Annotated in this window: 45 protein-coding genes; 32 read left to right on the top strand and 13 right to left on the bottom strand. The window is 56.4% G+C overall.

Going from position 1 to position 57,671, the window contains the following annotated elements; all coding sequences use genetic code 11:
* The first annotated feature begins 104 nt into the window (after positions 1-104).
* From DC3_RS00005 to DC3_RS00015, 3 genes are all read left to right on the top strand, one after another.
* Positions 105-1,193, top strand: coding sequence for a DNA methyltransferase (locus DC3_RS00005; protein ID WP_186815729.1), 1,089 nt, complete (start codon positions 105-107; stop codon positions 1,191-1,193).
* Complete coding sequence (locus tag DC3_RS00010) at positions 1,190-4,327, top strand: DEAD/DEAH box helicase family protein (RefSeq protein WP_146881534.1); 3,138 nt, start codon at positions 1,190-1,192, stop codon at positions 4,325-4,327. Before DC3_RS00005 ends, DC3_RS00010 begins: the two co-directional genes overlap by 4 nt.
* Positions 4,328-4,491: 164 nt before the next feature.
* The gene (locus DC3_RS00015) at positions 4,492-7,077 is read left to right on the top strand and encodes a diguanylate cyclase domain-containing protein (RefSeq protein ID WP_146881535.1); all 2,586 of its coding nucleotides are present in this window, start codon (positions 4,492-4,494) and stop codon (positions 7,075-7,077) included.
* Between the two features lie 2 nt (positions 7,078-7,079).
* On the opposite strand, the gene DC3_RS00020 is transcribed toward DC3_RS00015, so the two are convergent.
* Together DC3_RS00020 and DC3_RS00025 are read right to left on the bottom strand one after the other, a co-directional pair.
* On the bottom strand, positions 7,080-8,345 hold the full coding sequence (locus DC3_RS00020; RefSeq protein WP_146881536.1) for a tetratricopeptide repeat protein: 1,266 nt from the start codon (positions 8,343-8,345) through the stop codon (positions 7,080-7,082).
* Between the two features lie 119 nt (positions 8,346-8,464).
* The gene (locus DC3_RS00025) at positions 8,465-12,670 is read right to left on the bottom strand and encodes an EAL domain-containing protein (protein WP_146881537.1); all 4,206 of its coding nucleotides are present in this window, start codon (positions 12,668-12,670) and stop codon (positions 8,465-8,467) included.
* Between the two features lie 295 nt (positions 12,671-12,965).
* Here DC3_RS00025 and DC3_RS00030 point away from each other — a divergent pair, with 295 nt between their 5' ends.
* Positions 12,966-13,889, top strand: a complete 924-nt coding sequence (locus DC3_RS00030; protein ID WP_146881538.1) for an XdhC family protein — start codon at positions 12,966-12,968, stop codon at positions 13,887-13,889.
* A gap of 109 nt (positions 13,890-13,998) precedes the next feature.
* Positions 13,999-14,682: an HAD family hydrolase gene (locus tag DC3_RS00035; protein WP_186815730.1), complete on the top strand. Its 684-nt coding sequence runs from the start codon at positions 13,999-14,001 to the stop codon at positions 14,680-14,682.
* On the opposite strand, the gene DC3_RS00040 is transcribed toward DC3_RS00035, so the two are convergent.
* The 4 genes from DC3_RS00040 to DC3_RS00055 all read right to left on the bottom strand — a co-directional run bounded on the left by DC3_RS00040 (position 14,670) and on the right by DC3_RS00055 (position 17,049).
* Complete coding sequence (locus tag DC3_RS00040) at positions 14,670-15,086, bottom strand: GNAT family N-acetyltransferase (protein WP_146881540.1); 417 nt, start codon at positions 15,084-15,086, stop codon at positions 14,670-14,672. The two genes, DC3_RS00035 and DC3_RS00040, sit on opposite strands and share 13 nt — an antisense overlap.
* Positions 15,086-15,499 (bottom strand): VOC family protein, encoded by a 414-nt coding sequence (locus tag DC3_RS00045; protein ID WP_222594657.1) that lies wholly within the window; start codon positions 15,497-15,499, stop codon positions 15,086-15,088. The genes DC3_RS00040 and DC3_RS00045 overlap by 1 nt, the downstream gene beginning before the upstream one ends.
* A gap of 139 nt (positions 15,500-15,638) precedes the next feature.
* A complete protein-coding gene (locus DC3_RS00050; protein WP_146881541.1) occupies positions 15,639-16,811 on the bottom strand; it encodes an MFS transporter in 1,173 nt (390 codons plus the stop codon).
* Positions 16,812-16,857: 46 nt separating this feature from the next.
* A complete protein-coding gene (locus tag DC3_RS00055) occupies positions 16,858-17,049 on the bottom strand; it encodes a hypothetical protein (RefSeq protein WP_146881542.1) in 192 nt (63 codons plus the stop codon).
* 303 nt (positions 17,050-17,352) lie between these two features.
* Between DC3_RS00055 and DC3_RS00060 the strand changes: the two genes are divergently transcribed.
* Positions 17,353-19,185 (top strand): hypothetical protein, encoded by a 1,833-nt coding sequence (locus tag DC3_RS00060; RefSeq protein WP_146881543.1) that lies wholly within the window; start codon positions 17,353-17,355, stop codon positions 19,183-19,185.
* Between the two features lie 61 nt (positions 19,186-19,246).
* Here the strand turns inward: DC3_RS00060 and DC3_RS00065 are convergent, their stop codons facing one another.
* Positions 19,247-19,543, bottom strand: coding sequence for a hypothetical protein (locus DC3_RS00065; protein WP_146881544.1), 297 nt, complete (start codon positions 19,541-19,543; stop codon positions 19,247-19,249).
* Between the two features lie 409 nt (positions 19,544-19,952).
* On the opposite strand from DC3_RS00065, the gene DC3_RS00070 reads away from it, so the two are divergent.
* Genes DC3_RS00070 through cheB form a run of 8 tightly spaced genes read left to right on the top strand, consistent with a single transcriptional unit; the run spans position 19,953 to position 30,036 of the window.
* Positions 19,953-20,789, top strand: coding sequence for an Hpt domain-containing protein (locus DC3_RS00070; protein WP_186815731.1), 837 nt, complete (start codon positions 19,953-19,955; stop codon positions 20,787-20,789).
* A complete protein-coding gene (locus DC3_RS00075) occupies positions 20,786-22,891 on the top strand; it encodes a response regulator (protein WP_146881546.1) in 2,106 nt (701 codons plus the stop codon). The genes DC3_RS00070 and DC3_RS00075 overlap by 4 nt, the downstream gene beginning before the upstream one ends.
* A complete protein-coding gene (locus DC3_RS00080) occupies positions 22,888-23,316 on the top strand; it encodes a chemotaxis protein CheW (RefSeq protein WP_146881547.1) in 429 nt (142 codons plus the stop codon). The genes DC3_RS00075 and DC3_RS00080 overlap by 4 nt, the downstream gene beginning before the upstream one ends.
* A complete protein-coding gene (locus DC3_RS00085; protein WP_146881548.1) occupies positions 23,316-24,527 on the top strand; it encodes a CheR family methyltransferase in 1,212 nt (403 codons plus the stop codon). Before DC3_RS00080 ends, DC3_RS00085 begins: the two co-directional genes overlap by 1 nt.
* Positions 24,524-25,018 (top strand): chemotaxis protein CheW, encoded by a 495-nt coding sequence (locus DC3_RS00090; RefSeq protein ID WP_146881549.1) that lies wholly within the window; start codon positions 24,524-24,526, stop codon positions 25,016-25,018. Before DC3_RS00085 ends, DC3_RS00090 begins: the two co-directional genes overlap by 4 nt.
* Entirely contained in the window at positions 25,005-27,128 is a 2,124-nt protein-coding gene (locus DC3_RS00095) for a methyl-accepting chemotaxis protein (RefSeq protein WP_146881550.1), read from the top strand. The genes DC3_RS00090 and DC3_RS00095 overlap by 14 nt, the downstream gene beginning before the upstream one ends.
* A complete protein-coding gene (locus tag DC3_RS00100; RefSeq protein WP_146881551.1) occupies positions 27,125-29,023 on the top strand; it encodes a hybrid sensor histidine kinase/response regulator in 1,899 nt (632 codons plus the stop codon). Before DC3_RS00095 ends, DC3_RS00100 begins: the two co-directional genes overlap by 4 nt.
* Positions 29,024-29,028: 5 nt before the next feature.
* Positions 29,029-30,036 (top strand): chemotaxis-specific protein-glutamate methyltransferase CheB, encoded by a 1,008-nt coding sequence (gene cheB / locus DC3_RS00105; protein WP_246130508.1) that lies wholly within the window; start codon positions 29,029-29,031, stop codon positions 30,034-30,036.
* 179 nt (positions 30,037-30,215) lie between these two features.
* Here cheB and DC3_RS00110 read toward each other — a convergent pair whose 3' ends face one another.
* Positions 30,216-31,289 carry a diguanylate cyclase gene (locus DC3_RS00110; protein WP_146881553.1) on the bottom strand — a complete coding sequence of 358 codons (1,074 nt, stop codon included), beginning with the start codon at positions 31,287-31,289 and terminating at the stop codon, positions 30,216-30,218.
* 582 nt (positions 31,290-31,871) lie between these two features.
* Here DC3_RS00110 and DC3_RS00115 point away from each other — a divergent pair.
* The 18 genes from DC3_RS00115 to DC3_RS00200 all read left to right on the top strand — a co-directional run bounded on the left by DC3_RS00115 (position 31,872) and on the right by DC3_RS00200 (position 47,265).
* Positions 31,872-32,309 carry a hypothetical protein gene (locus tag DC3_RS00115; protein ID WP_146881554.1) on the top strand — a complete coding sequence of 146 codons (438 nt, stop codon included), beginning with the start codon at positions 31,872-31,874 and terminating at the stop codon, positions 32,307-32,309.
* 111 nt (positions 32,310-32,420) lie between these two features.
* The gene (locus DC3_RS00120) at positions 32,421-33,419 is read left to right on the top strand and encodes a cobalamin B12-binding domain-containing protein (RefSeq protein WP_146881555.1); all 999 of its coding nucleotides are present in this window, start codon (positions 32,421-32,423) and stop codon (positions 33,417-33,419) included.
* Positions 33,416-34,327, top strand: coding sequence for a GGDEF domain-containing protein (locus DC3_RS00125; protein WP_146881556.1), 912 nt, complete (start codon positions 33,416-33,418; stop codon positions 34,325-34,327). Before DC3_RS00120 ends, DC3_RS00125 begins: the two co-directional genes overlap by 4 nt.
* Before the next feature lie 100 nt (positions 34,328-34,427).
* Positions 34,428-34,973: a DinB family protein gene (locus tag DC3_RS00130; RefSeq protein ID WP_146881557.1), complete on the top strand. Its 546-nt coding sequence runs from the start codon at positions 34,428-34,430 to the stop codon at positions 34,971-34,973.
* A 2-nt stretch (positions 34,974-34,975) separates the two neighbouring features.
* Positions 34,976-35,986, top strand: coding sequence for a heme-dependent oxidative N-demethylase subunit alpha family protein (locus tag DC3_RS00135; protein ID WP_146881558.1), 1,011 nt, complete (start codon positions 34,976-34,978; stop codon positions 35,984-35,986).
* Positions 35,987-36,102: 116 nt separating this feature from the next.
* On the top strand, positions 36,103-36,381 hold the full coding sequence (locus DC3_RS00140; protein ID WP_034340086.1) for an HU family DNA-binding protein: 279 nt from the start codon (positions 36,103-36,105) through the stop codon (positions 36,379-36,381).
* Between the two features lie 500 nt (positions 36,382-36,881).
* Positions 36,882-37,460 carry a TerD family protein gene (locus tag DC3_RS00145; protein WP_146881559.1) on the top strand — a complete coding sequence of 193 codons (579 nt, stop codon included), beginning with the start codon at positions 36,882-36,884 and terminating at the stop codon, positions 37,458-37,460.
* Positions 37,461-37,533: 73 nt separating this feature from the next.
* Positions 37,534-38,748 (top strand): TerD family protein, encoded by a 1,215-nt coding sequence (locus DC3_RS00150; RefSeq protein WP_146881560.1) that lies wholly within the window; start codon positions 37,534-37,536, stop codon positions 38,746-38,748.
* Between the two features lie 17 nt (positions 38,749-38,765).
* The gene (locus DC3_RS00155; protein ID WP_146881561.1) at positions 38,766-39,341 is read left to right on the top strand and encodes a TerD family protein; all 576 of its coding nucleotides are present in this window, start codon (positions 38,766-38,768) and stop codon (positions 39,339-39,341) included.
* Between the two features lie 102 nt (positions 39,342-39,443).
* Complete coding sequence (locus DC3_RS00160; RefSeq protein ID WP_146881562.1) at positions 39,444-40,022, top strand: TerD family protein; 579 nt, start codon at positions 39,444-39,446, stop codon at positions 40,020-40,022.
* 136 nt (positions 40,023-40,158) lie between these two features.
* Entirely contained in the window at positions 40,159-41,202 is a 1,044-nt protein-coding gene (locus DC3_RS00165) for a DUF475 domain-containing protein (protein ID WP_146881563.1), read from the top strand.
* Positions 41,203-41,308: 106 nt separating this feature from the next.
* Positions 41,309-42,343 carry an ATP-grasp domain-containing protein gene (locus DC3_RS00170; protein ID WP_146881564.1) on the top strand — a complete coding sequence of 345 codons (1,035 nt, stop codon included), beginning with the start codon at positions 41,309-41,311 and terminating at the stop codon, positions 42,341-42,343.
* The gene (locus tag DC3_RS00175; RefSeq protein WP_146881565.1) at positions 42,340-43,485 is read left to right on the top strand and encodes a phosphoribosyltransferase domain-containing protein; all 1,146 of its coding nucleotides are present in this window, start codon (positions 42,340-42,342) and stop codon (positions 43,483-43,485) included. Before DC3_RS00170 ends, DC3_RS00175 begins: the two co-directional genes overlap by 4 nt.
* Before the next feature lie 7 nt (positions 43,486-43,492).
* Positions 43,493-44,230, top strand: a complete 738-nt coding sequence (locus tag DC3_RS00180; RefSeq protein ID WP_146881566.1) for an HAD family hydrolase — start codon at positions 43,493-43,495, stop codon at positions 44,228-44,230.
* A complete protein-coding gene (locus tag DC3_RS00185) occupies positions 44,223-45,341 on the top strand; it encodes a cysteine protease StiP family protein (protein WP_146881567.1) in 1,119 nt (372 codons plus the stop codon). The genes DC3_RS00180 and DC3_RS00185 overlap by 8 nt, the downstream gene beginning before the upstream one ends.
* 29 nt (positions 45,342-45,370) lie before the next feature.
* Entirely contained in the window at positions 45,371-45,826 is a 456-nt protein-coding gene (locus DC3_RS00190; protein ID WP_146881568.1) for a tellurite resistance TerB family protein, read from the top strand.
* A 20-nt stretch (positions 45,827-45,846) separates the two neighbouring features.
* Positions 45,847-46,752: an HpcH/HpaI aldolase/citrate lyase family protein gene (locus DC3_RS00195; RefSeq protein WP_146881569.1), complete on the top strand. Its 906-nt coding sequence runs from the start codon at positions 45,847-45,849 to the stop codon at positions 46,750-46,752.
* Between the two features lie 108 nt (positions 46,753-46,860).
* Entirely contained in the window at positions 46,861-47,265 is a 405-nt protein-coding gene (locus DC3_RS00200) for a DoxX family protein (protein WP_246130491.1), read from the top strand.
* Between the two features lie 579 nt (positions 47,266-47,844).
* Here DC3_RS00200 and DC3_RS00205 read toward each other — a convergent pair.
* The 5 genes from DC3_RS00205 to DC3_RS00225 all read right to left on the bottom strand — a co-directional run bounded on the left by DC3_RS00205 (position 47,845) and on the right by DC3_RS00225 (position 57,147).
* Positions 47,845-49,383 carry a glycosyl hydrolase 53 family protein gene (locus DC3_RS00205; protein WP_222594658.1) on the bottom strand — a complete coding sequence of 513 codons (1,539 nt, stop codon included), beginning with the start codon at positions 49,381-49,383 and terminating at the stop codon, positions 47,845-47,847.
* A gap of 155 nt (positions 49,384-49,538) precedes the next feature.
* Positions 49,539-50,654: a glycoside hydrolase family 53 protein gene (locus DC3_RS00210; protein WP_146881570.1), complete on the bottom strand. Its 1,116-nt coding sequence runs from the start codon at positions 50,652-50,654 to the stop codon at positions 49,539-49,541.
* A 159-nt stretch (positions 50,655-50,813) separates the two neighbouring features.
* Positions 50,814-53,036 (bottom strand): glycoside hydrolase family 2 TIM barrel-domain containing protein, encoded by a 2,223-nt coding sequence (locus tag DC3_RS00215; protein WP_146881571.1) that lies wholly within the window; start codon positions 53,034-53,036, stop codon positions 50,814-50,816.
* A gap of 9 nt (positions 53,037-53,045) precedes the next feature.
* A complete protein-coding gene (locus DC3_RS00220) occupies positions 53,046-55,745 on the bottom strand; it encodes an ABC transporter permease subunit (RefSeq protein WP_146881572.1) in 2,700 nt (899 codons plus the stop codon).
* 190 nt (positions 55,746-55,935) lie between these two features.
* Entirely contained in the window at positions 55,936-57,147 is a 1,212-nt protein-coding gene (locus DC3_RS00225; protein ID WP_146881573.1) for a sugar ABC transporter substrate-binding protein, read from the bottom strand.
* Between the last annotated feature and the right edge of the window lie 524 nt (positions 57,148-57,671).

Below are 57,671 nucleotides of genomic sequence, written 5' to 3' on the forward strand. Positions count from 1 at the left end.
CTGGAGACTACACATCCAATAAAAGCAAAGAAGAAAGACCTACACTCTGGTATGCCATTGAGAACCCCACCACGAAAGAAAAGATTTGGCCTTCTCCTCATGCAGTGTGGCGTTACACGCCAGAGCAACACCAGAAAAATGCTGAAGAAGGTCGGGTCTGGTGGGGAAAAGATGGAAAAAACTCTACTCCACGCTATAAACGTTACCTTTCTGAAGTAGGCGGAATCGTGCCTCGAACCATTTGGCCCCATCAGGAAGCAGGCCACAACCAGGACGCCGTTCGAGAATTGGCTGCCCTGTTTGGTGCTTCTCCCTTTGCCTCTCCCAAGCCCACAAAGCTCCTGGAAAGAATCATGCATGTTGCAGGATCACAAATGCACATGGACTTTTTTGCAGGATCAGGCACCACAGCACATGCAGCCATCAACCTGAGCAGATCGGGAGAAGCAAGGCACCGATTCCTGCTGGTCGAAATGGGTGAATATTTTGATGCAGTCACCCTCCAGCGCATCAGCAAAGTCATGTTCGCTCCCGAGTGGAAAGAAGGCAAACCCAACCCCATGCCCCAGTTTTCCAATGGTCTTTTGACCAACCATCCTGAGTGGGTGGAGCGCTCACCCCGTCTGGTTCAGGTCTTAAAGCTGGAATCTTTTGAAGACAGTCTGGATGCGCTGGAGTTGCCTCAAGAGAAGCAAGCCCGTGAGCAGAAGTTGCAGCAACTGTGGGGGGACAGGTACCTGCTGAATTACATGCTGAGTGACGTTACAGCAGGCAGCAGTGTACTGGTCGCCACCGACAGGTTTGCCCATCCCTGGTCTTACGAGCTGAGGGCAGGCCAGAAAGTGGACCTGCCAGAGACCTTCAACCTCCTGATTGGCCTGAAAGTGGCACAATGGCGCGAACTTCACCATGTTGACAGGCGTTACTTGCTGGTGCATGGGGTGCAGCATGGCTCTGAGCAGAGTACCCTGGTGGTCTGGCGGGACATCGAGAACCTTGATCCCGAAGCAGAACGGGAGTGGTTGCTGACTGAAATTGAAAACCTGGGTTGGAAGTGGGAGCAGTTTGACCAGATCTATGTGAATGCGGACTCTGTCCTTCCCCGTGCGGAAAGCCTGGACCAGAAGTTCAAGGACGAGATGATGTCGCGGGACAGGGCTTTCGTGGCCCTCACTTCCGGGGGTGTCCTTTGACCACCAGAGCAGGGAAACGCAAGAAAGCAGATCAGGTCGTTTTGCCCAAGTTGATACAACGTCTGGTGCTCCGTGATTTTCTGGCAAACAGGTTTGGTGGAGACCTTGACGGCCTGATGCACGCCCTGAAACAAACCCAGTCGGGCAGGCGTCAGGATGGGCAGAGCCACTTTCTGAGTGTGCTGGAAAGCCGCCAGAACATCAGTGTGGCTCAGGAGGACCTGTACCGGATGGACCTGAACCTGATGGCCCATCAGGAGCGACTGTCTCGGCACCGCAAGGATTTCCAGTTGCTGTACTTCCAGTACCTTTCTGCCCTGTTCGCCGAGTTGTACCTGACCTTGCTGACCCGCAATGAAGCCCAGTTGTTGCTGGATCTCAATGCATTTCGGGCAGCAGGTGATTGTCAAGATTTACCTGAATTTCAAGGCTCCGACCTGCGGACACTGGCTTTCTGGCTTGCGACTGGAGCAGGAAAAACCCTGCTGATGCACCTGGCACTGCTGCAGTTTGAAACATATGCAACAGAAGGGGTGGATGGCAAAAAACTCTTCACGCCAGATGCCCGGATTCTGGTGACCCCCAATGCTGGTCTGACCACGCAGCACCTGAAAGAGTTTGCCGAAAGTGGCATTGAGGCCCGCTATTATGACAGTGTTCCAGCAGGGTTCACAGGTGTGCAGGTGGTCGAAATCACCAAACTGCGCCCAGACAGCGAGAAACCCAAAAAGAGCAGCGTCACTGTGCCTGTCAGCCAGTTCTCTGGGGCCAACCTGGTTCTGGTGGATGAGGGGCACAAAGGCGCTGCCACAGCCAGTGACCTGAAAGAAGAAAACCGCTGGCGTTCCCTCCGGGAAGCCCTGGCAGGCCCGGAAGGGTTCACTCTGGAATACAGTGCCACTTTTGCCCAGGTCACCGAAACAGACAAGTCTGGTGACCTGCTGTACACCTATGCCAGAGCTGTGGCTTTTGAGTATGCTTATGGTCGCTTTTACCGGGATGGGTATGGCAAAGATTTCCGTTTCCTGAACATCAAAGACGATGGAGACCAGGTGCTCAGTGACAGGGTCATGCTGGCAGGTTTGCTGGCCCTCTTGAACAAGCGTCTGGCTTTCGACGCTTCACCAGAGCATGTCAGGACGTACAACCTGAAAGCACCCCTGATGATTTTTGTGGGGGCCACGGTCAGCGGCAAAGATGCAGACAGCGATGTTCCTGTGGTCCTGAAGCTGCTGGATCGGGTTTTAAGGGACAGCACATGGGCCACAGCTGAAATTCAACTTCTGCTTTCAGGGCACAGTGGTCTGCAGGATGGTGCAGGTCGAGATGCCTTGAAAGGAACCTTGCCCCTTTTGCAGGGTCAATCTGCCACTGCAGTTTACCAGCATTTGACCAGGCGCATTTTTGGAGGTGCAGGTGGTCTGGTGTTGCACAACCTCAAAGGGGTGGAGGGTGAAGTCGCCCTGTGGGCCGCCAGTGGTAAAAATCCCTTTGGAGTCATCAATGTGGGTGATCCAGCCAAGCTTCTCAGGGACCTGCGTGCCGATGGTCTTCACGTGGACGAGGACAATCCTTTCACAGGCAGCCTTTTCAACACCATCAATCACCCTGACAGCAGCATCAACCTTCTGGTGGGCAGCAAAAAGTTCATTGAAGGCTGGTCCAGCTGGCGGGTGTCTGTGATGGGTTTGCTGCGGGTGGGACAGAACGCTGGCGCACAGGTCATGCAGTTGTTTGGTCGCGGTGTTCGTCTGCTGGGCTTCAGGCAGGAGTTGAAGAGGTCCTCTCATCTGCCAGAAGATCACCCTCAGCAGGTGGAAGTGCAAGAAACCCTGAACCTCTTTGGTGTCAAAGCCAATTACCTGCAGGTCCTGCTGGATTCACTGGGTCAGGAGGGGGTTCCTGTCATGCATACCCGGGAGTTTCCCATTGAGGTGCTGTCTGGCTGGGAATCGGCTGGACTGAAAGTGCCCATGCTTGACCCTGGTCATGACTTTTCAGGGGAAATTGTGGTCCTCAAGGCCGATGAGGTGAAGGACATCAAAATCAACCTCAGTGTGAAAGTCGAAGTTGGGAAAGGCGATTCCATTGCCACGGGGGGAACCGACACCAGTGACTTTGTTCTGGGTGACGCGCTCAGGGAAGGGCTGGTGTCTGGAGAAACCCTCATTGCGGCTGCAAGAAAACTGAAACAACAGAAGCAATGGCACAACCTTTATTTGCCTGTTGATGAGGTGATCAAGATGGCTGAACGTGCAACCATCATTGCACGGCCAGGGTTTTTTGATCCTCACTCCCCAGAGGATTTGCGTGCATTGGAAGCTGTTGCCATTTCAGCAGTAAAAAAAGGTGTGGAGGCATTCTACAGCCAGAAACAGCGCCAGTCAGAAAGCAGCAGCATGAAAGTGGAAGTTCTGGACCGCAACCATCCCAACTTTCCACAAACAGTTCAGGGAACTTACGGCTACACCTTACAGGTGCCACAGGAGCTGGTCGCTGAAATTGATCTTTTGATTTCAAATGCCACGCTTCGACTGAAAGAGGTCGACACTGAGCCTCTTCCTCGGCTCAATTTTGACCGTCACCTGTATGTCCCGATTCTGACGGACCATCCAAAAGGCATTGGTCTTGCAGTGAAGTCCACACCCACCGCTCTGGAACACAGTGAAATCCAGTTCTTGCAGGATCTGCGGCGGTGGTGGCTGGCCAACCACAGGCTGCCAGAATGGCAAAATGTGGAGATCTGGGTTCTTCGCAACCTGCCGAAAACCGGGGTCGGCTTCTTCAAGAATGCAGGTTTTTATCCTGATTTCCTGCTCTGGATGAAACAGGAAAACCAGCAAGCTCTGGCTTTCATTGATCCCAAAGGTGTGCGGCAAATGGGGCTGGGGAATGAAAAATTCCAGCTGAAAAAAGCCCTTGAAGCTCGGGTGGAACATTTTGGTTTTTATGTGACTTCATTCATCGCTGCAGGAAAGCTCGCTGACGCCCCATTCGTCAAAGAGGCCCTGACTTCTCTGACCATCCCTGAACAGTTGCAAAAGCTTGCTGAGGAGCACCACATTCTGGATCAGGATTCCAAAGGACATTACATCAGCTTTGTCCTGAACACTTTAAAACAACACTCATTTTGACCCTTCACACTCTGTTGAACCAAAAGGGGGAATGATCCCCTTTTTGGACTTTTGCGCAAAGCCCTCAGGTTGAACTCAGGTTCTTGTAAGATGTTTCATATAAAATGTAATGGTTCCATTGCCCCTTTCGTTGCTGTACCCCTTTCCCATCCATAAAGGCTTCCATGACCCCTGAACACCTTCCATCTTCGGTTCTGCTGTTGCATCAAAGCCTGCGGGAAAGCCTGAAAGATCTGGTTGTGCCAGACTTCAGCAGTGCCATGACCACACCTGCGGCCTTGTTTGCTCAGGTTTTTGATGCACTTCCAGCAGCTGTGGCCGTGTTGTGTGCCGCTGGAAAGGTGGCCTACCTCAATCCTGTCCTTTTGGCCCAGCAAGCGGGAACAGTTCAGCACTTCCATGACCTCAACCTTTCAGGTTTTAACTGGCACACGGTTTCCCTGCCGCCACAGAGTGGCTTTCACAGCATGCATCTGGGAGAAACTGTGGCCCGTCAACCTGCAGACCATCACCTCAGGCTGGAACAACTTTTCTCGGCCATGACCGACATCATCATGGTGTTTGATCAGGACGGCAGGCACCTGGACATTGCCCCCACCAACCCCGACCTGCTGTACCGCCCTGCACGGGACCAGATTGGCCGGACCATGTTCGAGGTGTTCGATGCTGAATTTGCAGGGTTCTTCACCGAAAAAATTCAAAACTGTCTGGAAACCGGCCAGAAAATCGAATTTGAGTACGACCTGACCCTGCATCAAAGAAAAACCTTCTTTGCGGCCTCCCTCACCCCTCTGGACGACAGCACGGTCATGCTGATCGCCAGGGATGTCACCCAGCAGAAAACCGCAGAACGTGCCCTGAGAGACAGTGAAAGACGTCTGGGCAAACTGCTAAAGCGTTCACCTGTCGCGATTGCGCTGCTCGACCCACAAGGGACCGTGTTGCAGGTCAATGACCGGTTCACCCGCACCTATGGGTACACCGCAGAAGACATTGGGCACATTGACCACTGGTGGGAGGTTGCCTATCCCGATCCCGCATACCGCCAGAAGGTGCAACAGCAGTGGCTTGAAACCAACCAGAGGGCCTTCAGGGCTTTCCACAAGGAAACCGCCCCGGAAGAATACTGGATCACCACCCGCAGTGGAGAGGTGCGCATCACCGAAATCACCGCCGCCTACCTGGGCGACACCATGATGGTGGTGTTCAATGACATCACCGAACGCAGACACGCTGAAATGGAATTGCAGGACAACCAGTCCAGGCTGTCCGGGATCATCGAATCTGCCATGGACGCCATCATCACCATTGATGAGAAACACCACATCCGGCTGTTCAATCGGGCTGCAGAGCAGATTTTTCACTGTGCCGCCACTGAAGTGATCGGCAAATCACTGGATCGCTTTATTCCTGAAGGTGCCCGACTTGCCCACCTTGAGCATGTGCAGCGCTTCCAGCAGTCCGGGACCTCCAGCCGCAGCATGCACTCGCAGGTTCCTCTGGAAGGGGTGCGGGCAGATGGGGAGGTTTTCCCCCTTGAAGCGTCCATCTCCCAGACCACAGTGCATGGAGAAACCCTCTTCACCGTGATCCTGCGGGACATCACCGAGCGCAAGAGAGCCGAGCAGGAACGCCAGGAACGGCTGGTGCACATGGAGGTGCTGAATGCCGTTTCACGTGACCTGAGCGAACTGAACTGGGACAGCCTGAAGAGCCTGGGGCGGGTTGCCACCCACATTTCCAGGCACATCGGAGAGGTGTGCGCCATCCATCTGGTGCAAGAAGACAGGCTGGAACTTCAGGCCCTTCACCCAGAGCGCAAGGACATCTATCAGCAGATGCAGCAAATTCATGAGAGCCTCGGCCAGTCCGGGTCAGAGGATTCGCTGCTGGCCTTCCGTTTTGCCACCCGCAGGGAACTGTCCACCCCTGATGCCGACCAGGCCCTCCTGATGGTGCCCTTGCAGATTCAGGGCAAGTTGCTGGGTACCCTCACCCTGCTCCGGGGCACAGAGGAATACACAGCTCAGGAGCAGGCCCTGGTTCAGAACATCGCAGACCGGGTGGCCCTCACTTACCGCAATGCCCAGCTTTACCAGGACAACCTGAAACAGGCCCAGCGGCTCAGGGAGGTCAATGCCTTGCTGGAAGACCGCATTCAGGAAAGAACCCTGGCCCTGCAGGAAGCCAACCAGCTTCTGCAGAAACAGGCGCTGGAAGATGGCCTGACCGGACTGGCCAACCGTCGACATTTCAATCAGGTGCTGAGCGCAGAGGTGCGCCGGGCCTGCCGCAAACGGGAGCACCTCAGTTTGTTGCTCTGTGATGTGGATTTCTTCAAACGCTACAATGACCATTACGGCCACCTCATGGGAGATCAGGCCCTGCAGGAACTGGCCCGCGTGCTCAAGTCCACCTTCCAGCGAGCAGGGGACTGCTGCGCACGTTTTGGTGGGGAAGAATTCGCAGTGATCCTGCCCCACACCACTGCAGAGCAGGCACAGGTCATGGCTGAACGCCTGCTGCAGAACGTGCGCGATTTGCAGCTTGAGCACCTGGAGTCACTGATCGGACCCATGCTGACAATCAGCATGGGTGTGGTGTCTGCCCAGATCACCCTGGACATCACCCCTGAGATGCTGGTGCACCTGGCGGATGAAGCCCTTTATGAAAGCAAAGATTCGGGACGCAACCGTGCAACGCACAAGACACTGGAGCTGCATCCTGATGAAGAAAAAACACCTTCCTGAAATCAGGGGGCAAGGCGCTCCAGGGCCTCTGCAGCATCGGCGTCCCCCTGCGCAGCAGCCTTGCGGTACCAGAGCCGTGCCTGGTCCAGGTTGACTGCGGTGCCCTCCCCCAGTTCGTACATCAGGGCGAGGTTGCGTTGTGCCGTTGCCAGACCCTGCCCTGCTGCCTGCGTGAAGTACATGAAGGCCAGTCCGGAGTCCTTCTGAACACCTGTCCCGGTGACATACAGGTAACCCAGGTTTCCCTGGGCCTGTGCGTTGCCGTGGTTTGCAGCCTTCTGGTACCACTGCACGGCCAGAGCCCAATTTTGCCGCTGCTGGTAGATGTTTCCCAGGGCATTTTCAGACGCGACCTCTCCGTGCTGGGCAGCCAGGGTGTGCCAGGTGATGGCCTGTTCCAGATCCACGGGGATGTCCAGATACCCGACTTCATACAGGCCACCCAGAAGGTTGGCGGCATGGTAATAACCTCCTTCTACAGATTTCTGCAGCATCTGCAGACCTTGCTGGGTGTCCTGCTCAACCCCATCCCCCATCACGGTCATGGCTCCGAGCATGCCGAGGGCATTGAGCATGCCCATGTCTGCGGCCTTCTGGAACATCTGGGCGGCCTGCACGTGGTTTCTGGGTCTGCCTTTGCCTTCCATCAGCATCCTGCCCATTTCATAGAGGGCGTCCACAGAACCTGAAAGCAGAGCTTTTGGTCCTTTTCCATTGGCTGCCTGGGAGTACCAGTAGTAGGCAAGCGCATCATTCTGAACGGCTGGAGGACCGTAACGGTACAGGTTGGCGAGAGAAAACTGTGCTTTGATCACGCCCGCTTTTGCCCCCTGCTCATACCATTTTTCGGCCTGTTGCAGGTCCTGTTTGACCCCGATGCCATCGCGGTACATGCTGCCGAGGTTCAGTGCTGCTTCACCATCTCCCTGCTCTGCAGCCTTCTCAAACCAGGGTTTTGCCTGATCAGGCTGATTGAGGCGAAACTGGTAGAGGATTCCAGCGTTGAACTGGGCATTCAGGTGGCCCTGCCGTCCAGCCGCTTCATACCATTTCACTGCAGCCTGAAAGTCTTGAGGAGCTCCCAGGCCCTGTTCATACAGGGTGCCGAGGGTGTACTGGGCCAGGGCATCTCCTGCACTGGCCTCCTGCTGGCAGGCCACGTAGGCTTCAGGATACTTTTTCTGTTCTGCAGCCTGCATGCATTCCGAAGCGGCCCTGGCCTGGGCAAACATAACAATACTCAACAAAATCCAGATTCTGCGATGCATGACATCCTCCCTTTCTCAGGATGGTGACGGGGCATTCAGGGTGCAACGGGGCAAAAGTCCCGTCTCACCTTCATTCCCCTTTCTGCTGATGGGATCAAGGCCTCTGCATCATTCGCGTTTCATTGGTCTCCCAGCATCGCCATGATCTTTTCCGGTTCCACCGGAGGACTGAACAGATAGCCCTGGGCGTACTCGCATCCGTGCTCCAGCAGGAAGTCTCTCTGGTGTTCGGTTTCCACGCCCTCTGCAATCACTTCGAGGTTCAGGGTCCGGCCCAGGCCCAGAATGGCTTCCACCAGTTTTCTGGGGTCGCGCAGGGGGTTGCTTTGGCGTTCCATCCCCATCAGGAAGGACCTGTCAATTTTCAGGGTGGTGATGGGAAGCTGGTGCAGGTAACTCAGCGAGGAATAACCGGTGCCAAAGTCATCAATCTCCACGCAGATGCCCATGGCCCTCAGGGCTTCGAGCACCTCAATGGTGTGCTGGAAATCAGCAATCATGGCGCTCTCGGTGATTTCAAGGCGCAGCAATTGGGGTGAGAGATCATGCTGCTGAAGCAGACCGGCAACCAGTTCAGGCAGTGCCTGTTTGTGAAACTGCCGTGCAGAGATGTTGACCGAGATGGGCAGAGAGACACCCTGGTCCAGCCACTTTTTCGCCTGCTGGCAGGCCATGCGCAGCACCGCTTCGCCCAGAGGCAGGATCGCTCCGGTTTCCTCGGCAAGGGGAATGAAGCGGATGGGTGAAACCCGCCCGAGCCCAGGGTGGTTCCAGCGCACCAGGGCTTCCACCTCCCGGATGTGGCCTGTCTTCAGGTCCACCCTGGGCTGGTACAGCAGGTAGAATTCCTCACGCTCAATTCCCCTTCGGATGCCATTTTCGATGATCATTCTTTCGTGAAGCAGGGTGTTCATCTGGGGCTCGAAGAACTGGTAGCCGTTGCGTCCCTCCTGTTTGGTGCGGTTGAGGGCCGTGTCGGCATGCTGGATGAGCTCTTCGGGGGTGTCTCCGTCCGTGGGATGCACACTGATGCCCATGCTTGCCGTGATGAAAAATTCCTGCTCCCACAGCACAAAGGGCTGTTTGAAACTTTGCAGGATGCGTGAAGCCACCGCAGCCGCGTCCTGGCTGTGCTGCATTTCGGAGAGCAGCATCACAAATTCATCCCCGCCCTGTCTGCTGATGGTGTCCCCTGGACGGAGGCACAGTTTCAGCCGCTCGGCCACCTGCATCAGCATCTGGTCTCCAAAGGCGTGACCATAGGTGTCATTGATGTTCTTGAACTGGTCGAGGTCCAGCAGGATCACCGCCAGACTGTGCCCATTGCGCCTGGTGTGTTGAATGGCCTGCTCCAGGCGGTCCATCAGCAACTGGCGGTTGGGAAGTCCGGTGAGGGGGTCATGGTAGGCAAGGTAATCCAGCTGTGCCTGCAGCGTCTTGGTGGCCGTGATGTCTTCAGAGAGCCGGACAAAGTGTTCCACCTGTCCACTGGCATCCCGAATGGGAAAAGCCGTGACCCGTTCCCAGCAGGGTTCACCGTTTTCCCTGAGGCAGTGTTGTTCACCCTGCCAGACCTGTCCCTCCTGCAAGGCCATCCACATGTCCTGCCAGGCCTGGGGGTTCTGGGAGGTGGCTTCCAGATGACCAGGCGCAGCGGCATTGTGGAGGCTCAGGTAACGGTGGTTGGCGTACTCCACTTCACCTTCTGGACCTGTGATGGCCACCATGGAAGGAGAGTCCTCCACCACCTGAGAAAGCAGGCGCATGCGGGCATCTTTGCGCCTTTCTTCAGTGAGGTCTGAGACCACCACCAGAATCTCGTTGAAGGTGTGCTGGTCACCGTACACCGGAACACAGGTGACCTGTGCCGTGAAACCTTCACGTCTGGAATGCAGCTCTCTGGTTTGCATGGTGACTGTGGCTTTGCAGTCCTGCAACATGGCCAGAAGTTCCGGTACGGTGTCCCACCGGTTTCCTGCAATGTGTTGCACCTCACGGCCGATCAGGTCGCCAGGGTCCTGTTCTCCCATCGCCAGGACTCCAGCCCGGTTGACATACAGAACCCTGAATTGCAGGTCCACAATGGCAAAAATCCCTGGAAAGTGATCCATTGAGGTGACCATTCTGCGCTCGGCGTCCAGCCTGGCCTGCAGGGCTTTGCGCTCTTCGGTGCGGTCCACGCCCATCACCTGGACTTCACTGACCGTTCCCTGACCGAGAACCGCCACGAACTCACATTCAATTTCACGCAACTCTCCAGACGGTGACAGCAGGCGCACCGTCACGGACTGGGGCTGTCCAGGGTGAGCAAGGCACACCTGGGTGACGCGCACCACCCTTTGCTGGTCCTCTGGAAGCAGAAGGTCTTCCATGTTGAACTTCAGAAACGTCGCTTCATCGAATCCGAAAGCCTGCAGGAACGCTGCATTGGCAAAGGTGAACTGGCCTTTCAGGTTGGTGCGCAACAGAAAGGTGCTCTGGGATTGCACCAGTGAGCGCAACCGGGCTTCACGCTGGGCGAGGTCCTCCTCAAGTTGCCTGCGGATGCTTGCACTGTGCAGGTGGTCGAGGGCAAAGGACAGGTCGTGGGCCAGTTCCTGGAGCAGGTTGTGGGTGTCAGCTTCGAAGAAATTCCGTTCTTCTGCAAAAAAATTCAGGCAACCGATCACCTCCCCATTCTGACGAAGGGGGTACGCGGCTCCAGAAAGCAGCCGCCTTTCCTGCAAAATGCTGGCCCAGGGCCGGGTGATTTCGCTGGTGGTGGTGTCCTGCACAACAATGGGACGCTTCTCCAGCAGGGCTCTGGAAGAAAAGCCCGGATGTGGATTGCTGGACGAAACATCCACGGGATGGCTTTTCAGAGGGAAAATCCGGTCATCGCTGCTGGCTGTGGTCACCAGCAACTGGCGCACTGCGTCATGTTCAGCGATCCAGGCCAGACGCAACCCGCCGTCCTTCACTGCCACTTTGCACACCTGCTGGAACAGTTCTTCAGGGGTGCTGGCCCGCACCATCACCTTGTTGATTTCGCTGAGCAGGGTGTAGAGGCGGTTGAGTTTCAGCAGCTTCTGTTCAGCATGCTTGATCAGCCCGATGTCCCGGCTGGAGCAGAGAATCCGGTCCACCTGCCCTGAGTTGCCCAGGACCGGCACCATCTGGGTCAGCCAGTGAAGGGTGCGGGACCCCAGGTTCAGGCGTTCCTCAAATTGCACGGCTTCGCGGGTGGCAGCACAGATGCGGTCATTCCCCTGACGGAAACGCACCGCCTCTGGCGGGAAAAAGCTGCTGGCGGTCTTGCCCAGCACGTCCTGCTCTTTCAGGCCTGTCTGCATCAGCCAGATGCTGTTGACCTGCTGATAGGTGAACCCTCCATCTGCCTCCACCTGCACAATGGCGATGGAATCTCTGGCATGGTCAAAAAGACCCTGGAAAATCTGCGCGTGTTCCAGCACCTGCTGCTGGGCCTGCTGGCGCTGCACGGCCACAGCGGCCACAGCGGCCAGACGGTTCACAGCGCCTTGCAGCCACTCTGGATAAACCTGTGGGGTTTCACTTTCAATGGAGAGCACCCCCAGAACCTGGTCCTGCTGCCCGATGATGGGGGCACAATACACAGATCGGCTGACCGGAGTGCGGTGCTGCTGAACACAGGCCAGTTCCTGGTCTTGCAAGAGGTCCTCCACCTGAATCACCTGCTGCACAAAGGCGGCCTGCAGGGCAGGGCAGGCAGAAGAACGGATGGGTGACCCTGCCAGGCCTGCCCTTTCCCTGGACGAGAAACTTGGACTGGAGTCCAGTTCCAGCAGCGATGTGCCCGGATGCACCAGCATCACAGAGGCACGAATTCCATCTCTGAGGTCTTCAAGTTCAAGGCACAGGTGGTCCAGGGCATCCGTGATGGAGGGCTGTCGCACCAGGTGGGCAAGCATGCGGTTTTCTGCCTGCTGGACCTGTTGCAGGTGTTCCCGGGATCTCCCGGATGCCCGAAAGACTGCTCTGGCTTGCTGCACCCGTTCTTGCAGACGGTGCAGGTCTGAAGCTTGCAACACAGACACTCCAGTCTCAAGGGCTGGAAGGTCGGGAGCTTCTGCAACAATGAAAATGGCAGGGGCAGGATGCCGCTCTTGCAATTGCCGCACCAGAGAAGCCTGTAAGCTTCCAGATCCCAGAAACAGCAGGTCTGCTTTCTGGGCCTGCTCAAAGTCCAGCGCACCTGGGTCACAGCTTTGAATTTCGTAAGCCCGCATGGACGAGAGGATCTCATGCACGAGTTGCTGCAGGTCCAGGCGCTCAATGGCGATCAGGGCAATCGGTAGGCTCAGCATCTCAGGGTCAACTCCACTTCGAAGGCGGAAGTCCTGTGACCAGGGGTCTCATGCAGACGGCGGGACAGGGGACGACCACTTGATTGTATCAGACCACACCAAAATTCCGTGGGTCACCAGGCCTGTCGTTCTCAGCCTGACGGACCCATCTGTTCACTGCCCCCTGGGTTTTTACCCTGATGGACAGCGACCATCAGAATCAGCCTGAATGCAATCGGTGAATCCATTGAATGCCTGTAAGGAGTTTCACCTGTGATGCCACCCAGGTGGCCATGGTGGACGCTATGCTGGACCCATGGCAGATGTTTTCTGGACCCTTGCTGAACGTGTGCACACCCTGACAGCCCAGGGGCAACCTTTGGCTGTGCTGACGGTGGTTTCAACCCAGGAAATCCACTCCCGATGGCCTGGAACCAGATTTTGCATGGATCTCAAAGGTCAGGTGTGGGGAGGGATGTTGCACCCTTTGACCCACCAGGCCCTGATGCCACAGGTTCAACAGGTCCTCAGGACAGGGAAAGCCAGGGTGTTCCACTGGGCACCTGATCCTGCACACGGGAGCACTTCTGTGGATGAGCCCTGCACATTTTTCATCGAATCCATGGAACAGCTTCCCGAAAGCTGGCGCATGGCTGTGGAGCACCTGAAACACAGGGAGGGTTGCATTGTGGCCACAGAACTCGATGACCATCCCAGACATTATTTGCTTTCCGAAGAGGATGCGCCTGTGCGTCCAGACCGCAGAGGAACCCTGCTCTCTGGGGTTTTTCTCCAGCGTCTTGAACCTGCACTGCGGATGGTGGTGTCTGGCTCACAGGACACTGCCTCTTCCCTGCTGTCTCTGGCAAGGGCAATCCATCTTGAGGTGACCTCTGTTGGTTCCACACTGCCTGAACTGGACGCCTGGACGGCTCTGGTGGTCTTTCCAGAACCAGAGCATGAGGTGCTGCAAGTGTTGCTGAAGGCCCTGCAGGGTGAAGTGGGTTACATCGGGGTGGTGTGCAGTCTCTGGCACGCAAGGCACCTGAAAGAAAGGCTGTTGCAAGCAGGTGCTCCTCGAATGGAGAGGGTTTTTGCTCCAGCAGGCCTCCATCTGGGGACCGTCTCCTCCCAGGGCATGGCCCTTGAAATTCTGGCAGAGATCCTGGCGGTTTTTCACCAGCAGGAGCCCCATTCACTGGACCTGAAAAGTGCAGACTGGATGGGGCCGTTCCGCTAGCACAGGTTGACGTGTCAGGGCAGAACCAACCCTTTGTCGGGTTCAAAGCCGCGCTCAATCCCGCAAAAAACTGCAATTGTCTCTCCGATTTTTGCTTATAATGGAACACATGACAGATTTCTTGCAGGTATATGCAGGTTTGAAAGCGGTTCTTTTCGACATGGATGGGGTGCTGACCAGCAACTCCCCATTCCACGAGGCCGCATGGAAAGATGTGGTTCAACATTACTTTCAGGTGCAGATTGAGGATGGAGACACCCGGATTCATGGTGGACGTGCCCATGAAATTCTCACTGTGCTGCTTGGCCGTCAGGTTACCCAGGAAGAGGCCCTGGACTTTCATGAGCACAAAGAAGCCCGTTACCGTGAACTGGCACAAGGGAACATCCAGCCTCTGGAGGGCCTCCATGCCTATCTGAATTTTCTGACTTCAAAGGGCATAGAGCCTGTGCTCGTCACCAGTGGGGGCATCCCAAATGTTGCACTGGTCCTGGATGCTTTTGGCCTGCAGGAGACCTTCAAACTCAGAATCACAGGAGAAACCGTAAAAAACGGCAAACCCCACCCTGAGCCTTACCTGACCGCCTTGCAGAAACTGGGCATCACCGCCCAGCAAGCCCTTGTGCATGAAGACGCCCCTGCCGGGGTGCGTTCCGGCAGAGACGCAGGGTGCAGGGTCATCGCCCTGGAAACCACCACCGGGGCAGCAGAACTGTACGCTCTGGGTGCAGAACTGGTGGTGCAGAATTTTGATCAGCTTCTGGAACGGCTGCAAACCCCTCAGGAGGTCTGAGCTGCCTGCACGGTGAACATCCCGGTGAGGCCCTCGTGGTTCTCGAAGCCAAAACGGCGATAGAAATCTTCTTTCCCTTGCGCAGAGAAGAGCCCAATGAAGGCCTTTTCCGGGGCGTGGCCCTGAATCCAGTCCATCACCCGTTGCAGCAACGCCTGACCCAGCCCCTGGCCCTGAAATTCAGGGTGGATCACCACGTCCTGAATGTAAAAGTAAATGAATCCATCGCCCACCACCCGGGCCATCCCAGCAATCTTGCCCTGCTCATCATGCACCACCACCGCATACAACGAGGCAGGGAGGGCGCTGTGGGCCGCTTCAAAATTCATGACGTTCTGCCACCCCACAGCTGTGCACAGGAAACTGTACTCCTCGACGGTGGGAACACGTTCCGTGAAGAGCATCAGGCGTCTCCCAGACCGGGATGGTTCATCAGGACCACCCGCCACCCGTCCGGGTCTTCAATGGTGATGCTCTGGCCTTTCCAGTAAGGGTTCTCAGGCTCCACCTCAGGGTATCCCATGCCCTCAAGCCGCTGCTGGACCCTGGCAATGGCGTCCCAGTCCGGGATGTAAAGCACCAGCAGGTTGTCACGGGTGGGGGCAGGGCAGGGAGACCCCTGATGGTGGTGGGTGAACTCCAGATGATAAGGATACCCGGGCAACCCAAGCATCACCCCATCAAAGCCATCATGGTCTGCAAAGCGGGCAATTTCCCTGAGGCCCAGACCGTCCCGGTAAAACGCCACCACCTTCTCCAGTTGGTCGGTGGGCCGGGCAATTCTCACCTGCACCACAGGCATGTCTTCGTTCCACATCGTGCACCTCTTCAGGCAACAGGCCATGATTCACCCTCCTCAATCCTGTCTGGATGAGCTGTTGGTGCTGTCTGTTGTCTCTGGTTCAACAGCATAACGTCTGGTTTTGCAGTGAAGAGGACATGCTGCACAATTCAGATCAGAGGCCTGACTCGATGGGGGACGGATCAGGCTCGGTGCGCAAAAGGGCAAAAAGGGCTGTTCCCAGAAGCAGGCATGTCAACATGATTCCTGTCCAGAGCAGACCCACTTGGTCCAGCAGGAATCCTCCCAGCACGATGCTGAAGGGTCGCAGTGCTGCGCTGACACTTTGCACCACACCATACCCTCCAGCCATCTGGTGGGATGGAATGGATTTTTGCAACGTGGTGTCTGCCAGCAAAGAGGTGAACATGAGTGCAGCACCAAAGCAGAGGGCTCCAGCCAGGGCGAGGGACAGTTTTGCAGAAACAGAGAACAGAAGGACACTGGCAGCCATCAGGGCCAGTCCCCATCCCAGTGCCCGCTGAACTTGCACCTGACGCACACCAAGCCACACTCCTGCAGTCAGCATCCCGGCCTGATAACTGCTCTGCAAGGCACCCAGCACCGTTCCACCCTGTTGAAAAGTCAGGGCTGCTGCCGGAAGCATGAGCAGAAAAACACTGATGCCAGCGTTGACCACACTGGCAAGAATCAGGTACCTTCTGAGGGCCGCATTGCGAAGCAGGGACCAGACAGGTTTTCGGGGAGCACGGCTGGGGCTTGAAGTTCTGGGCACCTTCAGAACGATCAGGCACAGCGCAGAGAGCACAAAGCTTGCGGCATCCAGCCACAAAGCAGCCTGAATGCCAAGGCTGCTGACCATCAAACCACCGATCAGCGGCCCGGTCAGGGTGGCAACGCGGGTGGCAGTGGTGTTCCAGCTGTTGAATTTCAGCAGGTGGTCACGGGGCACAACAAGGGGCATCAGGGCACGGAACCCGGGGTTGAAAAAACCACTGAGGGCTGAAAGACCAGCCATGATGCCCAGCACCGCAGGCCACTGCAAAGGGTTCGTCCAGAAGACCACCAGCAAAACCAGCAGGAGTGCCCTGAGCAGGTCTGCGCCGATCAGGTGGAGTTTTGACCCCCTGTGGTCCATGAAAGAGCCTCCAACAGGTCCCAGCAAGGTCAGTGAAAGGGTGGACAGCAGAGCAAAGCTGGCGGTGAAAAGCAGGGAGCCTGTGTCCCTGGCTGCAAGATACATCAGGCTGGTCAGGAGAATCTGGTCTCCCAGCAGAGATAAAGCATTTCCAGTGATCAGAATCCAGGCATGTTTGTTGAATGACATGCTCAATTATTTAACCACAGGAAAACAATTTCAAGCCTGCACCTGCTCAGTATCGAACAGGGGTGCGCTCCGGGAAGGCCTGACTGATCAGGTAGAGCGGGAGGGTCTTGCCACGGGTTGACACCGTTCCAATGGGTTCGAGGCCCTGCTCACACAGCCCCAGCAGCCGCAGCTGTGCAGGAGTGGCATAGTGAATCGGAACCACTTCCGGAGAGGGATAGTGTTCTTTGTTCAGCATAGAAATCAGTATAACCGAAAGCGCTTACGGTGTACAGCCTCTCCTGTGTGGACATTCAAAACCCTGCACGATTTAAAGCATTTCCGACAACACTAAACCTCTCAACAGCAAGAACAAAAACAAACCGCTATCATGGGAACATCTGAAACCTTTCTGTCCGTTTTCACACTTTTCAGACAAGGAGCAAAACATGAAGCGCGCCAATCATGATGCATTGATGCTCAAACGTGTTGTCTGGACCCACCAGCAAAGCAACGTGGATCACACCCTTTCTGCTGTCTGCCTGTCTATCTGGAGCACCAGATGAAGGCCTTTCCTTTGCTGTTTCTTGCAGGACTGGTGGTGTCCTGCGCACAGTTCGCACCCCCTGTTCAGAAACCCCCTGTTCAGAAACCCACCAACATCATGGAACTGCAATTTGAAGATGTCAGCAGCAACCAGCCCAGAGCCCGCGTGGTGATGCCAGAACGGAGCTCAGCAGCAGGTGCATCAAAACAGGGACTCAATGATGTGGGCTCAAAGGTCAGTTTCCAGGTCAAGAATGTGGAGACCCTGACCAACAAGGCCACCATGACCCGTTATGTGCAGGCCACCTTTGAAATCACCAACACTTCTGCAACCACCATCGAGCGCCTGTTCATCACACCGGTGGACCTTGATGATGATGCAGATCCCAACAACCACGCCATCTCCCCCACCATTGGAGACACGCCTTTTGCCAAGGTGCGGCTTTTCGATGGAACAGATGTGCCTGCCAAAGCTGAAGACCTCATTCCTGGTCCTGCAGTGATTTATGACTTCCAGGCTCTGGATTACATTGAAGATGTTCAGGCTTCCCCTTTTTATGCGCCTTTTGATTCATCCACACTGGCTCCTGCTGTACCTTCAGGCCTTGCTGCAGTGAACGTCAAAGATTACACCTGGTACCTCGAGCGACCTCTGGCCGCAGGAAGTTCTGCCACCGTGACCCTTGCAGTGAGCTTCCCGGTCGACAGCATTCCAGCCAACAACCCTTTCAGCTTCAGCATGATGGTGGCATTTGGGCAAAATGCAGAAGAATTTACCCTTCTCGGAGACAGCCTGAATTTCGACACAGATTTTGATGGGGCCGCACCTGACATCACCCTGGACACCCTCAACCAGCCGGTGATTGCGTGGGAAGAAGAAACCTATTACGGCCCCATCCACGTGATGGTCAAACAGTGGAATGGCAGCACCTGGGCCATGCTTGGGGGTCCTCTCAACATGAACCCAACCACAGACGCAGGCCAGGCCAGCATCGCTCAGAATGGATCGGACCAGTTCATTGTTGCCTGGGAAGAGGATGAAGACATCTTTGTCAAACAGTGGGATGGCTCGGTCTGGAACAGCCTGGGTGCAGCCCTGGACCTCGATCAGGCAGAGCGGGCCACGGCACCAGATGTGACTGTGGATGGCAGCAGCAATCCGGTGGTCACCTGGGTGGAAGATGACGCCACCAGTGGCATCGGCCAGGTCCTGGTCAAAGCCTGGGACGGTGCCCAGTGGACACTGCTGGACGGTTCCCTGAACATCGATCCCACCCGGCATGCCTGGGAAAGCGTGATCACCCACAACAACACCGGCCAGCCCATTGTGGCCTGGACAGAAAGTGACAGCAATGAGAACATTCAGGTGTACGTCAAACAATGGAATGGCACCACCTGGAACCTCCTGGGAAGTGGAGCACTGAATCCCACAGCCAACCAGTCTGGAGACCTGACCATCATCTCGGATGCCAGTGACCGCCTGACCGTTGGCTGGAGCGATGACGGAACCATTCGGGTTTCCCGCTGGGATGGAGCCTCCTGGACCGAAATGGGAAATGGGCTGAACATGGATGGGGCAAATCCAGCGTTCCTTCCCGCACTGGGCCTGAAACCCGATGGGCGTCCAGTGGCCGTGTGGACCGAAATCATGCCCATTCCCCAGGTGGTGAGCAAGATCTGGGACGGCACAGCGTGGGTGCGCTATGGAGACGTCCTGAACAACAATTTCGACAACTTTGCAGCCATGCCCTCTGTGGTCACCGATCCTGCAGGCACCTCCTACGTGGCCTTCATGGAAATGACCCGGTGTGCCTGCATCGCAGAAGTCTTCGTAAAATCCATTCCCTGAAGCTCCCATCAACGTCAAAACCGCTCCTCTGGGAGCGGTTTTTGTTTTCAGAGGAAAAACTTCAGTTCATAGGGGTGCTGGAAACCGCATTCAGGCCACTGAGAAGGTCCATGACCATCTCGATGTGACATTGCGCGTAAGCACAGGCCTCTTCGGCCATCTCGCGGGTGATCTGGCCCGATTGCAGGTAGGCATGAAGGCGCTCTGTGGTGGTGTGCACCTCTGCTTCAGACTGCCTGAGTTGCTCTTTGAGTTCCAGCGGAATCAGGCGGAAACCCCGGTGGGTGCGGACCACCTCGTAGTAACGGCTGCACTCTCTGAACGCCTGCTGCATGTTGTGGATCACCATGTCGTCCATGTCTCACAGTACTGTGGGAATTGTCACAAAACCATGACGGTGAAGTGTGATAGGGCTGTGCTGCTGAAAGATGTTTAGACAGTGCTGCTGGTCAAGAGCGGTCAGCGGTCAGCCGTCAGCAAAAGATGAACGCATGCTTTTGCAACATGCAATCAAAAATCTTTAGACGTGTTGGCCTGAAGTCTTCTGTTCTGTCTGTTCTGGTCAAAGCACACCTGTGTTGTTGTGCTGACCGCTGACCGCTTGCCATAAGACAACGACCCATCAGCGACTTTGCACTGGCCGTGCACAGGCAGGTGCCCGAATTCCAGGAGAAATGCTAGAGTCTAGATACCTGCAAGATCCGCAGCCACATCCCATTTCACCCTGCAGATCCCATTTCATCTGCAAAGCGAGGCCCCCTTTGGACATGAGTGCATTCCTGCAGGAATTCCAGCTTGAAGCAGAAGACAACCTCACAATTCTGGAACAGGGTCTGCTGCAACTCGAACAACTGGACAATCCCGAGGTGGTCCGGCGCATGTTCACTGCAGCGCACACCATCAAAGGGAGTGCAGGCATGCTGGGTCTTCAGGACATCCAGCGGCTCACCCATGTGCTGGAGGACGTTCTGGATGATCTTCGCAAGCGTCCACGCAAACTGGGTGAAGCCCAGGCCAGTGTGTTGCTGGAAGTGGTGGATGAGGTGCGCAAACTGTGTGCGGAAGTGATGCAACCTGTCCCCCATGAACACCCGATGACCCACTGGCTGGAAAAACTCAGGAACTGGGAACAGCCTGTTGAAGCACCTGCCCAGACAGAAGTTGTGGATGAGGCATCCCACACCATTGAAGCAGGACTTCAGGAAAGGGTGGACACACCTGCTGCCTACACTGCAGATCAGGTGGGGCGCACACAGTTGGAACGCAGGGTGATGGTCTATGATCCTTCTGCCACAGCCCGGATGCATCAGGCGTGGTTGTTGCTGGAAGCAGGGTTTGCTGTGCAGTTGGTTTTTGAACTCGAACAGTTCAGGCTGGGAACGCCAGACGCGCTGTGGCTGGTGGGCTTCGACGGTGAAGCCTCCACCCGGCAGTTTCTGGACAGCCTCAAGCATGAAGAAAAAACAGGAGTGATGGTTTCCGTGAGTGACGAGCAGATTTCCGTGCCTTCCCCCTTCCCCCGACTGCTGCTGAATTACATGGACACCCCCCAGAAAAGTCCTCTGGTAGAGACCGCCCTGAAGTTGCTGGAGGTTCAGGCATGAGCGTGTGGGTGGTGGACGACAGCCGTCTGATTCGCAGCATGCTCACGGCCCTGCTGACCCAGGCAGGCATCTCAGGTGTGCAGACCGCAGATTCTGGAGAAGGGCTGCTGGAGGCCCTACAAAATCCGGTGACCCGCGACCAGGTGCGCCTGATTCTGCTGGACCTGATGATGCCCGGCATGGACGGCATCCAGACCCTGAAGCACCTGCGGGACTACCCTGAACTGCACGACATTCCTGTCATCATCATCACCGGACGGGATGAGAAGGAGGATCTGGAGGCTGCATTTCAGGCTGGAGCCAGTGACTTCCTCTCCAAACCTGCCGACCCTGTGGAGTTCGTGGCCCGGGTGAAAGGTGCTTTGCGCCTCAGTGAATTGCTGGTGCAGCGCAGGTCCAGGGAACGGGACCTGAAAGACAGCCATGCCCGGCTGGAACTGCTCACCTACACCGATGCCCTGACCGGCATTGCCAATCGCCGCAGCTTCGATCAGGCCCTGCAAAAACTGTGGACAGGCCCAGAGCGCACGGTGTCCCTGATTCTGCTGGACGTGGATCATTTCAAACGGTACAACGACACCCTCGGGCATCTGGAGGGAGATGCTTGCCTGAAACGGGTGGCTGCTGCCCTCGAAGACACCCTCAAAGAGGAAGGCATTTTCATTCCAGAAGCTCTGCTGGCCCGTTACGGTGGAGAAGAGTTTGCTGTCCTGCTGCCAGACGCTTCACTGGACGAGGCCATGCAGCTTGCCGAACACCTCCGTCTGGGGGTGCTGGCTGCAGCCATTGACCATCCCCATTCGGACCACCACCATCTGGTGACCATCTCACTGGGGGTGCAGACCCTGCGCACCGGACCTGAGACCACCCCTGCCCTGCTCATTGAACAGGCAGACCAGGCCCTGTATCAGGCCAAAAAGTCGGGGCGCAATCAGGTGTTTCGGGCAGACCAGCTTCATCCCATGACCCCCGAACCCGATGGAGACGCCCTTTCTTTGCACCGCTGGCACAAGGTGATGGTGGTGGATGACTCTGCGGTGGCCCGGGCCTTTCTGCGTCAGGCCTTTCAGAGGGAAGGGGCAGAAGTGGTTGAGGCCTCCAGTGTGCCCCAGGCCCTGGAGCACCTCCCACAGATTGGTGAATTTGACCTGATCATGCTGGACATGCACCTGCATGACTCCAGCGGTCTGGAGGTCTTGCAAAAAGTCCGTCAGGTGAACCAGAGCGTGGTGGTGGTGATCTTCTCTGGGAAACACTCCAGGTCCATGCAAGAAGCCCTGAAACTCGGGGCGGACGCCTACCTGTCCAAGTCCGACTTTGACCTGCAGGGCAAGGACCTCTCTGCTTTCATGCAGGCCCTGCACCATGCCCGGGAATGCCGACTGGGGGTGCTGGCCCGTGAAGTCTTGAAGCAGGTCCAGACCGATTTCTTTTCGGTTTTCGCCCACGACCTGAAAAACCCCATCGCTGCCCTGGGTCTGGCCATCGATCTGGCCGCAGAAACCCAGCATCCAGATGATCTGGCTCCCCTGCTTTCTGGTGCGCTTGAAGCCAAATCCATGCTTCTGGAAGTGCTCGCACAATACCAGGAGTACATGCGTCTGGAAGCTGGACAGCTCGAACTGGATCTGGCTCCGGTTTCCCTGCAGTCGGTGGTGAAGGCCTGCCTGCAGGACCTGCAAAAGCAAGCACAATTCCGGGGACAGAAGCTGATCTTTGAAAAGGAAATGGAGGATGCAACACCACAGGACAGTGAAGTCCTGATTGATGCACGGGTCTTCGGAGACGCCCTGCACAGTGCCCTGATCAGCCTGATGAAGCATGCACCTGACGAGGGAACCATACGGGTGCGACTGGAGCGGACTGCAGAACAGGTGCGTCTGGTGCTGGAAGAAGAGGAAAGCCGGATTCCTGCCGATGAAATACAGCTCCTGCTGCACAACCCCCGCATGGCGCACAAGTGGTTCGGGTCCGGGGTCAGCCTGCCCTTGATGCGTGCTGTGCTTGCTGCCCACCATGGACGGTTGTGGGCGGAATCCAGCAATGGCAGCAGCCGTTTTCTGGCAGAACTTCCATTGCTCGGGCAGGTGGATCTGGCATGAGCCTCGGGGTGCTGCACCTGAGCATTCATGACACCAGTTACATGGTTCCCTTGCAGCAGGTGCTCCGGGTGCTGCGCATGGCGTGGTTCACCGGAATTCCTCCTGCACCTGGGGCCCCGCATGTGGTCGGGGTGCTCAACATCTCCGGGGTGCTCCATCCGGTGGTCAGTGCTCGAAAACAGCTGGGATTTCCTGATGTCACGCCTTTACCTGAGCAACGTTTGCTGCTTTTGCGAGGAAAGCCAGATTTCCTGCTGTGGGTGGATGACATTTATGGTTTTCTGGAAGTGCCCATGACGGATTTCAAACCGATCAGGTACACCCCTCAGAGCCCTGTGGAGGCGGTGATCCGCACCCAGCAGGGCAGCACCTCTGTCCTGAGGCCCGAATTCTTTCAGCCTCCTGCACTCTGGGAGGGCATCTGATGTCTGCTGTGGACGGACTGCACCCTGCCTTGCTGCAACAGCTCATTGAGCGGGTGGAGCAGGTGGGAGGCATCCGCATTCAGCCCATGCAACATCCCCTGCTGCTCAGGGCACTGAGAGAACTGGGGGAGGAGGGCACCGAGGACCTGAACCCCCGGGTGGTCCACCTGCTGTCCCTTCCCGATCTCCTGTTCACCCACAGCCTCATTGAACGGCTGACCATCCACGAAACCTATTTCTTTCGTGGGGAACAGCAAGTGAGACAACTCAGGGAAATCATCCTGCCAGAACTGCAAAAAAGGCCCCATCCAGTGCGCGTCTGGTCGGCAGGTTGCTCCACTGGTGAGGAGGCCTACACCCTGTCCATCCTGCTGAAAACCGAGTTTGGCATGCAAGATGCCCTGGTTTTTGGCACCGACCTGCACCCGGAGGCCATTGCGAAAGCAAGGCAGGGCAGGTACCGCGCATGGTCCTTTCGGAGCACACCGGAAAGCATCCAGCAGCAGTGCTTCACCCATGTGGGCCAGTGCTGGGTGATCAAATCGTTTCTGAAACAGCATGTGCATTTTGGTGTGCTGAACCTGAAGGGCCTGCCCTGGCAACCCCTCTTTCAGAACGCAGCCTTGCAGCTCAAACACCTGGACCTGATCCTGTGCAGGAATGTCACCCTTTACTTCGGGGCCGAGAGTGCCCAGCAGGTGTACCGGGCGTTTGCAGAGGTGCTGGCCCCTGGCGGGACGTTGATGCTGGGGGCCACCGATCCTCACCCTGAGCCAGAAAGTGGTCTGCATCCTGAGCGTCATCCACTGGGCTGGGTCTGGAAAAAAGAGCATAAGACAGCCACCATCCGGCACCGGAAAGTCACCCCCCGAAGCACCCGCACCTTCGGGCCTTCTCCCAGGCAACCCAGAATGCACCTGCAGGACCCACCTCAACAGGTCTTTTCCGCCTCTGGCACCGACCTTCCAGAAACCCTTGAAGGGCTCAGGCAGCATGTGTTTTTGCATCCCGATGACCCCCTGGCTCTTTTTCAGCTGGCGCAGGCCTGGATCAGGGCTGGCACGCCAGATCGCGCATTTCCGCTGCTGCGCAGCCTCCGCACCCTCCTTGAAGGACGTCCCAGGGATGAAGCCCTGACCCCTGAATTGCACGTGCAGGAACTCCTGACCGCCACCCTCTACACCCTGAATCAGATGAAAGGCACCCCATGAAGGACCAGCAGATCCTGCGAACCAGAGCGGAACAACTCGCTGCCCCTCCCGAAACCCCTTCCAGTGAGCCCACCCAGGTGGTGGTGGTGGTTCAGGCAGGACAGGAACGGTATGCCTTGCCTGCCCACCAGATCAGCATGGTGCGGGCAACGCCTCCGCTGACCCGGCTTCCTGGTCTGCATCCGGTGATCGTTGGGATGATCAGCCTGCAGGGACATGTGCTGACCGTGCTGGATCTTGCTGCACTGCTTGGGGATGTGCCGGATGGGCAGGCAGGGTATATTGTCGTATACCGGGATTCAGGGAAACAGGTGGCCCTGCGGGTCCGGAACGCAGAGGAAGCGGTGGACATTCCCCTTCACCTGCCCCGACCTGCACAGACCCGTCCGGGGTTGTCGGGGGTCTGGAAGGCCAGAGTCACCCTGCTGGACCTGGAACCCCTTTTTGCAGAATTCATGCGGATCACAGGAGGAGACCGTGCAGTCCTTTAAAACCTGGAGCGTATTCAACAAGATCACCGTGCTGGGTCTGCTCTGTGTGGTGGTGGTGATGGTGCTGGTGGGCTGGCTTCTGACCCAGCAGACCCGCAGCGCTTTCATCGAGCAGGGCAAGAAGAACATTCAGCAGGTGGCTTTCAATGGCATGGACAAACTGGACCGCAGCCTCTTTGAGCGGTACACCGATGTGCAGTCTTTTGCCGCCACCCCGGCGGCCAAATCCATGAATCCATCCACCATCACCGAACTGGCCAATGCCAGTGTGAGCCTGTACGCTCCCATCTACAGCCTGATTGTGGTTGCAGATGCCAGCGGCCGCATCATTGCCGTGAACACGGTAGACCCGCAGGGGAACACCAGCACCCGCACAGCACGCCTGCTGGGCCAGAATGTGTCCGGTCAGGCATGGTTCAAGAATGCACTCAGCAGCAGTGTCCAGACGACACCTGTGGACCTGCAGGACCTGCACCCTGATCCACTGGTCCGGGCGGTTTATGGGCCAGAAGATGATCTGGCCCTGTCCTTCAGTGCGCCCATCCGCAACGACGCCGGGCGGGTGGTGGGGGTGTGGAGCAACCGCATCGACTGGGACACTGTGGTGCAGTTGCTGAAAGACCTGGAAACCGCCGGGCACCAGGCAGGTCTGAAAAGCCTGCGCGTGGGTCTGGTGGACACAAAAGGACTGACCCTGCACAGCCCGCAGGACACCGATTTTCAGACCAACAAACTGATCACCCGCATGGGGGTGAATGCCAGCGAAAGCACCGAAGGGGCCAAAGACGCCCCAAGCCCTCTGGGAGAAGGAGCAGGTCTGGTTGGTTGGCACACCTCCAGGGGATATTCCAACTTCCCGGGTTTTGGCTGGGTGATGCTGGCCGGGCAGGACCTCACGGACCTGGACGCTTCATCTCAGTCGTTGATTCAGACGGTGGTGCTTGCCTGTGTGGTGGTGATTGTGGTCTTCATGGTGCTGCTGTACCTGATTCGCCTTGCGATCGAGCGCAGGGTGAGGACACTGGCGGCAGCTGCCAATGCACTGGCCGTGGGGAACCTCAGTGTCACGTTGCCTGAGTACAGCCGCGATGAGATTGGTGCCCTCAGAAATGCCTTTGAGCGCATGACCAACCACCAGAGTGCCATGGCGAAGGTTGCCAACAGCATTGCATCTGGAAACATCGGCCTGAACCTCACCCCTCAGGGCGACCAGGACATGCTTGGAAATGCGTTCCAGCGCATGCTGGACCACCTGCGTTCCCTGGTCAAAGAGGTGCAGGAAGCCTCGCACAATCTGGCTTCTGCCTCCATGCAACTGCAGGCCGCCTCTGCCCAGCAAGGGGCCAGCATCAACGAGCAGTCTGCTGCGGTCACCGAGACCAGTGCCACCGTGGAAGAGGTGCGGGTCTCCAGCGATCAGGCGGTGGACATGGCGAACACCGTCAGTGAGAACGCCCAGACCGCTCAGCAGGTGGCGGTTGCAGGTTCAGAAGCCACCCAGACCATGATCCGTGACATGCAGGACATCCGCAAACAGGTGCAGGACATCAGCTCCCACATCCTCACCCTTTCTGAGAGCAGCCAGAAAATCAGTGACATCATCGAGGTGGTCAGTGACCTTGCAGACCAGAGCAACCTGCTGGCCCTGAATGCCGCCATTGAAGCCCACCGGGCAGGGGAGCATGGTCGCGGGTTCGTGATTGTGGCCCAGGAGATTCGCAACCTTGCTGAGCAGTCGAAGACGGCAACCAGCCAGGTCAGAACCATCCTGTCGGGCATCCAGCGGGACACCAATGCAGCAGTGATGGCCACAGAACGCGGAACCCGGGTGGTCGACAATGGAGCCCACTCCATCCAGACCCTGGAGCACACCATCAACGAACTCTCAGAAGCCATCGAACATGCCGCCAGGTCCGCCCAGGTGATTGCCGGGTCTGTGAAGCAGCATTCTTACGGCATGGAACAGATTGCTCTGGCCATGCAGAACATCCAGACCGCCAGTGAACAGAACCTGCAGGCCAGTGAAAGCAACCAGCAGGCCGCAAAACACCTCAGCTCCTGGGCCACCCGCCTGAAAAATGTCATTGACAGGTACCGACTGGAACCATGACCCCACAGGACCGCTTGCTTCACATCTGTGCATTTGAACTCCGCCAGCTGATCCACCTGCAGGACGTGGCAGGCATGGTGCTGCCCCTGCGCAGGGCAGCCCAGGTGGTGGGCTGGAAAGCCCTGATTGATGGGTGGGGAGAAGTGGTGCAGTGGTCCAGAGAAGAGCTGCAGTTGCGCATCCGCAGCTGGATTCCGGTGCTTGAACGGGGTGAGTTGCCCAACCTCCAGGGATCGACCCCATCCCCCCATCCCAGAGAAGTCCTGCCTGAGCCGCCTCCTGAAACTTCCACCATGCGTGCGGACCGTCGCCAGGAGATCCGCATCAGCCTGCAGCAACTCGAAAGCCTTTTTGCCCACGCAGGAGAGCTCACCGTCCTGCGCAACAGATTGGAAGAGCATGTTCGCAGACTGCAGGGGCTGGAAGGGGCCATGGTGGGGCTGGACCGGGAAACCCGCATCACCTTCTCGGAGAACCTGAGGCAGCTCAGGCAGGACCAGTCTGAACTGAACCGCATCAGTGCAGAACTGACCCGACAGGTGATCGACCTCCGGCTGCGCCCTGCTTCCCTGATGGTCACCCCACTTGAGCGTCTGGTGCGCGACCTTGCCAGAGGGCAGAACAAGAAACTGCATTTCGAGACTTCTGGAACAGACACCGAGCTGGACCGCAATCTGCTGGACCCCCTCAGGGACGCCCTGATGCACCTGATTCGCAATGCCATTGACCATGGACTGGAAACCCCGGAAGAGCGCCGCAGGTCAGGCAAACCCGAGGTGGGGCGTCTGGGACTGCACATTCAGAGCCGGGGGGAATCCATCCAATTGACCCTCTCCGATGACGGCAGGGGCATTCAGCTGGAACGGGTGCGGCAGAAGGCCATTGAGCGGGGCATGGTGCAGGATCAGGACCTCCTCTCACAGGAAGAGGTCCATGATCTGCTCTTCCAGCCCGGATTCAGCACCGCCCAGCAGGTGTCTTCCATTTCGGGTCGTGGGGTGGGCCTCGATGCCGTGCGGGCCAATGTGGACCTGCTTGGAGGGGAGGTCTGGCTGAGCAGTGTCGAGGGAGAGGGCACCACCTTTCACCTGCGGCTTCCCCAGACCCTCGCCACCACCCGTGCTTTTGTGGTTCGGGTTTCCGATCAGGCATTTGCCCTTCCTTCAAGGCATGTGGACCGCATCCTCAAACCCGATCACTTCACGGTGGTGGACCAGAAACGCACGGTGGAATGGCAGGGAAATGCCATTCCCGTTTTTGAACTCAGTGAGGTGCTGGGGCTTCCTCCTTCGGGTGCGCCTGTCACCGTGATCCTGAACCTCGCAGAACGCTGTGTGGGCATCAACGTGCAGCAGGTGACCAGCGAGGAGGAGTTCGTGATGAAACACCTCCCGTGGGGCATTCCAGCCAGCACAGCCTTCCAGGGGGTGGTGATGGACCGCTCCGGTGCACTGCTTCCAGTGCTGAACGTTGCCCAGCTTTCCGTGCAGGCCCGTCCACGCCCCGCCGCCCAGGTCCAGACCGCCCGCAAGAAACAGCGCATCCTGGTGGCAGATGATTCGGTGGCGGTCCGCACCATCCAGCGCAGTGTGCTGGAACTGGCCGGGTTCGAGGTGCAGGTGGCAGAAAATGGCCGCATTGCCCTGCAAATGCTCAGGCAGCATTCTTTTGACCTGCTGGTTTCGGATGTGGAGATGCCTGAAATGACCGGTCTGGACCTCACCCGGGAGATCCGCAAAGATGAGCGTTTGAAGCACCTCCCGGTGATCCTGGTGACCTCCATGGCCACCCCACAACACCGGGAAGAGGGCATGCTGGCTGGAGCAGATGCCTACCTGATCAAGGGAAATTACGCACCAGAAGACCTGCTGGACACCCTGGGGAGGTTGATTTGAAGACCGTGAAGGTGCTGCTGGTCGACGATTCTCCGGTGCAGCTTGCCCTCCTGAGGAGCTGGATCGAACAGGACCCTGCCATGAAAGTGGTCGGGGTGGCCGCAAGTGGTCTGGAGGCAGTGCAACTGACCGCTGAACTGAAGCCTGATGTGATCGCACTGGATCTGTTCATGCCTGAGATGGACGGCTTCAAAGTCACCGAACGCATCATGCAGGAGCACCCGACCCCCATTCTGCTGCTCACCGTGTCCGAGCAGCACGCAACCCTCAGCAAGGATGCCCACCACAGCGGAGCCATCACCGTGATGCTCAAGCCCACTCCAGATGATGCCCAGAACATCCAGAAGTTCCGGGAAACCCTCAAGGTTGTGGCAAAAATCAAAATGGTCCGCCGTCACACTGTGAAACCCATTGCACCGCAGAGCAAGGTCAGTTTTCCCTATCAGGCGGTGCTCATTGCCGCCTCCACTGGAGGACCTCCCATCCTGCAAACCATTCTGTCCCAGCTTCCAGAGCATTTTCCTCTGCCTGTGGTGATTGTGCAGCACATTGCCCAGGGTTTTGAGATGTCGCTGATCAACTGGCTTCAGACCAGTTGCCTGTTGCCCATCCACCTTGCCAGGGAAGGCATGGAACTCAAGAAAGGGGTGTATCTGGCCCCGAGTGGCACCCATCTGGAACTGCTGCACAAACACGGCAAGGTGGTGCTGCATCTCAGCCACCATGCACCCGTGCGGGGCCACCGTCCGAGCGCCAACATGCTCTTTGACTCGGCCACCCGCCTGCTTGGAGGCAACCTGATCGCCATTCAGCTCACAGGCATGGGAGAAGACGGGGCCAGTGGGCTCAAGGCCATCCGGGATGCAGGAGGGTTCACCATCGCGCAGGATGAAAAAAGCTCCACAGTCTTTGGCATGCCCCAGGCCGCCATCAAACTGGGGGCTGCGCAGCATGTGCTCTCTCCTGAAGAGATTCCCCGCAAGCTGAAAGAGATTCTTGGACTGCAGCCCTGAAATTCAGCGGCCTTTCGGTCAGGTTTCATGGGCATCATGCTGTCCAGCGAGCAGGTTCACCTGTTCTTCACTCTGTGGGATTTGATTCTGAGGGGCCCAGATGCTGCTGGTACACTTCAGACACTCTTCCTCCCCAAAGGGCACCTGGAAAACACAACCGGGTGCTCTTTTTCTGGCCGTCACATCTGGGGATCAAGCCGTTCCCGGAGTTCCCGTTTGATGCGGTTGCGGCCCTCCCGTTTGGCACGGTAGAGCAGGTGGTCTCCCTGCTCCAGCAACTGGTTCAGGTTGCCAGGGGTGGAAAACTGCACCAGACCTCCACTGACCGTGATGCGCTCAGGGACCGGAAAGACATGGTGCTCTACTGTTTCACGGATGCGTTCGGCAATCGTGATGGCCTGCTGGGTTTCGATGCCCCTCAGGACCACCAGGAACTCCTCTCCTCCCATGCGGTACAGGCGGTCATTGTCCCGGGTGCTGCTTTTCAGAAGTGCAGCAAGTTGCCGCAGCACTTCATCTCCCATGGCGTGCCCATGCCGGTCATTGACCTGCTTGAAGTGGTCGAGGTCCAGCAGCAGAAAAGCGTCCCCTGTGCTGAAACGGGCACGGTCTTTTTCAAATTGCCTGCGGTTGAGAAGGCCCGTTAGAGGATCAGACAGGGCTTCCTGCCTGAGGTGTTCGGTGGCCTTCAGGTACTCGATGCGGGTCATCAGGATCTGTGCAGAAAGGTAAAATCCGATCACGTTGGCCAGAAAGTACCAGATGAACACATGGCTGAAGTACCAGCCAGCAACCGGAGACAGCAACACTGGAAGGGTGTGCACAGAAAACACCAGCAGGGGGGTGACCATGTAAGATCTGCGGTCTGGCCTTCCATCTGGCATGCGGCTGCGGATCAGGCCCAGCAGAATGAAGGTCAGCAGCAGGGACATGGCATAAACGTTGATGTTTTGAACCGGAAAGTAAATCACTCTGGTGATCAGAACTGGAGCAATCGCAATCAGACCATACCCAATCCCATAACGCAGCATCAGCAGCACGATGGGTACCGCCCGCACATCCACCTGGATGTCGTCTCCGATGGTGATTCCGTGGAACATGAGCAGAATGGCTCCCCCTGAACAGAGCAGGGTTCGGAGGAGGACCATGGATCGCCGCTCAGCTGTTCGCCAGTCTTGATAGGTCAGGCTGACCACATAGGCCAGTGAGATGACCATGCAGGTGTTGATGAACAGGGAATCCAGGGTGGACATGTCTGCCTCAATTCAATGGGCTCAGAGGATTTTCTTGTGGCCTGAACCGGGTACAAATCAAAGCGTACACCAAAAAAGAAACCGTTCACATCCCACACAAAGAACACAGACAAATGGTGAAAAGCAAAACTCCACAACTGAACATGCTTTTTTTGAAAGTGAAATCCTGACTAAGGGATATCCCTTATCTGATTTTTGCCATTGACGGCATCTTTGTGGGGTGGAGTTGATGCTGCCCTGACCTGCGCATCACAGGCTGATTCTGGTGGGACAGTCTCTCAAAAGCGGAAGACGCCATGTCCTTCAACGTCTCTGAACACGGACTGTTCACCCGTGTTCAGAGGTTTGATTGAAGTGAGGACACGCTGCTCTACCCTTGCAACTGACAGCAGGATGGCTTCAGTTGCAGTTCCACCATCTTCACAATTTCACCACACATCTTGCTCAAATCTTTTGCAAGCCTTGACCTGCACCAATCTTTCCTGTCTTTGATGCCACACAAAAGGCTTAACAACTTCTTCAAAAGTTCTTCCCTTCATGTTCACATCTTCAGGCCAGAATGACGCTCAGGAGGCACCAAAAATGAAAAAGCACCTGATTCCCCTGATGATTTCTGCCCTGACGCTCACCAGCCTTGCCAGCGCGGCCAGCGTGAGCAGCACCAGCAACCTCGGAGAAGGATTCCATCTGATCACTTCTGCTGTGGGACAATGTACCGGCGCAGAAAACTGCACCATTCCCTATGGCAATAAAGTCTGCGATGCAGACAACCTGGGTGTGGTTTACCGCATGGCCACCCCAAACCCGGATGGAAGCTATGCTTATGAAGACCAGAAGTGCATCTGGGGAGATGACTCCCAGTGGATTGTGGACACCTACACCGTCACCAAAGGAGGGGAAGATTTCAGCTGTCCTGTGGTGGCTGCAGGACCTCTCACCAGCACCACCAACAACTGGCCTCCCACCCGCTTCTGGGGCCTCACCCCTGAACAGTTTGTGTACTGCACCAAGAGCCGCTGAGTTCAACATTTCAGGGAGCTCCGGGATCGAATCCTGGGGCTTTTCGTGTGAATGAACCCTGTGAGACTGCACCTGATATGCTAGAGACAGCTGTTGTCCCGGAGGTCTGCCATGAACCACGGAGATGCCCTGTTTGCTGCAACACAGTCACACGGCCAGTTTTACCTTGCCACCCTCAATGCCCTGCTGGAGAAGTTTGCTGCTCTGGTCAGGAGCCCAGAACCACCGCATGCTCTGCACACCCTGCTCATGCGAGAACTGCCCGTGGTGTTCGAGCAGCTGGAAGATTCGGCATCTCGCGCAGGCAGCCTGGAGTTCACCACCCTGATGGTCTGGCTGTCCCAGACTTTTCAGGCACGCAGCATCCCTGTCGCAGTGCTGCACCTCACCCTCCAGGCGATGCAACAACACCTGCTTGACACCCCTGACCTTCCCTGGAGAACAGCAGGACTCTCTGTTCTGGAGGATGCCCTGCAAGCCCTGTCTCAACCTCAAGAGGCCAGGGATGTGACGAAAAACCTCCCAATGCTGGACCTGCTCCTGCAGACCGAACCTGTCTCAGATGCTGTTCTGGAAACACCTTATCTGGATCTGGCTGTGGACCAGATTCAGCCTGCCCTGTACCGGGTTGGGGAACTGTGGCAACAGGGCAAAATCTCGGTGGCCACAGAACACCTCGCCACCCTTCGGGCACAGAACATTTTGCTGAGGGGATACAGACGGGCCGCATTCTTTCCCTTTGCAGGACGCAAAGTCCTGGTGGCCTGTGTTCCTGGAAACCACCACACGCTCGGGGCCCAGATCCTGGGAGATGCCTTCGAGATGCAAGGCTGGTCCTGCACTGTCCTGATGCCAGGTTTGCCTGCAGAAGACCTGATGTTCCAGATCGACCAGTGCAAGCCAGATGTGGTGGCCCTGTCTGCAGGCCTGATTCAGCAACTTGGAAGTACACGCAAGATTCTGCAAAGCATCCGTTTGCACTGGACTTCCAGCGTGCCTGTTCTGGCTGTGGGCGGACATGCCACCCAGATGGTGCCCCATGCAGGAGGAGCCCTGGGGGCGGACCTGTGGGGCCTGAATGCCAGGCAGCTTCTACAGGAAGTGTCATGACCCTGAAGCGCCTGGAAGACCTGTTGCCTCTGCTGGATCTTGTGCAGGACCTTCCTGCACTGGTCCTTTTTGCTGCAGACCTCAGGCACCAGTTGCTGATGGTCAACGGCGCAGGTCTCCAGGTGCTGGGACAGCAGGTGGGCGAGCGATTTCAGACGGAACGCATGTGGCCTCCCTGTCCGGCAACAACCCCTTATCTTGGCCCCCTCACCCTGACCGACCAGCAGGGCAGGTCTGCCAGTTACAGTGGCAAAATCCTGCCTCTGCAGGAGGGCTATCTGGTGATGGCCTTGCCCGAGGTCACCGACCTGCAACACACACTGGAACAGCTCCTGGCCATCAATGCAGAACTGCTCACCGAAACACGGGGAACCCTGAGAGATGCCCGCAGTCTGGCAGAACAGGCCCGCACAGATGAATTGACTGGCCTCCTCAACAGGCGGGCTTTTTTTCAGGCCTCCAGAAAGCTCCTTTCCGAGCCCCATCAGATGCTCGGCCTTCTGGTTCTGGACATTGACCACTTCAAAAGCGTCAATGACCGTTTTGGCCATCTGGTTGGAGATGAAGTGCTCCGACAAACCGCCCAGACCCTGCAAAGCAATCTGAGGTCAGGCGACCTGCTGGGAAGGGTTGGAGGGGAGGAATTCATCGTGCTCCTCAACTGTCCCTCCCTGTTCGACATCCTGCAAACAGCAGACCGCCTGAGGGTTGCAGTGCAGGACACCTCCAACGGATCAGGCACCCCCACTGTGACCATCAGCATCGGGGTGTCTCTGGTTGAATCCCATTTTGAGGCCGCTCTGGACAGGGCAGATCAGGCCCTTTATGCAGCCAAAAGCTCTGGTCGCAACCGGGTGGTCTTCCAGGAGCAAGAAGACCCCATTGCAGGCTCTGTTTCCTCCGGTTGATTGTTGAACTGGGCATCCTGCATTGCAGCACACTGGGTTTCTGGGGTACCGGGTATACTGGCTCCACCTGATTTTCATCCCATCTGCCCGAGGAGGCTGCATGACCCTGAAAAATGAACTGGCGCTGTCCCGACCCGCTGCCCTGACCCCCGAGATCGCCATGGGGCTGGGCATGCTTCAGATGGCGCGAGAGCGCACCCTGCGTACCGTGGAATCCCTGCTTCCTGGCAGTCTGGATGTGCTGGTGAATGGACACACCATTGGTTCTCTGCTCTATCACATCGCTCTGGTGGAACTGGACTGGCTTTATGTGGAGGTCAAACAGGAAGAATTGCCCGACTGGTGCACCTCCCTCTTCCCCATTGAGCACCGCAACTCCGATGACAACCTGAGCCAGGTGCTCGGTGATCCACTGTCAAAACACCTTGAACGCCTGTCCCGGGTGCGCCAGGAACTGCTGCAAACCTACCAGAACATGACCGCAGACGATTTTGCAAAACCCCGCAGCCTGTCCCATTACGATGTGACCCCCGAGTGGGTGCTTTTTCACCTGCTGCACCATGAATCCTTGCATTTTGGACAGATCCAGACCCTGATCCGGGTTGCAGGTCTGCGTGATGCCGAGTTCCGCTACCTGATGTCCTGAACATGGCTTTTTCACCCGACCTGCTCACTGACCCTGATCCACCGTTCATGGTGCAGGACCGTTTTGAGATCAAAGCAGATGTGTTTCCTCTGGGCTCAGTCCTCAATGGTCGACTGGAGCAAAACCATTTTGCAGAAGACCGTCTGCTTTTCTCTTATCTACAGAAAAAACTGGACGTGTTGCAACAGCATCCTGAGCGGCATCGTGCCCTGACCACAGATGATCCCCAGGGACTCTCTCATGCCCTGTGGACGGCTTTACAGGTGTACAAGCGAGAGTTTCCCCAGTTGCTGTCCGGGCATGACACAGAGGTGGATCTGAAGCATCTTGGGTTGCGCCTGCACTGGGACCCTCATGAAATCCAGGTGACCCAGCTTCAAGACCATGCCCTTGGAACACAGGTTCTGGATCATCTCCAGCAACAACAGGGCGTCACCCGGTTGCTGGATGCCGTGTCGCTCAGTGCACAGGAAGATCTGGTGGTGCTCAGGCAGGACCCGGAGGGTGGTCATGCTGAAGCCCTGTCTGTGTGCTTCCCCAGCGGCTGGGACCCCCGGGAGAAACTGGGCGTTGGCTTTGCCGGAATTCACCACCCGGTGGCGGACCATCAAAGGCTCTTGAAGGCCTCTGGCAACATGATGCGGGCCATTTTTCACAAAGGCCCCTTCATCCGGTTCAGCTGGGGCCTGACTCCCAGCCCTGACCTGAATGCCCACCCTGAGCATCCCAGAACCCTCTGGAACCCTCTCTGGGAAGCAGAGCCTGACCTGCTGGGCGAAAAAATCTTCCTGCGCATGGAACGCCAGACCACACTTGCCTTACCGGAATTGCAGCGCGGGCTCTTCACCATTCGGGTGTACGTGAATTCCCTTAGCAAAACGCTGACCAGAAATCCAGAACTGCGTCCCAGACTCCATAATCTTCTGTCCTCGGTGAAACCAGACGTGCTGGAATACAAAGGGATGCAGCCCCTCAAAGCACCCATTTTGCGTTATCTGGAGTCCCATAAATGATTTTCGGCAGTGGTCCTGTGTGGGATTCTCAAATTGTCACCAGAATTTCCTGTTAAGATCTACAAGCAGAAGACCAGGTGTCCCAGACACCCTTCTGGATGTATCGGAGGTAGACCATGGAAAAAGTCGGAAAGCAACAACTGATTCAAGTGATCGCCGAGAAGGCCGGTGTCAGCAAAAAAGACGCAGGGGAAGTCATTGACTCCATGCTGGAAATCATCGTGGAAGCCCTGAAGGAAGGCAAGACCGTGGGTCTGCCTGGCTTTGGCACCCTCAGCGTGGTTCCCACCAAAGAGCGTCAAGCCGTTCGTCCTGGCACCACCGAGCGCATCACCGTTCCTGCAGGCAAAAAGATCCGTTTCAAGACGGCCACCAGCCTGCAAGACAACCTGTAAGCCCAGGTGTTCCCCCATCCAGCCTCAGGGCTGGATTTTTTTTGGCAGGAAGTCATTCCAATTTCGCCAAATCAACTCCATATTTTAGATATAATGCTCAACAAAACAAGGAGACTGCAGATTTTAACAGTCTCCGTCACGCCAGCTTATGGAGGCTGGTCTCCTGTCCATAAAGGGCACTGTTGTTAATGGCATTATAAAACCTCTCTACACTCAAAGTGTAAAATCGGCAAACATTGTCTTGCAAGAATTGCTCCATTGCTGATCAATCAATCAGTTTTCAGGTGCCTCACCTGGGATCTGCAAGCAGCCATCCACAGGACCGTGACCCTTCACAACTTCAGTTGCGCTACAGGAAACACCATGCCAACCGGGCGTTTCTCAGCAACCCGTGTTACAATCCCGGTACTGGTGACTGGAAACTTTATGGACCTGACCTGCGTAGTAACTCAAAGTACGGAGCAGCCATGCTGTGACCGTCATCACGGGAGGAATTCACCATGATCAATTTGACCAAAGGACAGAGCATCAACCTCAAAAAAGAAGCCCCCGGTGGCCTGCAACGGGTTCACCTCGGTCTGGGCTGGGATGTGGCCAAGCCCAAAGGTCTCTTTGGCCGTTTTGCAGCTCCAGAAAGCATTGATCTGGACGCCAGTGCAGCCCTCTTCGACGCCCAGGGCAACCACACCGACACCGTCTGGTTCAGACAGCTTCAGAGCAAGGATGGCAGCATCAAACACAGCGGAGACAACCTGACCGGGGCAGGAGATGGCGATGACGAAGTGATCACCGTGGACCTCTCCAGAATCCCTGGCAGCGTGCACCAGATTGTGCTGGCCGTGTCCAGCTTCCGTGGACAGAACTTCGCCAAGGTGGAAAATGCCTTCTGCCGCGTGGTGAACGCCGACAACAAACAGGAAGTGGCCCGCTACAACCTGAGTGCCACCGGAAACCACACCAGTGTGATCATCGGCAAACTGCAACTCGTTTCTGGTGAGTGGACCTTCAAGGCCCTCGGCGAAATGACCAATGGACGCACCATTCAGGACATTGCCAGCGACATCCGCCGGGTTCTGTAAGACTGGCCTTGCAGCCGCAGTGCTGTAGATCACGGGAACTTTCCTGAAGTTGCCCGCATAATGTGAGAAGAGCATGCAAAAACTGGTTCCCGGTCAGAAAATCAAACTTTCAGAGGTCACCCCCTCCTTGCAACTTGAAATCGATGTGCAGGTGCAGGGTGCATCCCGAGAGTACGACATCAGCTGTTTTTTACTGAATGAGCAGGAAAAATTGCCCTCGGATGACCATGTGGTCTTCTACAACAACCTGCGTTCCCAGCAGGGAGAGGTCGTGCTGGCCCAGCGAGATGCTTTCAGTTCAAAATTTGAACTGGACCTCTCGAAAGTCCAGCAGGGCGTCAAACGTCTGGCCTTCACCTGCACGGTGGATGACGGCCTCACCTTCAAGGATGTGAAAACCGGGCGGGTGCGGGTGTCGAGTGGTGGAAACCTGCTGCTGGAATTCGTGTTCACCGGAACACAGTTCTCGCAGGAAAAGGCTGTGATTCTGGCCGAAATCTACTTCAAAGACGTCTGGCGCTTCGGGGCCACCGGGCAGGGTTTCAACGGGGGTCTGGCCGATCTGGTGCGCCATTACGGTGGAACAGTGGAGCGCCCGGCCCCCACCCCACCACCTGCCCCTCCTGCTCCAACCCCTGCTCCAGGAGCAGAGGAGAAACCCACAGTCAACCTGAAAAAGATCACCCTGGAAAAACGGGGGGACTCTGGCAAGGTGAACCTGCGCAAAGATGGCCGCAAGCAGCCCATTCACATCAACCTGAACTGGGACCAGCAGGCTGCCCCACAACGCAGTGGTCTTTGGAGTTTGCTGCCTGGGCAGGCCTCTGGAGGCACCGCTGATCTGGATCTGGGCTGCATGTATGAAATGCAAAACGGATACAGAGGGGTCATTCAGGCCCTTGGAAACACATTTGGCGCAAAAGACACCGTGCCCTACATCTATCTGGACAAGGATGACCGCAGCGGCTCTTCCACCGATGGGGAAAACCTCTTGATCCTCAGGCCAGATATGATCCGGCGCGTGGTGGTCTTTGCCTACATCTACCAGGGGGTCTCAACCTTTCAGGATGTGGGAGGACGCATGCGCATCACCGACGATCAGGGGAACGAAATCCACCTGAAACTCGACCAGCCCGATCCCGGGCTGAAATTCTGCGCCATCTGCAGCATCACCAATTCCGGCGATCACATTGAGGTCACCAAAGAAGAACGTTATTTCCGGGGCCACCAGGAAACCGATGAGCATTACGGGTTCGGCTTCCGCTGGCAGTCCGGTCAGAAATCCTGAATTCACTGGAGGACATCATGGCAATCAATCTCAGCAAAGGTGGAAACATCAACCTCAGCAAGGAAGCGCCCGGTCTGCGCAAGGTCCGCATCGGTCTCGGCTGGGACGTGCGGGCCACCGACGGAGCCGCATTTGACCTGGACGCCATGGCCCTGCTCGTCAAGGAAGATGGCAAGGCCAGCAGCGATGCCGACCTGATTTTCTACAACAACCTCAAACACGCCAGTGGTGGGGTCGAGCACACTGGAGACAACCGCACCGGTCAGGGTGAAGGGGACGACGAGAGCATTCTGGTGGAACTTGCCAGGGTCCCTGCCCAGATTCACCGTGTGGTGGTTTCCGTGAGCATCCACGAAGGTCAGTCCCGGGGCCAGAGTTTCGGTCAGGTGCGCAACGCCTTCATCCGCGTGGTGGATGATGAAACCGGAACCGAAGTGGCCCGTTACGACCTCTCCGAGGACGCCAGCACCGAGACCCTGATGGTCTTCGGGGAACTGTACCGCCATGGTGCAGACTGGAAGTTCCGAGCTGTGGGCCAGGGGTACCGCGAGGGCCTCGAAGCTTTCCTCAGAAATCACGGTTTCAACGTTTGATTCTGCAGGTCTTGCAAGAATAAAGTTCGTCTGAACCGAGTTTCAATGTCCGCCCTTTAAACCTCACGCCCACTCACTCACTCAACCTCAGGAGGGTTATTTATGCCAGTCAGCTTAAGCAAAGGTGGAAATGTCAGCCTCACCAAAGAAGCCCCAGGTCTCACCAGCATCACCGTCGGTCTCGGATGGGACATCCGCACCACCGATGGAGCTGCATTCGACCTGGACGCCAGTGCCTTCTTGCTCGGTGAAAGCGGCAAGGTGGCCAGCGACAGCGACTTTGTCTTCTTCAACAACAACAAGAGCACCGATGGCAGCGTGGAATACGGTGGTGACAACCGCACTGGTGAAGGCGCAGGTGACGATGAAACCATCAAAATCGACCTGACCCGCGTTCCCCAGACCGTCACCCGCATTGTGATTGCCGTGACCATTTACGATGCTGAAACCCGCAGACAGAACTTCGGCATGGTGCGCAACGCCTACGCCCGCGTTCTGAACAACGCTGGTGGCGCAGAGATCGCCCGTTACGACCTCTCCGAGGATGCCAGCACCGAAACCGCCATGATTTTCGCTGAAGTGTACCGCCACAACACCGACTGGAAGTTCAAGGCCATCGGTCAGGGGTACAACAACGGCCTGCGCGGTCTGGCCCTGGATTTCGGCGTCAACGTCGGCTGATCCTGATTTTCAAGCACAAGCAAGTCCCCCGCGCTCTGGTGCCATCAAAGGGGCGCGGGGGCAGATGTTGTCACAGATGTTGTTCACATGTGTTGTAACCAGTCAGACTTTCTGACTGAAGCGTAGAGAGGACAAAATGCGTCGAGAGTTTGGTTTTGCTTTTGTGGTGACCCTGATCTGCCTTGCAGGGGCCTTTTTTTACGGCCTGCGCACAGGAGACATGGCCACCGCAGGTTCGTTTCTGCTGATTGCCGTGATCCTGGGGGTGATGGAAGTGTCCCTGAGTTTCGACAACGCCGTGGTGAACGCCAGCGTGTTGAAAAACATGGACGCGGTGTGGCAGAGAAGGTTCCTCACCTGGGGGATTCTGATTGCGGTGTTCGGGATGCGGTTCATCTTCCCAATCGTGATTGTGGCGGTGGTCGCCAAGCTGGGATTCATTGAGGTCGCACAGCTGGCCTTCAACAATCCGCAGGAATACGCCCGTCACCTGAATGAGGCCCACGTACCGATTTCTGCGTTTGGGGGCACCTTCCTCATGCTGGTGTTCCTGAAGTACCTGATGGACCCCGAGAAGGAAGTGCACTGGCTGGCCTTCATTGAGCGCCCTCTGGCCAAAATTGGTCGCCTGGACACCATTCAGGTGTTCCTCACTGGTGTGCTGCTGCTGGTTCTGGTGAATTACACCGTGCACCCTGAAGAGAAACTCACTGCACTGATTGCCGGTCTGGTGGGCATCCTGACCTACATCTTCATTGATGCCCTTGGGGGCCTCTTTGATGCCGATGACATGGCTGCCAAAGCAGGTGCAGCAGGTCTGACCGCCTTCATTTACCTGGAAGTGCTGGACGCCAGTTTCTCTCTGGACGGTGTGATCGGGGCCTTCGCCATCACCAAGGAAGTGGTTGTGATTGCTGCAGGTCTGTGCATCGGTGCAGTCTTCGTGCGTTCCCTGACCCTGATGCTGGTGAAAAAAGGCACCCTGCAGCAGTACGTGTTCCTGGAACACGGCGCACACTACGGAATCGGGGCTCTGGCAATCATCATGCTGGTCAGCATGAACCACGACGTGCACATTCCCGAAGTGGTCACCGGTCTGATCGGGGTGGGCTTCATTGTGGCTTCCGTGCTGTGGTCCATGAAGTACCAGCGGGACAATCCACAGCTCTCTGAAGGCTGAGCAGCACTTTCACCCAGGCGAGGCTCACCTCGCCTCCTTTTTTTGGGCCATGTGCAGGTGACTTTGATGGCCTACAATCGGGAAAGAACATCAGAAGGACGGAAGAATGAAAACAAGGGTCTGGTTCAACAAGGGATTCAGTGTGCTCCATCATGTGCTGCAGGCCATGCACGCCACAGGCCAGTGGGAACTTCATGCCACCCACACCACCCAGGAAGCCCCCATGCTCTACGGGCCCTGGCACCACGAACTGGAACCCAAAGGGGTCATTGGGAAGGATTATGTGGCCTGGGCTCTGGAGTACTGCCGGAAGCACCGCATCGAGGTCTTTTTCCCTTCCAAAGAAAAAAGCATCATCGAGAAGCACAAAGCAGAATTTGAGGCCATTGGGACGAAAGTGGTGGTTGCTGCGTCTGCCGAGACCATGAGGCTTCTGGACCACAAATCGGAATTTCTGGCTTCCTTTCCCACAGGCATCTGCCCCATTCCCAATTACCGCACCTTCCACACCCTCGCTGAATTCGAGCAGGCCGTGTTGGAACTGGGGGGCGAAACAGAGCCCCTGTGCTTCAAACCCAGTGTGGGCATCTATGCCAGCGGGTTTCGGATGCTTCGCCGCAGAAGCCGCATGACTTTGCTGCTGGGCAATGAACTGTATGCCATGAGTTACAAGGAAGCCCGGGAGTACTTTGGGAACAACAAGAAGTTCACCGAAATGCTCCTGATGCAGCTCTGTGAAGGTGTAGAGCGTTCCATTGATTGTGTGGCCCTGGATGGAGAACTGGCCCAGTGCGTGATCCGCAGCAAGAGCCAGGAGGGTGGAAGCCAGATCAGTGAGGAAAACCCTGAAGTGGAACAGATCGTCAGAGGGATCACCCGCCACTATGGCCTGAGTGGCATCTTCAACATGCAACTGAAAGACCGCCAGGGTGTGCCCAACATGCTGGAGATCAACCCCAGGCCGAGTGGTGGCATCCACATGAGCATCACGGCCGGACTGAATTTTGGACATTACGCTGCACTGCTGGCCCTGGGGCGAATCCGTCCTGATGAGGTGCCTGCCCCGAAACGCAAGGTCAAGATGATGAGCTTCAGCAGCAGTTTGCTGGTGCGCGAAGAGGTCATGGAGGAAGTGCATTGAATCCTGGCACCCTGACTGCATCCAGAACAGTCGTTCTTCCTTCTGGCACCCTCAAGATCCAGCTCACCACCGAGCATGTTCCTCTCGACAGCATCACTGAATATGCCGTGAGGCAGAATCCCAGACGGGGGTTTCTGTTCGTCAGCAAGATCCTGGGCAAACATTTGCCCGTGAAGCCCTCTGAAGCCCTCAGGCACCACAGGTGGCTTGCCTCTTCCCTGCCCTCTGATGCAGAGGGACCTGTGCTGTTCATTGGGATGGCGGAAACAGCCACTGGACTGGCCACCAGCGTTTTTGAGGAATATTGCAAGAGCTCGGGTCGAGAGGATGCCCTGTACCTGCCCTCCACCCGCTACCGTCTGGGTGAACGTCCCACTCTGCTTTTTCAGGAAACCCACTCGCATGCCACAGATCACCTGATCTATCCGCCAGCAGCAGGCCACAAACAGCAACTCTGGGAAAAGGCCCGAACCCTGGTCCTGATCGACGATGAGATCACCACTGGAAAGACCCTGAAGGCCCTGTCCCGCACCCTCAAAGAGGCCCTGCCCGGACTGAAAGAGGTGCATCTGGTGTGTTTCACAAGCTGGATGCAAGTGCATGAAGGACTTGAGGAGGAATTCGGGCTACCAGTGCACCTGCATGCTCTGGTTTATGGGGAGATGCAATTCGAGGCCAATCCTGAATTTTCCCCTCCAGAACTCCCAAAAGTGGTGGGCAATGGAGCAGACAAAACCTCAATCATTTGCAAGGAATATTCCAGACTTGGACGTCTTCCTTCAGAGCATTCCCTCCCCGAAGAAATGCAGGCTCTCATTGACGCTCTGCCAGCGCAGGAGAAACCCATTCTGGTGCTGGGCACAGGTGAGTTTGCCTACGAGCCCCTCAGGTTTGCTGCTGCCCTGGAAGAAAAAGGGCATGAGGTGGTCTTTCACACCACCACCCGCAGTCCCATCCTGATTGGAGAGGTGATCCACAAGAGGATTGAGTTCCCGGACAACTACGGGGATGACATTCCCAATTACCTCTACAACCTGGACCCTGAACAATATTCCCGGATTTTTCTGTGCTTTGAAACCCTGCCCACAGAGGCTGATCAGGCTCTGGCAGCACGCATTCAGGCCCAGACCGTGTATTTCTGAGGTGCCCATGTTGATTTTCACCGATCTGGACGACACCCTGTTTCAGACCGAACGCAAACTCCACCTGAAACAGAAACCTCAGGAGAAGGCAGAAAATGTGGTTCTGGAGGGCACAGGCGTCAAACCCACCTTCATGCTGGACCACCAGAAGCGCATGCTGGACTGGCTGAAACAGGGAAACATCATTCCAGTCACCGGACGGGACCTGAGGGCTTTTCAGGCCATTCAGGTGCAGTGGGGCAGCCATGCGGTGCTGAATCATGGAGCAACGGTCCTGGTCTGGCAGGAAGGCTGGAAAGCAGACCCCGAGTGGACACAGCGCATGAATCAGGAAGCCCGTGATTATCGGGAGTTCCTGCATCAGGCCATGGACCTGCTGAATCAGGCGCACAGTGACCCTGACCTGATGTTCCACCGCATCATCCATGAAGGGGAACTTCCGATCTGCACGGTCAGCAAGGTGAGAAACCTGCCAGAATCTGCTCTTGCAGAAGTCAGACAGCAGGTGCAAGAGAAGCTGGGAGCAGGCAAGTACTACATACACCTGAATGGCAACAACCTGTCTTTCGTGCCGGACGCAGTGCGCAAGAGACACGCCGTGGAGCACCTCATTGCAAAGTTGAACCCCAACCTGACCCTGGGAATTGGGGACAGTCATACAGACCTGGAGTTCATGCAGGTGTGTGATTTCTGGATGACCCCCACCCACAGCCAGATTCAGAAACTTCTGGAGCAGCATGCCTGAAACACCCCTGATTGAAACCAGTTATGACATGCAGGATGTGACCTTTCTGCTGCGTGCCATCGAAATGGAAACCCTCAGTGTCGAGGAAAAAGAAAGGCGCATTCAGTCTGGCGAGAGCCATTACAGCGAGATGCTGTCCATCGAGTCCCCTCCAAAAGCGGATTATCTGGAGCTCTACCACCGTGCCGTGAACCGTCAGGCAGAAAGGGTGGCCCGTGACATTCGCATGCTGGCCGCAAAGCTGGTGCATGACACACCCGACGCCAGAAAATTGGTGCTGGTCAGTTTGGCCCGTGCTGGAACCCCTGTGGGTGTGCTCCTGACCCGCTTTCTGAGGGCCTGTGGGCATGAGGTCGCACATTACAGCGTGAGCATCATCCGGGACCGGGGGCTGGACCTCAATGCCCTGAAATTCATCCTTGAGAAGGAAGGAGATCAGGCACAGCATTTGCGATTCATTGATGGCTGGACTGGAAAAGGCGTCATTGGCCGGGAACTGGACATCAGTGTGGATGCCTTCAATGCAGAGCATGGCACCCGGATTTCCAGCCGCCTTTATGTTCTGGCAGACATCAGCGGGACAGCGTACTACGCTCCCACCCACGAAGACTACCTGATTCCTCATGCTGTCCTGAATGGCACGGTGTCTGGTCTGATCAGCCGCACGGTCAGACAGCCAGAAGCCTACGCAGCCGGACACTTTGATGGTGCGATGTACCTGGAGCACCTCACTGCACAGGACGAGACCCTGACCTACCTGGGGGTGATTGAGGAACACCACCCCCAGCCTCCGGTGCTCCCGGAACTTTTCACCGGGTCCTCACGTAATCATGAAGTGTTGAGACAGACCTCCCAGAAATGTCTGCAGGAATTGCAGGACAGGTATGGTGAGCGTCCGCTCAATTACATCAAACCAGGTGTTGGAGAAAGCACCCGGGTGATGTTGCGGCGGGTCCCTGAGTGTCTGGTCCTGCGCGATCTGGAGCACCCGGATGTGGAGCACCTGATCGAACTGGCGGAAAAACGCAACGTGACCATCACGAAACAGGTAGACTTGCCATATCAGGCAGTGGCACTCATCCAGCCTCTCCTGAAACAAGACGACATCTGAGCACCATCAAGTATAGAAAGGGGCAACACATGAGTTTTTTCAACAAACTGAAGGGCGCAGCACAATCACTGGCAGGAGACCTGCAAAAATCAGCAAAGCAATTCATGAACCGCGAGTTCGCAGAGGCCAGCATGGCCGCCTGTGCCCTGATTGCCGCTGCCGATGGAAAAATTGATCCCACTGAGCGCAGCAAAACCGCACAATTCATCATGAGCAATTCCATGCTCCAGTCCTTTGATGTTGCCACCCTGAAGCAGAAATTTGACTTTTATTGCGGCAAACTTGAGCAGGACTACGATTTCGGCAAGATTGAGGCCATTCAGGCCGTCTCCAAACTGAAAAGCAAGCCAGACGCTGCCCGTGCTGCCGTGCAGGTGGCCCTGGTGATCGCCAATGCAGACGGAAACTTCGACGACAAGGAACGTCAGGCTGTACGCGAAATTTGCAATGCTGTGGGCATCAACGGCAGCGAGTTCGGCGTCTGAGGGAATGGGAACCCACTCTGATGCAAGCACTTGAGCTTGGCGCTTCACTGTATGTTCCTGGAACACATGCACAACTGCAGGCCATCGTCAACGGAGAAAAATACCCTTTTCTCCGTTCGGTGATCCTGTGCACTGAAGATGCGGTGCTGCCCCAGCACCTCCCTGAAGCCCTGCACAACATCAGTCAGGCCCTGAAGGGGATGCGAGAAAGCCACCTGAAGGTGTTCATCCGGCCCAGAAACATTCCGGTCCTGCAAACCTTGCTCGACATGGAAGGGATCGAACAGGTGCAGGGTTTTGTGCTGCCCAAAGTGGAGCCACAAAACCTCCCCCTTTGGATGGGAACCCTGAAAGGCACCTCCTTTCACATCATGCCCACCCTGGAAACCCGGATTGTGTTTGATCGGGGTGCCCTGGATGAACTGCGCTCGATGCTGCTCGCCCAGCAACACCGTGTGCTCTCCCTGCGCATCGGGGGCAATGACCTCCTGAGTTTGCTGAACATGCGCCGCAGCAGAGGGGTGAGTGCCTACCAGACCCCACTTGGAGCCCTCATCAACCAGCTTGTGTTGCAATTCAAGCCTTACGGTTTCAACCTGAGTGCCCCGGTCTATGACTTCACCGATGATCCAGAGACCCTCATTCAGGAAACCCGCATGGATCTGCAATCGGGCCTGTTCGGGAAAACGGCCATCCATCCCTCGCAGGTCCCGGTGATTGAATCCCTGTACCGGGTTTCTGGAGTCGATCTGGAAATGGCCCAGGCCATCCTGGCTCCAGACGCCCCTGCCGTGTTCAAACTGGGAGACGCCATGTGCGAACCTGCCACCCACAGCAACTGGGCGCATCAAATGATGGACCGCTTTCAGGTGTATGGGGTGGATCTGGGTGCGCCCATTCCACTGCTGGCCGTCAACAACGGCTGAAAACCTCAGAGATCAGGCACCTGTTCTGGACCACAGGTGCCTGATTTGTTGTGCGGCATTGCTGCAAAAACCGAAATCTCCGAAGACAGGCCCATTTACAATTGGACCATGCCATCTGTTGTGGAAGAAGTTCTGAACAGTCCAGCCTGGAGACGCAGAGCCCGCAAAGGGCTGGGAGCATTTTTCATCTTCACTGGCATCACCCACTTCTGGGTTCCAAAGATGTTCATGTCGATCATGCCGAAATGGGTTCCTTACCCTGAAGCCGCCGTGTTCTTGAGTGGTGCTGGTGAGCTGGCCGGAGGTCTGGGACTCTTCAGCCAGAAGACACGCAAACTGTCTGCAATGGAACTGATCCTCCTGCTGGTCCTGGTCTTTCCTGCCAACATCCAGATGCTTTTGTGGGCCAAAAAATTTCCGGTTCCAGTGTGGGTGCTGTGGGCGAGGTTGCCTTTTCAGCCCCTCCTGATCTGGCTCTTGTGGTGGTCGAGCGTGGAAAGCGAACAGAAATAAACACAAAAATTCAATGTACAATTGGAAAGATCAGAAGCACTGGTGGGCAGAAATGCATCACATCAAGGGTTCCATCCAGCTGTGCGCTTCCCTGGCCTGGTGCTTCAAATGCAGACAGGAGACTTATTTGATGTTTATTTCCAGATCTGGCAAGAGCATTCTGACCATCATTTTATTACTGACAAATTCATGGAGCGCCGCCCAGCACATAGACAACATATCCACCATGGACCCGGATGATGTGAAATCCTTGTGCACAACCATGCTTAACTATTATTCACCTCATGGAGTCAGGAACGACGAAATTAAAAAAGCTGTTATCAAATTTCTTCCTGAGACGTTTAAATGGAAAGTGGTTTATTCTCTGAGTCAACCCACGACTCAGAATTATACAGCATATGCAACTGCAATATGTTATGTTTCTGGACCACTTGATAAGGTTACCGTGCGAATTCAATACTCAGAGAAAAAGCAATAAAAAAAACAAACACCATTCAGGGGGCTTGAGGCTCAGCCCCCTGAATGGTTCATCCTGGTCATGTATTGTCTCTGCATCACCCTGTTCCATTTGAGCAGAATTCAGGGGTTCAGGAATTCCCTCAGAGCAGGCAATTCCCTGTCTGAGAAATCAAACAGTGCCTGATTGTCCCAGCCGTTTCCAGAATTGGGGTCGGTGGGGTCCCAGCCATTTCCGGTCACAGCGGTCCAGGGGGCTTCCCAGTAGAACACACCCAGTGCCCTTGGGACAGCACGGACCACCGTCATGGTGTCCCGCAGCATTCGGGCCTGATCTGTGGGCGTTGCAGCATAACCCGCAGTGAGTTCTGCTGAGGTATTGATGATGTTCTCCAGGCTGTCATCACTGCTCAGGGTAAAAGGGTAGGCGGTTTCTGCAACCAGCACGTCCTTGTTGTACCTGCTGGAGAGGTCATAAAGGTTGGCCTGAAGCTGTGCCAGACTGCCATGCCAGTAGGTGTAGTGCGAGAGACCAATCACATCAAAGGGCACCCCGTTTGCAACGGCCTGATCAAACCACCATCGGGCACCTGCGTTGTCTCCCCCTTTGGCAAGGTGCAGCATGATTCGGGTGGTGCTGGAGCAGGCTTTCACAGCATTGATGCCAGATTTCAGCAGGCCTGCCAGCTGGCTCCAGTTGGAAGTGGACCCTTCTGGCCAGAGCATTCCTCCGTTGATTTCATTGCCGACCTGCACCATGTCCGGGGTGGTGCCCTGGGCTTTGAGGGCATTGCAAACGTCCAGGGTGTGGTTGTATACGGCAGTGTTGAGCTGGCTCAGGTTGTAACTGGCCCACGCTGCGGGTTTGGTCTGGGCTCCGGGGTCCGCCCAGGTGTCCGAGTAGTGGAAGTCCACCAGAAGCTTCATCCCAGCAGCCTTGATGCGTTTTGCCAGGGCCACCACCCGGGCCTTGTTGTTGTATCCATCTGCAGGATTGACCCAGACTTTGAGCCGCGCATAATTCACCCCACCGTTTTTGAGGAGGGTGACGGCATCTCCCACCGTTCCTGCGCTGTTCCGGTACACCCCACCTTTCGCCTCGGATTTGGGAAGGCTGGAGATGTCGGCTCCGGTGATCTGCAGTTTGCTCTGCCCTGTGGACAGCTCCACATCATCAAAGTTGGCCCAGTTGCCCGCTTTTGCGTCGCTGTACAGGGAGATCGTGCAACTTCCTCCAGTCACATAAGCCGAAACGGCCAGATTCACCCAGCCATCGGTCACGGTGGGCAGGTAAGCCCGGTACTCATTGCTGTTCCCACACCCTTTGAGGCTGATGAAGGCGGTGTTCTGGCCTCCACCAGACTTCACCCAGGCTTTGAGGGTGTACCAGCCATTGGCAAGCCCGGTGACCGTTCTGTAGGTTGCCACCTGATAGGGACTGTTGCTCCAGTGACTGAGGCGGTTTGAGCCTGAACGTCCTCCAGCCTCTGTAAAGGCTGCCCCGCTGCTGCCTGAGGTGCTCCATCCATTCAGGCCACTTTCGAAGCCTGCATTGGAAAGGCTCACCACTGCATTTTTCTGGTACGCTGCCTGTTCCACAAGGGTGCCACTGCACCCTGCGAGGAGAAGACCTGCCAGACCCCACATCCAAGTTTTTTTCATTCCGACTCCTTTTGCTGTTCCAGCGATTTCCCAGGGAAAAAAGTGGTAAAACCCCTCTCCCGTTCACAGGTGGTGAAGAGAAGAATGTTTTTTCAGTTGTCAGGTCAGGAGAGATGAGGGAAGCGGTCAGGTCTGACCCGCAATACAACAGGAAATCAGGGTTTGAAAGTGTTCAGCACAGGAAGTGCCTTGCCAGAAAAATCAAACAGGGCCTGGTTTTCCCAGCTGGACCCACTGGTGTCTTCTGGTCCTGTGGAGATCCATTCTCCTCCCCAGTAGAAAACTCCAGTGCGGTGCTTGCCCTGCACGGACTTGAGGGCAGCAATCAGGTCTTTCAGCATCTGGGCCTGACCTTCGGGGGTGGGAGCATAGGTGCCAGGAAGCTGCTCTGAAAGGCCAATCACATTGTTTGTCCAGTCGTTCCAGCCCAGCGTGAAGGGATAGGCGGTTTCTGCCAGAATCACGTCCCGGTCATAGCGGTTCATCAGGTCTTTGACGTTCTCCTTGAGTTTATCCAGCGGTCCGTGCCAGTAAGGGTAATAAGACAGGGCGATGGTGTCGAATTTGACCCCTCTGGCGACGATTCTGTCGTAAAAGTTGCGTGCCTCTGCGTTGCTGCCGCCCTTGTCGATGTGGATGACAATGTTGGCTTTCGATCCGGTGTCTTTCACACCCGCAATGCCAGACTTGAGGAGGTCAGAAAGCTGGTTCCACTGTTTGTCGGTGTTGAAATCTGCATCTGGTCCCCACACGCGACCCTCATCCCACAGCATCCCGGCTGAGATTTCGTTGCCGATCTGGACCATGTCGGGGGGTGTCCCCTGATCGATCATGCTCTGCACCACTGAGCGGGTATACTGCTGCACAGCGGTTTTCAGGTCAGAAAAATTCAGGTTTTTCCACTCAGCAGGTTTGGTCTGGTGCGATGGGTCCGCCCAGGTGTCCGAATAATGCAGGTCCAGAAAAATCCCAAGCCCTGCAGCCTTCGCCCGTTTTGCCAGTTTGAGCATGTCCCACTGGGAGTTGTAACTGTCCGAAGGGTGGTTCCAGACCCTCAAGCGCACCTGATTCACCCCACTGGCCTTGAGCTTCTGGAAAAAATCCACCGTTTCTCCTGCCTCATCTTTGTAGACTCCACCTTTGTCTTCCACCCTGGAGACATACGAGGCATCCACACCTCCAATGAACCTGGGCAGAGAATCAGGCGTCTGGGCACTGTTGCAACTGGCACACAGGGAAAGCAAAACCATCAGGGAAACAGACTTTTTCATGGGGACTCCTTTGAGAAGGGGGTGAGGGAACCTCACCCCCGCAGAAGGTTTCTTTGATTTATGTCGAGCAACTGCAGTCGTTCATCCTCATCAATTGAGCAAGAGCTTCTTCCATGGCTTTCAGCTCTCGGCCCTCGGCTCTCAGCCCTCGACCTCTACTCAGGCATTCAACACAGCTTCCAGCACAGGCTTTAACCCCACATCCAGCGTCTTCACCTGTACGGTCTGCGTGGGCAGACCAGGGGCTCTGGCGGTGATGGTGACCTCTCCTGGGATCAGGGTGCTTCTGAGGTACACGGCTCCCTGGCCTCCGGGGAGGATCAGCGGGTGTTCTCCGACCAGAACCGCAGGGCCTTCAACATCGAGCGAAACAGGTCCCCAGGCAAAAGGCAGAGCATTTCCGTACCCATCGGTGATCTTCAGGGAGAGGCGGGTCAGGTCCGCCCCATCTGCGTGAATCTCAGGATCATCGGCCTCGAAGATCAATTTGCGGGGGATGCCGTCCGCAGCCAGTTGATGGGTTTTGACCAGGGCCCCATTCAGGTAGCCTCTGAGTTCCAGATCCCCGAAGTTCTCGCCCCAGCCTCCTGAGATGTTGGAAATTTTGAAGGGAGGATAAGGCAGGTGGGGGTACAGCTCGGTGGCCCGCTGCGCTTCGCCTTCAAACTTGCCGGAAACGTACACTTCCACCCGGTCCAGGTTGGAGAAAATCCACACTGGATTGATCAGGCCCTCGTCCACATCTCCCCTGGTCCAGTAGGTGGCGGCAAACAGGACCTGTTTTTGCTCAGGGGGTTGCTGGCTGGCGTAAAGGTGGGCGGCGAATTTGGGTTGCCTGAAGATGTCCATCACCCCGTGGTAGCAGATGCGGTCCCCACTCCCGAAAGTGGCGTGGGTGTTGTAATCAAAGGCACACCATGCGATGCCCCCACTGATGTTCAGGGCTCCAATCTGGTTCATGATGTCCGCGTGTTTTAAAGCGTGCGCGACCACACGGGGTTCCTGATCGAAACTCTTGGTGGGGAACATGTGCCCACCGTATTCGGTCACCAGATAACGCTCTGCGGGGTATTTGGTGAGTTTTGTGGCGAAGTCGTTCATGGTGTACACGTCTTCGAGCTGCTCACTCCCGAAGAAGCAGCGCACCCCTCCGGTCTGGCGGGTGGGATCAAGGTCCTGCACCAGACGATTTGTGCGGGTGTAGAAGGCCGTGTGGTCTGGTGATTCATTGACCCGTGCCCCCCACAGGATGATGGAAGGGTGGTTTCTGTCCCGCACCACCAGGTCATGCAGGAGGTTCAGGGAAAGGTCCTGCCAGGCCTGATCTCCGATGTGCTGCCAGCCCTGCATTTCGGTGAAGACCAGCAGGCCGATTTCATCGCAACGGTTGAGAAAATGTGGAGACTGTGGGTAATGGCTGGTGCGAACCACGTTGCAACCCAGGTCAAACCTGACCAGATCGGCGTCTTTCTCCTGAAGTCTCTTCGGAGCAGCGGCCCCAATGTAAGGGTACGTCTGGTGGCGGTTCATGCCCCGAAGGATGAGTTTTCTGCCATTCAGGTAGAAGAAGCCATCTGCACGGAATTCTGATTCCCGGAAACCCACCCTGGTGTCCAGCGTGTCTCCACCTTTGATGCGGACCCTCAGGGTGTAGAGGTGAGGGTGCTCCGTGTCCCACAGCTGGATGTTCTGCAGGTTTTCAAAGGTGAGGGTCTGGGTGGCTTCTCCCTCAACGAACATCTGGGCAGATGTTGCTGCAACCTGAACACCTGAAGCGTCCAGCAGGTGCGCTTCCACATCCACTGTCTCTGAAAGCCCTGTCGGGTTCTTGACGGTGACTTCGACTTCTGCCAGAGGGGTTTCAGTCAGGACCTTGCTGGTTTTGAAGAAGACGTTTTCAATGTGCAAAGGGTCGAGGATTCTCAGGTGCACATCCCGGTAGATGCCTCCGAAGGTCATGTAATCGACCAGATGCCCGTAAGGGGGAATGTCTGTGCGCTCTCGGGAATCCACTCGCACGGCCAGCAGGTGCTCCTGACCGACTTTCACATGGTCTGTGAGGTCCACGGTGAAGGGGGTGAACCCTCCTTTGTGCTCACACAGTTTCTTGCCGTCCAGAAAGACCTCTGCGGCCAGCATCACCCCGTCAAACTGGAGGTGGATGCGCTGTCCACGGGCTTTGTCGGGGATGTGCAGGCTCTTGCGGTACCAGCTGATGAAGCTGTATTCCTCCTCGCTGAAGTTGTGGTGGGGCACCTCACGGACGGTGTGGGGCACACTGACCTGATTTAAGGGACCTGAGTAGATGGGCTTGGCAAAGGTGGGGTTGTCTTCTGGAAGGAATTCCCAGTGGGTGTTGATGGTGAATTCAAGGCGGGTCATGGAGGCTCCTTACTCTTTCACCGCGCCACTGGTGGCACCGGAGACGAAGATTTTCTGGAAAGTGAAAAACAGGATCACGATGGGCAGGGCACCGAGCACAGAAGCTGCTGTGAAAGGGCCGTACTGCACAGTGAACTGGTTGCTGGCAAAGGACCTGAGGCCCACGCCGATGTTCCAGTTCTCTGCTCCGGTGAGGAGCACATTGGCGAGGAAATACTCGGCGTAAGAACCGATGAACTGCAGCAGGAAAATGAACACCAGCATGGGACCGGACAGGGGCAGGATGATGCGGGTGAAGGCCTGCCAGGGGGTACAGCCATCGACCAGAGCGGCCTCGTTGAGGTTGTGGGGCAGGGATTCCACATAACCCTTGTAAATCCAGGTGGCGAAAGCGATGATGCCTCCGGTGTAGGCCAGAATCAGGCCCGTGAAGGTGTTGACGAGGCCCAGGGTGTTCATCAGGCTGTAGATGGCAATCAGACCGAGCAGTCCCGGGAACATCTGCAGGAAGATGATCACCATCAGGTACTGCATGCGGCCTTTGAACTGCATGCGGGCCAGGGCATAACCAGCGGTGGTGGTGAGGGCAAGTGTGACCAGTCCGGTGAAACCAGAGATCAGCAACGTGTTTCTGACCCACAACAGGAACTTGGAGGCAGGGTTTTCAGTGGTGAATTGTGAGGGCATCAGGGTGACGAGGAACAGGGCCACGAAGACCACGGTGAGGATTCCAGCCCAGGATTCCCGTTTCTGGGCCGCAGGCATGTTCTGGGTCATGCCTCTGGTGAATTTCTGGACCTGCATCAGCACGAAGCACACCACAGAAAAGGCCAGCATCACCCACTGCCAGGTCTGCACCTGCACCCCATTGAACAGGGTCTTGTAGTTGGTGAGGTCCAGGCCGGTCAGGGAGGGCAGCACCCGGGCACGGATCAGGAGGGGTTCTTCTGGTCCACCCAGAGAGGCCTGACTGAGGCGGTTGAGGGGATCAAAAGACGCAGCCAGCACATAAACCACCGGATAAAGTACGGCCAGAACGGTCATGCAGAGCACCGCATGGGTGAGTGTACCCAGAAAGACCTGCTGGAAGGTGCGTTTCTGCTTGCGTGACAGCAGGTACATCACTCCAGAGATCAGGGCAACGAGAACCACGAAGCCCAGGAACAGGTAGAACCAGCCTCCAGCCTGGAAGTGGATGGCAAAAGAAGGGGCACCGAGACTGTTTTTCAGGTTGATGGCCGTTTTGACCGTGAAGAACACGGTGATGAGACCAGCAGTCCACCACAACACCGTTTTCACCTGAGGGCTGAGGTGCAGGGTCCAGCCTTTTTTCTGGGATTCGGTGTTTCTGGCCTCGCTGAAGACCCCGGAAACACTGAAATTCACCACAGAGATCAGGACAGTGATCACGCCGATGACCACAGCAATGGCACTCGCCAGACCGTACTGCTCTCCCCCACCGTACACAAAGGCTGTTTTGTAAGCCCAGGACAGCAGAATGTCGGTGCTCTGTGCGGTCGGGTCATCCACATTCATGGCCGGGCCGCCACCAGTGAGCAGGAAAATCAGGGTGATGTTGTTGAAACCCGAAGCGAAAGCGGAAAGGGCAATGGGCACAAAAGACGTGGAAAGCAGCGGAATGGTGATGAAGCGCAGCCTGTCCCAGGCAGTGGCACCATCCACCTCGGCGGCCTCATAAAGCTCTTCTGGAATGGTGGACAGGGCACTGAGGGTGGCCGTCATGAAGTAGGGAAAGCTCATCCACAGGCTGACCATCACAATGGCGGTTTTGGCCCACAGGGGATCTTCAAGCCAGGGGGCAGGGGTCACACCCAGCATGCCCAGCAGGCGGTTCACGGCACCGAAATTGGTGTTGAGCAAAGTCTGCCAGACCTGGATGGAGATGATGCCTGGAATCGCCCAGGGCAGGATCAGGATGGATCGGTAGAAATTCCGGCCTCTCAGTTTTTTGTTGTGCAGCAAAATGCCCAGCACGGCTCCGAGTGCCAGGTTGATTCCGGTGGTGATCAGGGCATAAAGGATGTTCCAGCCCAGCAGGGGAAAAAGCTGTGTGCGTGCGCTGCCCAGCACCCTTTCATAGTTCTGGGTTCCGACCCAGCTCACCTTGTTGATGCGGCGAACCACGGTGGGGATGAAATCTGCAGGCAGAGGGTCTGAGAGGGTCACAGCCTGACCCTGCACAGCAGCAATTTCTGCTTTGAGGGTCACAGGTTTTCCAGCCTGCTGCCCCTGAATTTCCAGGATCTGACCCGCACACTGGTCTTGAGGGCACCTCAGTTGCGTGGTGGCTTCACCGAGCTGCAGGGTGTTTCCAGAGCGGGTCACGCCCATCTGGGTGGAACTGTCGGGTCTGCCCGAGTGTGCGGCAGAGTAGTTGGTGAAGCTGTAATAAACCGTCATGGCCAGCGGATACCCTGTGAACGCCACCAGAAAGAGGGTGGCAGGCAACAGGTACATCCATGGCCGGATTCCAGGCAGGCGGCGGTTCACCACCACCGCCACTGGAACCATCAGCAAACCGGCGGCCAGCAGTGAAATCCAGGTGGGCAGTTTCTGGCCGGAAAGGGCACTCAGGCCCTCGACCACCAGCCACGACAGCAGAGCACACACGACCAGCAGGAGGGTCAGGGCGAGCACCATCAGGGCAGGGTGGTCCAGCCGGGGTTTGGGTTGCAGGGTGCGTTTCATGGGGGTCCTCTCAAAGGGATTGAGGGTGATGGGGCATCAGGAGGGACGAAGGTTGCCTTGCCACAGGCCGAGGGCTGAGGGCCGAGAGCCGAGGGCAGGTCGGAAAAGCTTGAGCTCAGGCACTCTGGTCTTGATGCACAGCTTTAGCCAAAGCTTTTTTTGCTCTCGGCCCTCGGCTCTCGGCGATCTTTTATTTCGTGACCATCTGCCCCACAGCCTTGCCAAGCAGCCCCTGAATGTCCGCATTTGCGGTCTTGACGCTCAGGCTGATGGCGTTGTTCCAGGGGTTCCACACGCTGCCCATTTCAGGGATGTTGGGCATGGGGGTCCCCGCAGCGATGGCTGCACCAAATCCTGCAACCACAGGATCATTTTTCAGCTTGCGCACGGCAGACTTGGACACAGGGATGCGTCCGCCGATGGTGTTCATGTCGGTCTGGTTCTGGGCATTCGTGAGGTATTTTGCAAGCTGTGCGGCTTTGGGTTTGTTCTTGCCGTAGGCGTTCATCAGGATGCCCTGGATGCCCACGAAGGGAGAGAATTTGCCTTTGGCTCCGGTGGGTTTGGGGGGCACGCCCACGCCGTAATCAATCCCTGCTTTTTTCACATCGCCGATGTCCCAGGGTCCGGTGAGCCACATGGCAAGCTTGCCTTTGGTAAACAGGTCTTTTTGCACGTCGGTGGCTTCTGCACCTGCGGGGATCAGGCCCTGTTTGAAGCGCATGTCGGCCAGCAGCTGTGCACCTTTCACGGCTCCAGCGTTGCCCAGTCCGATGTCTGCAGGGTTGAAGCTGCCATCGGCTTTCTTGCCAAACACATAAGCCCCCATGGAGGAGTAGAAGCCGTAAACCGTGTACGGCAGGGTGATGTTGGTCAGGAAACCGAACTGCTGGGCCTGGGGATTGGTGAGTTTCTGGCTGGTGGAGATGAAACTGTTCCAGGTTTTTGGGATGCCACCAGGGAGCAGTTTCTTGTTGTACACGATGGCAACAGCTTCACCGAAGGCAGGGAACCCGAAGAGTTTGCCATTGTAGCTCATGGCGTCCAGTGCACTGGCAGGAAGGTCGAATTTGGTTTTTGCATCCAGGTACTGGGCAACAGGCTCCAGCACACCAGCGGTTGCGAGGGCACCCACACGGTCATGGGGAAGGAGTCCGAGCAGGTCTGGCCCCGTCCCTGTGGGAGCACTCTGTTTCAGTTTGTTGTCAATCTCGTTGTAGGGAACAACGACCACATCGACGGTCACTCCAGCCCCCTCTTTGGTTTTGCTGAAATCTTTTGCGGTCTGGGTCAGCCATTCAAGCTCTTTGCCATCAAGTCCGGTCCAGATGGTGAGTTTTTCGGCGTGGGCACTGGCAGCGAGACACAGGACGGCGGTGATGCTGAAGATGGTTCTCTTCATGGTTTTACTCCTCTTTCAGTTGGGAAAACGATTTCGCTTTTCTTTATGCGCTTTTCGAGGTCTGTTTGTCAAGAGGGAAGCATGCTCTGCCCTGACCATCAAATCAACACTGAATAGTTTTTCAGCTTTCAGTCATCATTTAGACCCAGATCCACCTCGCACTTCAGAGCAGGTCTTGACGATGCCAACCCAAAAAGAATAAGATTAAGGAAATCGGTTTCTCAAAGTCCAGCAAATGGATTTTCCTCTGGGAAACATGGATCTGGAGCAATTCAAGCCCGGATCAGCATTTCTGCCAACAGAGGGCGAGCCGACGGCCCGCCCCTACAGGTGTCGTTCGAGATTTCTGGCAAGAGGGCTAGGCATGCTGTCTTGTGCAGAACGAGAATCCGCAGGTTGGATTCTCTGCACGCTGGTTGTGCAGAACGAGAATCCGCAGGTTGGATTCTCTGCACGCCTCGCACCTACATCGGTGGTAACAGGTCTTCTGCCTTCTGCCTTCTGCCTTCCACCCTCGGCCTTCT

Source organism: Deinococcus cellulosilyticus NBRC 106333 = KACC 11606 (genome assembly GCF_007990775.1).
Taxonomy (GTDB): Bacteria; Deinococcota; Deinococci; order Deinococcales; family Deinococcaceae; genus Deinococcus_C; species Deinococcus_C cellulosilyticus.

Coding starts and splice junctions, on each gene's coding strand:
- DC3_RS00015 (WP_146881535.1), top strand. CDS start 4,492: ATGACCCCTGAACACCTTCCATCTTCGGTTCTGCTGTTGCATCAAAGC.
- DC3_RS00020 (WP_146881536.1), bottom strand. CDS start 8,345: ATGCATCGCAGAATCTGGATTTTGTTGAGTATTGTTATGTTTGCCCAG.
- DC3_RS00025 (WP_146881537.1), bottom strand. CDS start 12,670: ATGCTGAGCCTACCGATTGCCCTGATCGCCATTGAGCGCCTGGACCTG.
- DC3_RS00030 (WP_146881538.1), top strand. CDS start 12,966: ATGGCAGATGTTTTCTGGACCCTTGCTGAACGTGTGCACACCCTGACA.
- DC3_RS00035 (WP_186815730.1), top strand. CDS start 13,999: ATGACAGATTTCTTGCAGGTATATGCAGGTTTGAAAGCGGTTCTTTTC.
- DC3_RS00040 (WP_146881540.1), bottom strand. CDS start 15,086: ATGCTCTTCACGGAACGTGTTCCCACCGTCGAGGAGTACAGTTTCCTG.
- DC3_RS00045 (WP_222594657.1), bottom strand. CDS start 15,499: ATGTGGAACGAAGACATGCCTGTGGTGCAGGTGAGAATTGCCCGGCCC.
- DC3_RS00050 (WP_146881541.1), bottom strand. CDS start 16,811: ATGTCATTCAACAAACATGCCTGGATTCTGATCACTGGAAATGCTTTA.
- DC3_RS00055 (WP_146881542.1), bottom strand. CDS start 17,049: ATGCTGAACAAAGAACACTATCCCTCTCCGGAAGTGGTTCCGATTCAC.
- DC3_RS00060 (WP_146881543.1), top strand. CDS start 17,353: ATGAAGGCCTTTCCTTTGCTGTTTCTTGCAGGACTGGTGGTGTCCTGC.
- DC3_RS00065 (WP_146881544.1), bottom strand. CDS start 19,543: ATGGACGACATGGTGATCCACAACATGCAGCAGGCGTTCAGAGAGTGC.
- DC3_RS00070 (WP_186815731.1), top strand. CDS start 19,953: ATGAGTGCATTCCTGCAGGAATTCCAGCTTGAAGCAGAAGACAACCTC.
- DC3_RS00075 (WP_146881546.1), top strand. CDS start 20,786: ATGAGCGTGTGGGTGGTGGACGACAGCCGTCTGATTCGCAGCATGCTC.
- DC3_RS00080 (WP_146881547.1), top strand. CDS start 22,888: ATGAGCCTCGGGGTGCTGCACCTGAGCATTCATGACACCAGTTACATG.
- DC3_RS00085 (WP_146881548.1), top strand. CDS start 23,316: ATGTCTGCTGTGGACGGACTGCACCCTGCCTTGCTGCAACAGCTCATT.
- DC3_RS00090 (WP_146881549.1), top strand. CDS start 24,524: ATGAAGGACCAGCAGATCCTGCGAACCAGAGCGGAACAACTCGCTGCC.
- DC3_RS00100 (WP_146881551.1), top strand. CDS start 27,125: ATGACCCCACAGGACCGCTTGCTTCACATCTGTGCATTTGAACTCCGC.
- DC3_RS00110 (WP_146881553.1), bottom strand. CDS start 31,289: ATGTCCACCCTGGATTCCCTGTTCATCAACACCTGCATGGTCATCTCA.
- DC3_RS00115 (WP_146881554.1), top strand. CDS start 31,872: ATGAAAAAGCACCTGATTCCCCTGATGATTTCTGCCCTGACGCTCACC.
- DC3_RS00120 (WP_146881555.1), top strand. CDS start 32,421: ATGAACCACGGAGATGCCCTGTTTGCTGCAACACAGTCACACGGCCAG.
- DC3_RS00125 (WP_146881556.1), top strand. CDS start 33,416: ATGACCCTGAAGCGCCTGGAAGACCTGTTGCCTCTGCTGGATCTTGTG.
- DC3_RS00130 (WP_146881557.1), top strand. CDS start 34,428: ATGACCCTGAAAAATGAACTGGCGCTGTCCCGACCCGCTGCCCTGACC.
- DC3_RS00135 (WP_146881558.1), top strand. CDS start 34,976: ATGGCTTTTTCACCCGACCTGCTCACTGACCCTGATCCACCGTTCATG.
- DC3_RS00140 (WP_034340086.1), top strand. CDS start 36,103: ATGGAAAAAGTCGGAAAGCAACAACTGATTCAAGTGATCGCCGAGAAG.
- DC3_RS00145 (WP_146881559.1), top strand. CDS start 36,882: ATGATCAATTTGACCAAAGGACAGAGCATCAACCTCAAAAAAGAAGCC.
- DC3_RS00150 (WP_146881560.1), top strand. CDS start 37,534: ATGCAAAAACTGGTTCCCGGTCAGAAAATCAAACTTTCAGAGGTCACC.
- DC3_RS00155 (WP_146881561.1), top strand. CDS start 38,766: ATGGCAATCAATCTCAGCAAAGGTGGAAACATCAACCTCAGCAAGGAA.
- DC3_RS00160 (WP_146881562.1), top strand. CDS start 39,444: ATGCCAGTCAGCTTAAGCAAAGGTGGAAATGTCAGCCTCACCAAAGAA.
- DC3_RS00165 (WP_146881563.1), top strand. CDS start 40,159: ATGCGTCGAGAGTTTGGTTTTGCTTTTGTGGTGACCCTGATCTGCCTT.
- DC3_RS00170 (WP_146881564.1), top strand. CDS start 41,309: ATGAAAACAAGGGTCTGGTTCAACAAGGGATTCAGTGTGCTCCATCAT.
- DC3_RS00180 (WP_146881566.1), top strand. CDS start 43,493: ATGTTGATTTTCACCGATCTGGACGACACCCTGTTTCAGACCGAACGC.
- DC3_RS00185 (WP_146881567.1), top strand. CDS start 44,223: ATGCCTGAAACACCCCTGATTGAAACCAGTTATGACATGCAGGATGTG.
- DC3_RS00190 (WP_146881568.1), top strand. CDS start 45,371: ATGAGTTTTTTCAACAAACTGAAGGGCGCAGCACAATCACTGGCAGGA.
- DC3_RS00195 (WP_146881569.1), top strand. CDS start 45,847: ATGCAAGCACTTGAGCTTGGCGCTTCACTGTATGTTCCTGGAACACAT.
- DC3_RS00200 (WP_246130491.1), top strand. CDS start 46,861: ATGCCATCTGTTGTGGAAGAAGTTCTGAACAGTCCAGCCTGGAGACGC.
- DC3_RS00205 (WP_222594658.1), bottom strand. CDS start 49,383: ATGAAAAAAACTTGGATGTGGGGTCTGGCAGGTCTTCTCCTCGCAGGG.
- DC3_RS00210 (WP_146881570.1), bottom strand. CDS start 50,654: ATGAAAAAGTCTGTTTCCCTGATGGTTTTGCTTTCCCTGTGTGCCAGT.
- DC3_RS00215 (WP_146881571.1), bottom strand. CDS start 53,036: ATGACCCGCCTTGAATTCACCATCAACACCCACTGGGAATTCCTTCCA.
- DC3_RS00220 (WP_146881572.1), bottom strand. CDS start 55,745: ATGAAACGCACCCTGCAACCCAAACCCCGGCTGGACCACCCTGCCCTG.
- DC3_RS00225 (WP_146881573.1), bottom strand. CDS start 57,147: ATGAAGAGAACCATCTTCAGCATCACCGCCGTCCTGTGTCTCGCTGCC.